The organism is Nocardia thailandica NBRC 100428 (assembly GCF_000308795.1).
GTDB classification, from domain to species: domain Bacteria; phylum Actinomycetota; class Actinomycetes; order Mycobacteriales; family Mycobacteriaceae; genus Nocardia; species Nocardia thailandica.
In genome coordinates this window covers 1-57,671 of the sequence record NZ_BAGK01000188.1, presented here as the reverse complement: position 1 = coordinate 57,671, position 57,671 = coordinate 1, and the positions used below count along the sequence as shown (strand labels likewise).

Sequence of the window (57,671 nt, the reverse complement as noted above, 5' to 3'; positions counted from 1 at the left end):
GCCTGCGCGGCCTGCGCGGCGGCGTCGCCCTGCGACTCGGCGGCCGGGACGACGTCCACGGCGGCCTCGCCCTGCGCGGACTCCGCCGGTGCCTGCGTGGTCTCGGCGCCCGCGGCGTCGCCCTGGCCGCCGGTGCGGCGGCGACGGCGACGGCGCGCGGGCTTGACGCCCTCGTCCGCGCCGCCTTCAGTGGTGGCCTCGGCGGCCTCGGCGGCCTCGGCGGCCTCGGCGGTCTGCGGGGTGCCCGCCTGGCCCGCCTCGGTGGCGCGGCCGCCCCGGGTGCGGCGACGGTTGCGGGTGCTCTTGGGCCGCTCGGCGCGCTCGACGACCGTGTCGCCCTCCTCGCGGGCCGGGCGCGGCTTGCGGACGGTGCCGGTGACGCCCTCCGGGATGCCGAGGTCGCTGAACAGGTGCGGCGAGCGGGAGTAGGTCTCCACCGGCTCGGGGATGCCGAGGCCGAGCGCCTTGTCGATGGACGCCCAGCGGTGCAGCTCGTCCCAGTCGATCAGGGTGACGGCGACGCCGGTGCGGCCCGCGCGGCCGGTGCGGCCGATGCGGTGGACGTAGGTCTTCTCGTCCTCGGGGCACTGGTAGTTGATGACGTGGGTGACGTCGTCGATGTCGATACCGCGGGCGGCGACGTCGGTGGCGACCAGCACGTCGATCTTGCCCTCGCGGAACTTCGTGAGCGCCTTCTCACGGGCGATCTGGCCGAGGTCGCCGTGCACCGCGCCGACGGCGAACCCGCGCTCGGCCAGGTCGTCGGCGACCTTCTGCGCGGTGCGCTTGGTGCGGGTGAAGATCATGGTCGCGCCGCGGCTCTCGGCCTGCAGCACGCGCGCGACCAGCTCGCTCTTGTCCAGGGCGTGGGCGCGGTAGACGAACTGGGCGGTGCGATCGTGCACCGCGGAATCGCTGGCCTCCTCGGCGCGGATGTGCGTCGGGCGGGTCAGGAAGGTGCGGGCCAGGGTGATGATCGGGCCGGGCATCGTCGCCGAGAACAGCATGGTCTGGCGGGCCTCGGGCACCATGTTCAGGATGCGCTCGATGTCGGGCAGGAAGCCGAGGTCGAGCATCTCGTCGGCCTCGTCCAGCACCAGCACGCCGATCTTGCCGAGGATCAGGTGGTTCTGGTTGGCCAGGTCGAGTAGTCGGCCGGGCGTGCCGACGACCACGTCGACGCCGTCCCGCAGGGCCTCGATCTGCGACTCGTAGGGGCGCCCGCCGTAGATGGCCGCGACCTTGAGCGCGCCCTTGTGGTTGGTGAGGTACTTGCTGGCGTTCTCCAGGTCGTTGGTGACCTGGATGCAGAGCTCACGCGTCGGCACGATGACCAGCGCGCGGGGGGTGCCGTCGAGCGGGGTGGTGCCCGAGCCGGCGGTGGCGACGCGGTGCAGCAGCGGCACGCCGAAGCCGAAGGTCTTGCCCATGCCCGTGCGGGCCTGGCCGATGAGGTCCTCACCGGCCAGCGCCAGCGGCAGGGTGAGTTCCTGGATCGCGAAGGTGCGTTCGATGCCGATCTCGCCCAGCGCCCGCACGATTTCGTCGCGCACGCCGAGTTCGGCGAAGCTGGGGGCGGTATGGGTGGTGTCCAGTTCGGCCGTCAGCAGGGTGTCGGTGACACCGGGTTCCTGTTCGACACTGATCTTGCTCAGGGTTCGCGCCTTTCCTCGTATCGCATCTCGCACGCACGAGGTGGGGCGGGCCGGTCGGCCCGCGACGACCACATATCCGCCTGTGATGTTCACTGCGGCCACCGCCGGCCACCTGCCCGGGCCAGGCGTTTCGCGTGGCCGCTCGGGAGGGTCGCGGCGCGGCGCGTCGGTGATGCGGATCCGAGTGCGCGCACATTTTCCGTGGACTTCGCGCCGCCGAGCCGGTCACCGGGGGCAACCGTGGCGGCAAATGAGCGTTGTCCGAGGTTATTGTAGCGTGATATTGTGCCGCGCCCGAATTACACGCCCGGCAATTGGCGGGCAATTGGCCGGCGCGGCGCCCGCGCGCCTGCGTGACGGCGCTGTGGCGCACCGCAATTCGATCGCCGCCGGGCGCCCGGCGACGCCGGTGTAATCGAGCTCACTTGGTACCGCCGGTACCGCCTGTGAGACATTTCTGTCGTGAGCATCACCGACACCGTCGCCCTCGCGGCCCGCAACGCCTGGGCGCTGACCTTCGGCGGCGGGATCGAACCCGTCGATCCCGCGCCCTCCACCGTGCTGTTCGACGAGCCGCACCGCCTGCTCCGCCGCTACGACGGCGCCGATCCGGCGGCCGACGGCGCGGTCCTGCTGGTGCCCCCGCTCGCCGCGCCCGCGCTGTGCTTCGACCTGCGCCCCGACCAGAGCCTGGCCCGCCACCTCGTCGACACCGGTCGCGCGCCCTACCTCGTCGACTACGGCGACATCGGCTTCGCCGACCGCGCGATGGGCTTCGAGGACTGGGTCGCCGACATCCTGCCCGAGGCCGTGCGCCGGGTCAGCGAGGACCGCGGCGGCGCCCCGGTCGACCTGATCGGCTGGTCCATCGGCGGCCTGTTCGCCCTGCTCACCGCCGCCGCGAACGAGGAACTGCCGATCCGCTCGGTCACCGCCGTCGGCCCGCCGCTCGACTACAGCAGGCTGCCGATGGTCCCGCAGCTGCGCGCGGTCGCCCGCCCGACCGGCGGCCGCGTCGTCTCCTCGGCCATCCGCGCCCTCGGCGGCGTCCCCGCGCCGGTGACCCGGCTCAGCTATCGGCTCACCGCCCTCGACCGCGAGGTCAAGCGGCCCTGGTTCATCGCCTCCAACATCACCGCGACCGACACCCTGGCCCGCATGGAATCCATCGACCGGTTCCAGGCGCGCATGCCCGGCTACCCGGGGCGCTTCTACGGCCAGCTGTGGGGCCGGGCCATCCTGGCCGACGACCTGGGCCGCGGCAGGCTCGAGCTCACCGGGCACACCATCGAGCTGTCGAAGGTGACCGTGCCCGTGCTGCTGATCGGCGGCACCGCCGACGTCATCGTGCCGCGCGCGATGGTGCGGGCCGGCCTGCGCACGCTGACGGGATCGCCCTCGGTGACCTACGAGGAGGTGCCCGGCAGCCACCTGGGCATCCTGGCCGGGCCCACCGCCCGGGAGACCACCTGGCCGCTGCTGGACAAGTTCCTTGCCGAGCGCGGCTGAGTCCGCGCCGGGGCTAAGCTCGGCAACCATGGGAGCACAGACCTCTGCCGCGCCGGATGCGACCGAACCGACCACCACGACCCTGCCGGTGGACCACCCCGGCGTGACCGAACTGTTCGCGGTGCTCGCCTACGGTGAGATCTCCGCCTTCTACCGGCTCGCCGAGGAGGCCGCGCTCGCCCCCGACCTGCGCGGCCGGGTCGCGGTGGCGCGCATGGCCGCCGCCGAACTCGGCCACTACGAGGTCCTCGACGCCGCGCTCACCGCGCGCGGGGTCGAGACCGAATCGGTGATGGAGCACTACCGCTCCGCCCTCGACGCCTACCACGCCTCCACCGACCCCTCGACCTGGCTCGAGTCGATGGTGAAGTTCTACGTCGCCGACGGCCTGGCCGCCGACTTCTACACCGAGATCGCGGGCGCCCTGCCCGCCGAGGTCGCCGACGTGGTGCGCGAGGTGCTGGGGGAGACCTCGCACTCGCAGTTCGTGGTCGAGGAGGTGCGCAACGCCGTCGCCGCCAGCCGCTCGGCCCGCGACCGCCTGACCCTGTGGGGCCGCCGCCTGCTCGGCGAGGCGATCACCCAGGCCCAGCACGTGATGGCCCAGCGCGACGAGCTGGCCGAGCTGGTCCTCGCGGTCACCGGCGACCTCAACGGCATCGCCGCGCTCTTCGACCGCATGCAGACCTCGCACGCGGCCCGCATGGCCGAACTCGGCCTCTAGCCCCGGCACTCAGCCCGCGCGCCCGCGCAGCAACCGCAGCTCGGGCGCGCGGGCCGCGTCTGCGCCGGGCAGCCACACCACCACGCGCTGGTCGCGGGCGGCCTCCAGCGTCTGCACGGTGAACGACAGCGTCCCCCGGTCGGGATGCTCGAGGCGCAGGCCGTGCGCGGTGTCGGCGGCGAGCCGGTGCGGCTGCCAGCGCGTCTCGAAATCGGGCACCTTCCGCAGCACCGCGATCAGCTCGCGCAGCCGCTGATCGAACGGCCGGGCCAGCAGCGCCAGCCCGAGCTGGGCCGTCAGCTGCTCGGCCACCTCCGCCCACGCCGGAAAGACGGCGCGCGCCCGGGGATCGAGGAACACGTAGCGGGCCAGATTCGGCTCGTCGTCGAGCAGGCCGAGCCCGTCGGCGAGCTCGGCCCAGCTCGCGTTGTGCGCCAGGATCTCGAGACGCGGCCCGAGGACGAACGCCGGAGCCGCGCCCAGCGCGTCGAGCACGGCGCTCACCCCGGGGTCGACCCGCAGCGAGTCGGGATCGAATCCGTTCTCCGGGCACCGGGATTCGACGCCGCCGGACAGCGCGAGCCAGGCGAACCGGCTGCGCTCGGCGTCGTTGAGCAGCAGCGCCGCGGCCAGCGCCTCGACCACCGCCATCGACGGATTCGTGTCGCGGCCCTGCTCGAGGCGGGCCAGATAGTCCGCGCTCATGCCCGCGCGGACGGCGACCTCCTCGCGGCGCAGGCCGGGGGTGCGGCGGCGTCCGCCGCCGGGCAGGCCGACATCGGCCGGGCTCAGCTCGGCCCGGCGCGCGACGAGGAACTCGGCGAAGCAGCTGCGGTGGGTCATATCGTTCGATCGTGGCAGCGGGGCGGCCCGATAGCCACGCCCTGTCAGGTCCAGGATAACGGCGGTGTGGTTAACGGACCGCGGTCCGGTCAGGCTGGGAACCATGACGACTTCCGAAACCACCACCACCGCCCTCGCCCCCGGCGCCTGGGCCCTCGACACCGCCCACTCCTCGGTCTCCTTCACCATCCGCCACCTCGGCATCGCCAAGGTCCGCGGCGGCTTCACCGGATTCGACACCGAATTCACCGTCGACGAGACCGGCGCGGCCACCATCGGCGCCACCATCGACCTGAACACCTTCGACACCGGAAACCCCGACCGCGACAACCACATCCGCGCCGCCGACTTCCTCGACGTCGCCCACCGCCCCACCCTCACCTTCCGCGCGAACGGGCCGGTCCGCGTCGCCGAGACCTTCACCGTCGCCGGCGAGGCCACCCTCGGCGACGTCACCCGCCCGGTCACCCTCGACGTCGAATGGGGCGGACTCAACGACCTGCCCGACGGCAGCCGCCACGCGGGCTTCTCGGCCACCGGCGAGATCAAGCGCACCGACTTCGGCGTCGGCGGCCCGCTGCCGGGACTGCTCTCCGACGCGGTGAAGATCGAACTCGAGATCCAGCTGATCGAACCGGCCGCCTGAACCGCCCGACAGCGCCCCGAACAGCCGCCCGGCCGTTCGCTCACAGCGCAGGCGGGCGTGTCACGGCCGTGCCCGCCCTGCACTAGCCTGGGACCGACAGCAGAAGGACTCTTCTTACGTTCGGAGGTTGGCCGTGGAGGTCAAGATCGGTATCTCGGATAGCCCGCGTGAGCTCGTCATCAACAGCGCGCAGACCCCCGAGGAGGTCGAGGCCCTCGTCTCCGACGCGCTCAGCGGCCAGTCCGGTGTCGTCGCGCTGACCGACGAGAAGGGCCGGAAGTTCCTGATCCAGTCCGCCAAGGTCGCCTACGTCGAGATCGGCGCGCAGACCGGCGGGCGCGTGGGCTTCGCCGCTGTGTAGTTGGAGCGCTGGCGCGCTCGAGTCGCGGCCCTTCGGGCCCCGACGAAGAAGACCCCGACCCCCGCGGCTGCGCCGCATCGGGTCGGGGTCTTCTTCGTCGGGGCGGCCGCGACGCTCGCTTCGCTCGCCGGCCTCCTCGGGGTCGGCCGGTGCGGGGTTGCGTTCCGGCGGAAGGTGATCGATGGTGCGGTTGTCGAGGGTCCTCGGTGTGGGCGACGGCGGTCTTCGAGATGCCGTAGGAGACGGAGGGCCGGGGGCGATGTGCCCGATGACGGTCCGTGAGGCACCGTGCCGATGACGGTCCGTGAGGCACAGTGCCGATGACGGTCCGTGAGGCACAGTGCCGACGACGGTCCGTGGGGCACGGGGCCGCGACGGTCGCTCCGCGCGCGGAGTAGCCGATACGGTCAGCCGATGGGGTGCAGCGGCACGTGGGACAGACCGCCCCAGGCCAGGGCGACCGTGGTGTCGACGGCTTCGTCCTTGGGGATCGGGCGGTCGGCCTCGAGCCAGTACCGGGCGGTGAACTGGCTGGCGCCGACCAGGCCGACGGCCAGGATGCGGGCGCGGTAGGGGTCGAGGCCGGAGTCGTGGGCGACGAGGTCGAAGACGGCGTCCACGCAGGCCTCGGTGGCCTGCTCGACCCGCCGCTGCACCTGCGGCTCGCTGGTGAGGTCGGACTCGAAGACCAGGCGGAAGCCCTGCATCTCGTTGTCGACGAAGTCGAAGTAGGCGGCGACGGCGGCGCGGACGCGCTGGCGGTTGTCGGTGGTGGAGCGCAGCGCCTGGCGCACGCTCGACACCAGGATGTCGACATAGTTCTGCAGCACGGCGAGGTACAGCTCGAGCTTGCTGGCGAAGTGCTGGTACAGCACCGGCTTGCTCACGCCCGCGACCTGGGAGATCTCGTCCATGCCCGCGGCGTGGTACCCGCGCTGGACGAACACTTCGCTGGCCGCGTGGAGCAGTTGCTGCCGCCGCGCGTCGCGCGGTAGCCGGGTGCCGCGCTTGGCCGGTGCCGGGGTGTCCGGTGCCGATCGGCGGGACGTCCTGCGGTCCACGAGGTCAGTCATCTCGGCTTTCTTGTCGTTCGCCGGTGCGCTCGGCCCGGCACTGTGATTCCCCAGACGATACCTGGGGTCCGTGCCCTTATCGATTCGCCTTTCCTCAATGTAGTACCAGCCCACTGTAGGTTTCGCGCCGTAACCGCCCAGATCGGCCCCGGCCGCCGCCCACCGCCCGGCCCCGCTGTGAGAATCTGGTGGGGTGATCGACCGACCGGAACGACCATCCGGCGCAGACCCGAGCGACGCCGATCCCCGGGACCCTGCCGCCGCGTCCGTGACGGAATCGCAGGGGCGGGAAGTCGAGATCTACGACCCGCTCGGCCTGTACTCGCCGGCCGACCGCTCCCGGCAGCCGTTGCGCGCCCGCTGGGACCCGCTGGCCGCGGACGAGGGCCGTAGTCGTGCCCCGCGCCAGCGCGAGACCAAGAAGCAGAGCCTGCTCGGCCGGTTCGTCTCCACCTACGGCTGGCGGGCCTACGCGCTGCCGGTCCTGGTGGCCATCACCGTGGTCGTCGGCGTGGACGCCGCCCGCACCACCGGCGAGACCGCTACGCGCGACCCGGGTTTCGGCGCGCTCAGCCCCGGCGCCCCGACCTCGGGCGTCATCGGCGCCCCGCCCGGCGACGGGAAGTTCCCCGCCAACCTGCCCAGCGGCGCCCTGCCCGAGGGCGGCCCCTACGCCACCACCGGCGCGGGCACCTGGCGCATCGTGCCCGGCGGCACCCCGCAGGTCGGCAAGGGCACCGAGCGGGTCTTCACCTACACCGTCGAGATCGAGGACGGCATGGACACCACGGGGTTCGGCGGCGACCAGGCCGTGGCGACGATGGTCGAGTCCACCCTGGCCAACCCCAAGAGCTGGGTGCACGACCAGCGCTTCGCGTTCCGCCGGGTCGACGCGGGAGAGCCGGACTTCCGCCTCTCGCTGACCTCCCGCGACACCACCCGCGCCACCTGTGGATTCGAGATCCCCATCGACTCCTCCTGCTACAACGCCGGGCTGGACCGGGTGGTGCTCTCGGAGGTCCGCTGGGTCCGCGGCGCGACCGCCTTCGACGGCGACATCGGCTCCTACCGCCAGTACCAGATCAACCACGAGGTCGGGCACGCCATCGGCTATCACGCGCACCAGCCGTGCGAGAACGAGGGCGGCCTGGCGCCGGTGATGATGCAGCAGACCTTCGGCACCCGCAACAACGACATCGCCGCCCTCGACCCCGACGGCGTTGTGCCCGCCGACGGCAAGAGCTGCCGCTTCAACCCGTGGCCGTACCCGCGCGGCTGAGCATGTGATCCATGCGGGACCATAGCGGGGAAGAACAACCCGCCCGCCCGCGTTGTCCTCGGGTACCGGCCCATTCGATACGAGGAGTCATCGACGTGTCATCAACCCGATCCCTACCGCCGCTGGTCGAACCGGCCGCGGAGCTGACCAGGGACGAGGTCGCCCGCTACAGCAGGCACCTGATCATCCCGGATCTGGGCGTCGACGGGCAGAAGCGGCTCAAGAACGCCAAGGTCCTCGTCATCGGTGCGGGCGGTCTCGGTTCGCCCGCGCTGCTCTACCTGGCGGCGGCGGGCGTCGGCACCCTCGGCATCGTCGAGTTCGACGAGGTCGACGCCTCCAACCTGCAGCGCCAGGTCATCCACGGCGAGTCCGACATCGGCCGCCCCAAGGCCGACAGCGCCCGCGACTCCATCCTGGAGATCAACTCCGGCATCGACGTGCGGCTGCACAAGATCCGCCTCGAGCCGGACAACGCCGTCGAGCTGTTCGCCGAGTACGACCTGATCGTCGACGGCACCGACAACTTCGCCACCCGCTACCTGGTCAACGACGCCGCCGTGCTGGCGGGCAAGCCGTACGTGTGGGGCTCGATCTACCGCTTCGAGGGCCAGGTCTCGGTGTTCTGGGAGGACGCCCCCGACGGCCGCGGCATCAACTACCGCGACCTCTACCCCGAGGCCCCGCCGCCGGGCATGGTCCCGTCCTGCGCCGAGGGCGGCGTGCTCGGCGTGCTGTGCGCCTCCATCGGCTCGATCATGGTGACCGAGGCGATCAAGCTGATCACCGGCATCGGCGAGACGCTGCTCGGCAGGCTCATGGTCTACGACGCACTGGACATGAACTACCGCACCATCAAGCTGCGCCGCGACCCCGAGCGTCAGCCGATCACCGAGCTGATCGACTACGACGCCTTCTGCGGCGTCGTCTCGGAGGAGGGCATGGCGGCCGCGGCCGGGTCGACCATCACCGCGCGCGAACTCAAGGACCTCCTCGACGCCGACAAGGTGCAGCTGATCGACGTCCGCGAGCCGGTCGAGTGGGACATCGTGCACATCGACGGGGCGACGCTGATCCCCAAGGACCGCATCCTCTCCGGCGAGGCGCTCTCGGAGCTGCCGCAGAACAAGCCGATCGTGCTGCACTGCAAGACCGGCATCCGGTCGGCCGAGGCGCTGGCCGCGCTCAAGCGCGCCGGCTTCGCCGACGCCACCCACCTGCAGGGCGGCGTGGTCGCGTGGGCCAACCAGGTGGACCCGAGCCTGCCGGTGTACTGACCGGGCGAGGGCCGGTGGCGATCGTTTCCGGCGATCGCCGACGGACCCACCCGTCACTGTTCGGTCCCCCTCTGCGCCGAGGTCACGAGGCCGAAACAACGCGGCGCCGGCCGCGCCTGTCCCGGCGCGGCGTGCCGGAAACAGGGTTATCGGCCGGTTAACGTACGGTTCGTGACTTCTGTAGAACCTCCCGAGCACGTGCGCGCCACGTTCGGGCTGCGCGAAGTGACTCCCGTGTCCCTCGGGGACTGGGACGGTGGCTGGCGGCTCGGTGACGTGGTGCTCTCGCCGGTGGCCGATCACGCGCGCGCCGCGTGGTCGGCCAAGGTCCGCGAGCACCTCGACGTCGACGGTCTCCGGGTGGCGCGCCCCGTGCGCGCCACCGACGGCCGCTACGTGGTCTCCGGCTGGCGCGCCGACACCTACCTCGACGGCGCGCCCGAACCCCGGCACGACGAGGTCGTCTCGGTCTCGCTGCGCCTGCACAAGGCGACCGACCAGCTCGAGCGCCCCCGTTTCCTCTCCCAGCCCCCGGTGCCGCCGTGGGTCGACGTCGACGTCTTCGTGGCCGCCGACCGCTGCGCCTGGGAGGCGGTCCCGCTGCGCAGCCTCCGCGCGGGCGGCGTCCCCTCGGTCCCCACCCCCGACGCCCAGCGCAGCCTCGAACTCATCGGCCAGCTCGCCACCCTGCGCAAACCGGTCCACCAGCCCGACCAGCTCGTCCACGGCGACCTCTTCGGCACCGTCCTCTTCGCGGGCGCCGCCACCCCCGGCCTGACCGACATCACCCCCTACTGGCGCCCCGCCGCCTGGGCCGCCGGTGTCATCGTCGTCGACGCGCTGGCCTGGGGCGGCGCCGACGACGGCCTCCTCGACCGCTGGTCCTCCCTCCCGGACTGGCCACAGATGCTGTTGCGCGCGTTGATGTTCCGCCTGGCCGTCCACGCCCTGCACCCGCGCTCCACCCCGGAGGCCTTCCCGGGCCTCGCCCGCACCGCGGACATGGTCCGGCTGGCACTGTGACGACCGTGCTCGGCCGTGACACGAGGCCCTGACGGACGACGAAGGCGCGCCCCGGCGGTGTGCGGGGGCGCGCCTTCGCGGGTCGGTCAGACGCTGGCGTAGGCCAGGGACGGGGCGCGGTCGGTGGCGAAGGAGGTGCGCAGGTAGCACCACCAGGTGACGCCGGCCATCGCGAGGAAGACCGCGGCGTAGGCCCAGAAGGCGGGGGCCATGGTGTGCAGGTGGACGTTGGACAGTCGCAGGGCCTGCTGGACCACGAAGCCGCCCGCCGCGCCGACGGCGCCGATGACGCCGATCGCGGCGCCGGCCTGGCGCTTGGCCGAGATGGCGGCGTCGGCGGCGTCGAGGCCGTGTTCGGAGGCGTACTTCTTGGCGGTGGCGCTGAAGATCGCGGGGATCATGCGGTAGGTGGAGCCGTTGCCGATGCCCGCCAGGACGAACAGGACGAGGAAGGCGGCCAGGTAGAGCGGGAAGCTCTTCAGTTCCACGGCGAGCACGATGAACGCGACCGCCACCGACATGCCGCCGAAGACGTAGACGGTGATCTTCGCGCCGCCGCCGAGCTTGTCGGCGACCCAGCCGCCGAACGGGCGGCTGAAGGAGCCGACCAGGGCGCCGAGGAAGGCCAGGTTGCCCAGGGTGGTGATCCAGCTGATCTTGGCCAGGTCGGGGAAGGTGGCCTTGATCAGGGTGGGGAAGGCGAAGGAGAAGCCGATGAACGAGCCGAAGGTGCCGATGTAGAGGAAGGCCATGATCCAGGTGTGGCGGTTGGTCAGCGCCAGCTTGTAGGAGCGGCCGTCGGACTTGGCCTCGGCGACGGAGTCCATGAAGTAGAGCGCGCCCAGGGTCGCGACCAGGATGAACGGCAGCCAGAACAGCACGGCGAGGGTGATGCCGAAGCGGAAGCCGCCGGGGTCCTTGGCCGTGAGGTGGGTGCCGAAGGTGATCAGCAGCGGCACGATCAGCTGGGTCTGGGCGACGCCCAGGTTGCCGCCCGCGGCGTTGAGGCCGAGCGCCGCGCCCTTCTTGCCCTCGGGGAAGAAGAACGAGATGTTGGCCATCGAGGAGGAGAAGTTGCCGCCGCCGACACCCGCGAGCGAGGCGAGGACGAGGAACACCCACATCGGGGTGCCGGGCTGGTTGACGAAGTAGATGATGCCCAGGGTGGGCAGCAGCAGCATCGCCGCGCTGAAGGCGGTGAACGCGCGGCCGCCGAAGCGGGGCACGGCGAAGGTGTAGGGGATGCGCAGGGCCGCGCCGACCAGGGTCGGAATGGAGGTCAGCAGCAGCGCGTTGCTCACCGCGGTGGGGTTGCCCTTGCCGAGGCCGGCGAGGAAGTCGAAACCGGCCGAGCCCATCGCGGTGACGATGCTGCCCCAGATGACCCAGATGCTGAAACCGAGGTTCTCGGCGAAGACCGAGAAGTACAGGTTCTTGCGCGCGGTCTGCTTGCCGCCGGCCTCCCAGAAGGCCGGGTTGTCGGGTTCCCAGTGGTTCAGCCAGCGGCCTCTGCGCTGGTACTCGAACGTCTGCGCGTCCTCGTGGCCGGTGGCGGCGACTGCGGTCATCGGCGTTCCTCTCGATCGTGGTGGTCGAGATAGAACGGTAGGAGCCGCGTGTTGCGCCGTGGTGGCCTCAGGTGACGTCGGTGGCAATTCAGGCTCACCGCAGATATTTCCGGATCGATCGACGCGCGTTACCTGCGTGACACAGTCGCCTCAGCCGCGCTCGGGGTAGTCGGCCAGCAGCGAACCGAGGAAGCAGCGGGTCGCCTGCATCGCCCGTTCCGCGTCGCCGTCGATGACGGCCTGCACGAGTTCGTCGTGTTCGGTGTCGTAGGCGTCGTCGGAGCGGGTGGCGCGGGTGTGGATGGCCTGTTCGATCGCGGGCAGCAGCGAATCGTAGAACTCCAGGTATACCGCGTTGTGGCTGGCGACCACGATCGCGCGATGCAGTTCGACGTCGGCGGCGATGGCCAGCGGGTCCGGCGCGGACCAGTCGCGGGAGTTCCGTTCGGCGAGCAGGCGGCGCAGCGTGGCGATGTCGGTCTCGTCGCGGCGGCGCGCGGCCAGGCCGGCGGCGGTGGTGTCCAGTGCCTCGCGCAGCTCGAGGATGTCGCGCTCGTGGGCGTCGGCGAAGTACTTGGCCAGGGTGCCGCCGACCTCGGAGGTGGCGATCACATAGGTGCCCGAACCCTGGCGGCGTTCGAGCATGCCGGCGTGGACGAGGGCCTGGACCGCTTCGCGCACGGTGTTGCGCCCGGTCCCGGTGAGCTCGGTGAGCTCCGGTTCGGTGGGGATGCGATGACCGATCGGCCAACGGCCGGAACGGATCTCGGCACGCAGCGCTTCGGTGACCTGGGCGATGAGGCTGTTCCGCCGGACGGGTTGCACGAAGGACAGGGTACCGCTGATCACAAACCTATTGCACCCGTCATCGGGTCATCCTATGATTTCGTGGTGACTGCGACGCTTCCCGAGACCAGAACCCCCGCCCCCACCGGCCATGACGCACCGCAGCGTCGCGTCCGCGCCCTGGTCGAGGGACGGCTCCTGGTACTGGCGGCGATCGTGGTCTCGGCGCTCACCCTGCGGGTCGCGGTCACCTCGTTCAGTCCGCTGGCCGAGCGCATCGGCGCCGACATCGGCTACGGCACCGCCGCGATCGGCGTGTTCGGCATGCTGCCCACCGCGATGTTCGCGCTGTCGGGCCTGATCGCGCCCCTCGTCGCCCGCCGCTACGGCCTCGAGCGCACCGCCCTGCTGGCCATGCTGCTGGCGGGACTGGGCATGGGCGTGCGCGCCTTCCTGTCCGGCACCGGCGACCTGCTGATCTTCTCCGCGGTCGCGCTGATGGGCATGGGCATGGGCAACATCGTCATCCCGCCCCTGGTCAAGCGGTACTTCCCGGACCGGCTCGCGGTCCTGAGCTCGCTCTACATCGTCATGGTGCAGCTGGGCACCGTCATCCCGGCCTTCGTCGCGGTGCCGCTGGCGCAGGCGCACGGCTGGCGCATCTCGCTCGGCGTGTGGGCGCTGATCGGCTTCGCCGCGGCGCTGCCGTGGATCGGCGTGCTGCGCGACCGGCGCGGCCACGACCGGGCCGACGTCACCGCACTGCCCGCCGAGACGCCCGCCGCCGCGGACAAGGCGTGGCGGTCCCCGGTCGCCTGGGGCATGGCGGGCATGTTCGGCATGACGTCGCTGACCACCTACGCGGTCTTCGCGTGGCTGCCCGCGATCCTGGGCGACGCCGGCGCGAGCGACGGGTTCGGCGGCGCGATGGTCGGGCTGTTCGCTCTGATGGGCCTCGTGCCCGCGCTGACCGCGCCCACCCTGATCTCCCGCATGCGCAATCCGTTCCCCCTCGTCGTCGGCTGCGTCGCCCTGTTCCTCGTCGCCTTCGCCGGGCTGTTGATCGCGCCGATGAGCGTGCCCGTGCTCTGGGTGGTGCTGCTCGGTCTCGGCCCGTCGACCTTCCCGATGGCACTGACCCTGATCAACCTGCGCACCCGCACCGCCCACGGTTCCGCGGCGCTGTCGGGCTTCACCCAGGGCGTCGGCTACGCGGTCGCCTGCGCGGGCCCGCTGCTGTTCGGCATGCTGCACACCGCCACCGGCGGCTGGCTCGCCCCCTTCGCCATGCTCACCGTCGCGCTGGCGGTGCTGCTGGCCGGTGCCTGGGTGGCCTGCAAGCCGCGCATGCTCGAGGACACGTGGTGACGACACGCCGCTGAATCGCGCTCCGCCACACGCTCGTGTGGCGGAGCGCATTCTTTTTGTTCACCGCTCGGGTTGCGCGCGTGTGAGCCGCGGGTAATGCTGTGTGGGTCACAGCCTCACGGCCGCGCAGCGGCATTGTCGGCCTCTTCGACACCTGCGGAAACCGTTGTGTCACACGGCCGAAACAAAGCGTGTGTTCTCACGCCGCCGGTCGGGTATTCGTGAGAAACCGTTGATTCGCGCGACATTTCCCGCAGCATTTCGGCAATACCGATTTCCTACCGTGGCTTCATCGAGGAAATCGGGAGGCCGGAGTGAGCAAGCGTAACCACGACATCGAGCACTGGGATGCCGAAGATGTCGCGGCCTGGGAGGCAGGCGGCAAGGACATCGCCAGGCGGAACCTGATCTGGTCGGTGTTCGCCGAGCACGTCGGGTTCTCGGTGTGGTCGGTGTGGTCGGTGATGGTGCTGTTCATGCCGCAGGACGAGTTCGGTATCGACCCGGCGGGCAAGTTCTTCCTGGTCGCCATGCCGACCCTGGTCGGGGCGTTCCTGCGCATCCCCTACACCGTGGCGACGGCCCGCTTCGGCGGCCGCAACTGGACCATCTTCAGCGCCTTCCTGCTGCTGATCCCGATGGTGCTGACGCTGTACTTCGTCAACCAGCCCGGCACGTCCTACACGACGTTCCTGATCGTGGCGGCCTTCGCCGGCGTCGGCGGCGGCAACTTCGCCTCCTCGATGACCAACATCAACGCCTTCTACCCGCAGCGGCTCAAGGGCTTCGCCCTCGGCCTCAACGCGGGCGGCGGCAACATCGGCGTGCCGGTCATCCAGCTGCTCGGCCTGCTGGTGCTGGCCACCCTCGGCCAGGGCTACGCCTCGATCATCTGCGCGGTCTACCTGGTCCTGATCGGCGTCGCCGGCGTCGGCGCGGCCCTGTACATGGACAACCTGCGCAACCAGAAGGCCGACCTGTCCTACATGGTCAAGGCCCTGCGGGTGCCGCAGTCGTGGGCGATCGCCTTCCTCTACATCGGCACCTTCGGCTCGTTCATCGGCTACAGCTTCGCCTTCGGCCAGATCCTGCAGATCAGCTTCAAGGCAGGCGGCGACACCGCCGCCCAGGCCGCCGTGCACGCCGCCTCGATCGCGTTCATCGGCCCGCTGCTCGGCTCGATCTCCCGCCCCTACGGCGGCAAGCTGGCCGACCGTGTCGGCGGCTCGCGGGTCGCCATCGCGACCTTCTTCGCGATGATGGCCGCCACGCTGGTCGTCGTGGTCGCCAGCTCCCGGGCGGACGCGAACAAAGGTGTCGCGACGGGCGGGGTGATGGTGGCGCTGACCGTCGGTTTCATCGCCCTGTTCGTGCTCTCCGGCTTCGGCAACGGCGCCGTCACCAAGATCATCCCGTCGGTGTTCGACGCCAAGTCCCGCTCGCTGCCCGGCACCCCCGCCGAGCAGGCCGCCTGGTCGCAGAACACCTCCGGCGCCCTCATCGGTTTCGTCGGCGCCATCGGCGCCCTCGGCGGCGTCGGCATCAACCTGGCGCTGCGCACCTCCTACGCGACCACCGCCTCGGCGACCACCGCGTTCATGGTGTTCCTCGGCTTCTACGTGCTCTGCGCGGCGGTCACCTGGGCCGTGTTCCTGCGCCGCCCCTCGTCGTCCGTGGTCTCCGACTCCGCTGTCGTGGTCGAGGCCGAGAACCTGGTCCTCGAGGCCGAATCCGCTTCGTCGGCCACGTCGTCGGCTCGCCGATAACCCCGACCATCAAGGAGGTCACTCTCATGAACAGCACTCGCAAGACAGTGGTCGTGGTCGGCCACGGCATGGTCGGTCACCGCTTCGTCGAGGCCCTGCGCGCCCGCGACGAGGCCGGTCGGTGGCAGGTCGTCATCCTCTCGGAGGAGAAGCTGCCCGCCTACGACCGGGTCGGCCTGTCGTACTACGTCGGCAGCTGGAAGGCCGAGGAGCTCGCGCTCCCGGGCAACACCTACGACGGCGACGCCCTGGTCGACCTGCGGCTCGGCCAGCGCGGCGAGGCCATCGACACCGCGGCCAAGACCGTCACCAGCTCCAACGGCGACGTCATCGCCTACGACGCGCTGGTCCTGGCGACCGGCTCCTACCCGTTCGTGCCGCCGGTGCCCGGCCACGACCTGCCCGAATGTTTCGTCTACCGCACCATCGACGACCTCGACGGCATCCGCGCCGCCGCCGAGGCCGCCGGTCCCGGCGCGCACGGCGTCGTCGTCGGTGGCGGCCTGCTCGGCCTGGAAGCCGCCAACGCGCTGCGGCTGATGGGCATGACCCCGCACGTCATCGAGTACAACGACCGCCTGATGCCCGCCCAGGTCGACGCGGGCGGCGGCGCGATCCTGGAGAAGCTGGTCACCGACATCGGCCTGAACGTGCACACCGGCGTCGGCACGGCCCGGATCGTCTCGATCGAGGAGGAGAGCGACCACAACGTCACCCTGCACCTGTCGGACGAGTCCGAGATCAACGCCTCGCTGGTCGTGTTCTCGGCGGGCATCCGCCCGCACGACGCGCTGGCCAAGGCCGCCGGCCTCGAGATCGGTGCTCGCGGCGGCGTCCTGACCGACCTCGCCCTGCGGACCTCGGACCCGGACGTCTACGCGATCGGCGAGTGCGCCGCGATCGAGGGTGTCTGCTACGGCCTGGTCGCCCCGGGCTACACCACCGCCGAGATCGTCGCCGACCGCCTGCTCGGCGGCGCGGGCGAGTTCCCCGGCGCGGACATGTCGACCAAGCTGAAGCTGATGGGCGTCGACGTCGCGTCCTTCGGTGACGCGCACGCGACGACCGAGGGTGCCCTCGAGGTCGTGCTGCACGACGCGGCCAAGGGCACCTACGCCAAGCTGGTCGTCTCCGACGACGCGCAGACCCTGCTCGGCGGCATCCTGGTCGGTGACGCCTCCCAGTACGCGGCGCTGCGCCCGCTGGTCGGCCGCCCGCTGCCCGCCGACGCCGCCGCCCTGATCTCCCCGGCCGGCGCCGAGCTGGGCGCCGACGCGCTGCCCGACGACGCGCAGATCTGCTCCTGCAACAACGTCAGCAAAGGTTCCATCTGCGGGGCCATCGCCGAGGGCGCCTGCGACATCGCCTCGGTCAAGAGCTGCACCAACGCGGGCACGTCCTGCGGTGGCTGCGTGCCGATGATCAAGAAGCTGCTCGAGCAGTCCGGCGTCGCCCTGTCGAAGGCGCTGTGCGAGCACTTCGAGCACTCGCGCGCCGAGCTGTTCGACATCGTCGCCGTCACCGGCATCCGCACCTTCTCCGAGCTGATCGCCCGGTACGGCAAGGGCTCGGGCTGCGACATCTGCAAGCCGACCGTCGCCTCGATCCTGGCCTCCACCTCGAGCGACCACATCCTCGACGGCGAGCAGGCCGCCCTGCAGGACACCAACGACCACTTCCTGGCCAACCTGCAGAAGAACGGCACCTACTCGGTGGTGCCGCGCATGCCCGGCGGCGAGGTCACCGCCGAGCAGCTGATCGTCATCGGCGAGGTCGCCAAGGAGTTCGGCCTCTACGTCAAGGTCACCGGTGGTCAGCGCATCGACCTGTTCGGCGCCACCGTCGACCAGCTGCCGCTGATCTGGAAGCGCCTGGTCGACGCGGGCATGGAGTCCGGGCACGCCTACGGCAAGTCGCTGCGCACGGTCAAGAGCTGCGTCGGCTCGACCTGGTGCCGCTACGGCCAGCAGGACTCGGTCGGCATGGCCGTGCTGCTGGAGAAGCGCTACCGGGGCCTGCGGTCGCCGCACAAGCTCAAGCTGGCCGTCTCCGGCTGCGCCCGCGAGTGCGCCGAGGCCCGCGGCAAGGACGTCGGCGTCATCGCCACCGAGAACGGCTGGAACCTCTACGTCGGCGGCAACGGCGGCCTGACCCCCAAGCACGCGGTCCTGCTGGCAGGCGAGCTCGACGACGAGACCCTGATCCGCTACATCGACCGCTACCTGATGTTCTACATCCGCACCGCCGATCGCCTGCAGCGCACCGCGCCCTGGCAGGAGGCGCTCGAGGGCGGGCTGGACTACCTCAAGGCCGTCGTGTGCGACGACAGCCTCGGCATCGCCGCCGACCTGGAGGAAGCCATGGCCAAGCACGTCGCCGGTTACAAGGACGAGTGGGCCGCGGTGCTCGAGGACGAGGACAAGCTCTCGCGCTTCGTCTCCTTCGTCAACGCCCCCGACCAGGCCGATCCCACGATCGCCTTCGACGACAGCGGCGAGCGCAAGGTGCCTGTGCTGCTCGGCCTGCCCAGTGTGCCTTCCGACACGGTCTCGGCCGGGAAATAAAGGCTTAACCCAGCGGAAACAGGGCGCCGGTACCAATAGGTAAGGCGTTCGGAGGAGGAACCCGATGACCGTTATCGACACACCCACCATCACTCCCGGCACGGCCACCACGGGCTGGACCCAGGCCTGCCGGCTGGACTTCCTGATTCCGGGCCGCGGCGTGGCTGTCCTGCTGAAGGGTGGCCGTCAGGCCGCGCTGTTCCTGCTGCCCGACGGCACGCTGGCCGCCGTCGGCAACATCGACCCGTTCGGCAGGGCCGCGGTGATGTCGCGCGGCATCGTCGGTGATCGCGGCGGCGTTCCCGTCGTCGCCTCGCCCCTGCTCAAGCAGGCCTTCTCGCTGATCGACGGCAGCTGCCTCGACGACGCGAGCCAGTCGCTGCCGGTCTACGCGGTGCAGCTCGACGGCGGCATCGTCTCGATCTCCAACGAACCGGTGCAGGTGTCTGGATGACCCTGCCCACCGACAACGCGGCGTGTCTGGCCGGCTTCACGATCGGCGTGACCGCCGCCCGCCGCGCCGACGAGTTCGCCACCCTGCTCAACCGCAAAGGCGCGACCGTCGTGTCCGCGCCCGCCATCCGGATCATCCCGCTCGCCGACGACACCGAGCTCGAACGCGTCACCGAGCAGCTGATCGCCGATCCGCCGCAGATCACCGTCGCCACCACCGGTATCGGCTTCCGCGGCTGGATGGAGGCGGCCGAGGGTTGGGGCCTGGCCGAGGACCTGCGCACCACGCTGGCCTCGACCCGCATGCTGGCCCGCGGCCCGAAGGCCAAGGGCGCCATCCGCGCCGCCGAGCTCCGCGAGGAGTGGTCGCCCGCGTCGGAGTCCTCCGCCGAGGTGCTCGATCACCTGCTCGCCGAGGGCGTGGAGGGCGTGCGGATCGCGGTGCAGCTGCACGGCGCGACGACGGAGTGGGAGCCGGTGCCCGACTTCTGCGAGGTGCTGCGCTGCGCGGGCGCCGACGTGGTGCCGGTGCCGGTCTACCGCTGGGAGCCGCCCGCCGACCGCGGCCCGATGGACACCATGATCGAGTCGATCATCTCCGGCAGCCTCGACTGCGTCACCTTCACCAGCGCGCCCGCCGTGGCCTCGATGCTGATGCGGGCCAAGGAGACCGGGCTGCTCGAGTCGCTGCTGCACGCGCTGCGAGGCCGGGTGCTGGCCGCCTGCGTCGGCCCGATCACCGCGGCCCCGCTCGAGGAGCTGGGCGTGCCGACGTCGATGCCGGGTCGTGCCCGGCTCGGGGCGCTGGCCCGCCACGTCGCCGAGGAACTGCCGCGGCGCGCCTCGCGCATCTACGCGGCCGGGCACCTGATCAGCGTGCGCGGCGGCTGCGTCGTGGTCGACGGCCAGGTGCGCCAGCTGGCGCCCGCGCCGATGGCGCTGATGCGGTCGCTGGCCCGGCAGCCCGGCCGGGTGGTCTCCCGCGAGGACCTGCTGGGCGCGCTGCCCGGCGGCGGGGACGACACGCACGCGGTGGAGACGGCCATCGCCCGGCTGCGGGCGGGCCTCGGGACGCCCAAGGCCATCCAGACCGTGGTGAAGCGCGGGTACCGCCTCGCGCTGGACGCGGCCGAGTGCAACGACAACCCGCCGCGTCCGCCGGTCCAGCCGCCGCATGCGGCCGGGATCGGCACGCCGGTCCGGACCGCGCGCTACGCCCAGCCGATGGGGGCGTGGTGACGGCCGGGCGGGACGGCGTGCCCGCCCTGGTGCTCGTCGCGCACGGCACCCGCAGCCCGCGCGGGGTGGAGATGATCGCCGCGCTGGCCGAGGCGGTCTCGCACGAACTCGGCGCCGCGGTGGCGGGGCGCGACGCCGGGCACGCGGCACCCAACCCGGCCCTGCGCACGGCCTTCGTCGACGTGCTCGGCCCGACCCCGTCGGAGGTCCTCGGCGACCTGGCGGCCGGGCCGGAAACCGGTGGCGCCGTGGTGGTCCCGGCCTTCCTGGCCTCGGGTTACCACGTCTACCAGGACGTGCCGCGCGAGGTCGCCGAGAGCGGTCACCCGGCGGTGGCGGTCACCGCCGCCATGGGACCGGACCCGGCGCTGGCCGGGGTCATGGCGCTGCGCCTGCGGGCGGCGGGGTGGCGCCCCGGCGACGCGGTGGTCTTCGCGGCCGCCGGGTCCTCGGACCCGCGCGCCCTCGCCGACGTGCGCCGCGCCGCGGACATGCTCGCCGAACGGCTCGCGACGCCGGTACGGATCGGTTACGTGGCCACCGGCGCGCCCCGGGTGGCCGACGTGGTCGCCGACCTGCGTTCCGCCGGTGCCCGGCGCGTGTTCGTCGCCTCGTATCTGCTCGCCCACGGCCTGTTCCACCAGCGCCTGCACGAGGCGGGCGCGGACGGGGTCGCCGAACCGATCGGCGTGCACCCGGCCGTGGTCGGGCTCATCGCCGACCGCTACCGCGCCGCCGTGCGCGCCCTGGCGAACGTGGGCTGAGCCGGTCGTCACACGCCCGCTCGCCGGGATGCGGCCGGGGCGGCGCGGCCAGTAGGGTTCGAACCCGGAATCCGAGCCGAGGGGGGAACCCGCGAATGTCCGATCAGGGAAACGACGCCGAGTGGGCCGCGCCCGGCGGCACCGCGTATCCGCCCGAGGTGGACTGGCCGCAGGCCGACCGCGCGACACCCGGATCGGCGCCCGGCGCGATCCCGCCCCCGCCGGTCGCCTCGCCGGTCCCCGGCTTCCCGCCGGATCCGGCCGTGGCGGCGGCGCCCGGCGGCTGGACGCCGTATCCGGCGGCGGAGACGCCTGTCCCGAAGCCGGTGACGATCGCGTTCTGGGCGATGATCGCGGGCGCCGTGATCACCGTGCTCGGCGCGCTGATCGGGGTCGCGCAGAGGAACGCGCTGCGGGCGGAGACCCAGGGCAGGCTCGCGGGCGCGTTCTCCGACGACTTCGCCGACACCCTGTTCTACGTCTCGTTCGTCGGCGGCCTGGTCATGGCGCTGATCTCGGCCGGGCTGTGGACCTGGATGGCCTTCACCAATCGGGCGGGCAAGAACTGGGCGCGGATCACCGCGTCGGTGTTCTTCGGCATCAACGCGCTGTCGTTCCTCGTCGGGGTGATGAGCGCGGCCGCCACCCAGACCAGCACCGCCCAGGCCGTGTCGACGGCGATGGGGCTGCTCGGCTTCGTGGCGGGCCTGGTCGCGGTGGTCGCCCTGTGGCAGAAACAGTGCGCGCCCTACTTCCTGCCGCTCCCCGCCGCCGCGCCCTACCCCTACCCGCCGTATCCGCCGTACCCGCCGCGCTGACGCGCGCTTGTCGGTGACCGGGCGCACACTACGTCCATGGCATACGACGAGGAACTGGCCGAGCGGGTCCGCGGCGTGCTCGACGGCGGGCCGCTGCCCACCGAGAAGAAGATGTTCGGCGGCCTCGCCTTCCTGATCGACGGGCACATGGCCGTGGCGGTCAGCGGCCGTGGCGGGCTGATGGTCCGGGTCGACCCCGAGGCGGGGGAGCGGCTCACCGACGCCCCCGCCGTGGCGCCGATGGTCATGCGCGGCCGGGAGATGCCCGGCTGGCTGCGGGTCGCCGCCGAGGCGGTGGCGGGCGACCGCGAGCTGCGCGCCTGGGTCGAACGCGGGGTGGCCTACGTCCGCACCCTGCCGCCGAAGACGGCGAGGAAGAAATCGGCGAAGAATCCGTGAGATGTGTCGAGATCGGCGTGACGGCTCCGACCAGGTGATGAGAGCACGAACCCTTCGAGTCGTCAGGAGCACATCATGTCGGTCAACACTTTCCTCTGGTTCGACAACGCCGCCGCCGAGGCCGCCGACCTCTACGCGAAGGTCGTCCCGAACTCGCGCGTCGTCGAGACCACCCGCCAGGGCGACGGCAGCGTCTTCATCGTCACCCTCGACCTGGACGGGCACGCGGTCACGCTGATGAACGGCGGTCCCGGTCACCCGCACACCGACGCGGCCTCGCTGCAGATCGTGGTCGACGGTCAGGACGAGGTCGATCGGATCTGGGACGCGCTCACCGAGGACGGCGGCGCGCCGGGTTCGTGCGGCTGGCTGACCGACCGGTTCGGGGTGTCCTGGCAGGTCGTCCCGGCGCAGCTGCCCGCGCTGCTCGGCGGCGACGACCCGGCCCGCACCATCGCGGTCGGCACCGCGCTGCGTGGCATGTCCAAGCTCGACATCGCCGCGCTGCGGCGCGCCTACGACAGCGTCTAGCCGGGGGCGGGGCCGCCGGTCAGGCGATGTGCCGCCCGGCGAACGCGGCCATCGGCGGCCGGTCGAGCAGGCTGACGTCGGAGCGCTCGCGGCGCCACGCGCCGCGGTCGGGCAGCAGCCGGGTGACGCCGATGCCGGAGTCGCGGATGCCGAGCCGGTCGAGCAGCGTCGCGATGACCTGCCTGCTGGCCGCGCCCGGATCCTCGGGCGCGGACGCGCGCGGCACGGGTTCGCCCAGGTCGGCCTGGGCGACGGCGCCGGGGCCGTAGCGCTGCCAGCAGTCGACCAGGACGCCGAGGTCGGCGCCGTCGCCCGCGGCGAAGGGGATCGAGGTGAGCAGGGCGCGGGTGGCGGCGTATTCGCTGCCGAGGGGCTCGGTGACCTCGGCGAGTGCGGGGGCCAGCGCCGAGAGCAGCGGCCGGGCGACCAGCTGGTCGATCCGCTCGCCGCCGGTGGCCACGGGTCCGGGGCGGTAGCAGCCCTTGACCAGCTGGATGCCGGGGTCGGTGAGCAGGGGTGCCAGCAGCGCGGGGACGAGGTCGGGGTTGGGTTGGGCGAGGTCGGCGCCGAGGAAGACCACCAGGTCGCCGGTGGCCACCGCGAGCGACCGCCAGAGCACCTCGCCGCGTCCGGGACGCGGCGGTACCTCGGGCAGGGCCTCTTCGCGGGTGTAGACGAGCGCGCCCGCGGCACGGGCGCGGGCGACGGTGCGGTCGGCGGACCCGGCGTCGACGACGAGCAGCTCGTCCACCAGCCCGCCCAGCAGGGGCCGGACCGAGGCGAGCACGCCGGCGACGGTCGTCTCGTCGTCGCGGGTCGGTAGGACGACCGAGACCCGCCGGTCCTGCTTGGCGTCGATCAACGCGGCGACGGCGGGCACCCGGTCGAACCAGCGGATGACGCCCTCGTAGGTCTGCATGGGCTTGCCTCTCTGACTTCTCCTTCCCCTCGAGTTAACGCCACCGGGGGGCACGGGGTCACGTTTCCCGCGCGATCCTGTGACCGCTGCTCAGTCCGCGGTCCGCGCACTGTTTCGCGGGACAGCGGGAGGGGCCGGCGGCCGCCGCGGAGAGGAGCGCGACGGCCGCCGGAGGGCGCTACAGGCCGGCCGAGCCGGTCGGCAGCAGGTTCGACGAGCCGGTCCCGGTGCCGCCGCCCGGGGTCGTCGGCGCGTTGGTCACCTCGACGGTGACCGTCTTGGAGCTGACGATCTCCTGCACGGCCTTGATGGTGTGCGATCCGGTGGTGGTCGGCGTCCAGGAGATGGTCGCCTTGCCGTCCTTCACCGACACCGGCTCGCCGATCTGGGTGCCGTTGTCGGTGAAGGTCACCTTGAACAGGAACGAGGTCTCGGTGACGTCGGCGGTGACCGTGTAGGCGGTGCCGACGTAGTGGGTGCTTCCCGACACCGTGACGCCCTGCACGAGTGCCGAGGCCTGCGGCGCGACCAGCACCGATACCGCGGCGACCGCGGAGAATGCCGTCAGCCCGAATCCGGCGCGCCGTGCCCGGTAAGTCTTCATGGGTACTCCTTCGTACTGCCCCCGGCCCGGGGGTGAAGCAGACAGTAGTGCGGCACAGAACGCCCGGCGGAAGATTGAGAAAAATGAACGTTTAAAACTTGGTGCGGCGGTCCGGCGGTTCATCCGCAGTGGGTGAGGTGGGTGCGCCGCGCGGAGGGCAGAGTGGCTCCCGACGGGCGGACGACGAGGTCGAGGAGGGCAGCGCGGATGGCCGGACCGGTGCGGTATCAGTTCGTCATCGACGGTGAACTCTCCGACCGCGCGATCGCGGCCTTCCCCGAACTGCGCCGCAGCGAGCATTCCGCGTCCGGCACGACGACCCTCTACGGCACCGTCCCCGACAGCACCGCGATGCGGGGCATCATGGCCCGCATCGATGTCCTCGGGCTGACCCTGGTCGGCCTGTCCCAGCTTCCCGATTGAGCCCGGCGTCGATCTGGTAACGAGCCCGCCGTCGAAATAGCTGAGTGCCGGTGCCCGGCGTTACGTTTCGCATGCCGACGCGGTGGGAACACCGCATGGCCGTCTCGTACGCTGCGAGTTCGGGGAGTGACTATGACGATGTCGTCGGGTTCGCCGTATCGCCACGACGCTAGCTCGGCCGTAGCTGTGCTCGGCGCCGGTACCCTGCCCGCGCTGCCGTTCGCGCCGGTGCGCAGGCCCGAGATCATCGCCCGCCTCGACCGGGCGATGGCCGAGGCCGGGCACACCGTCCTGCTGACCGGCCCCGCCGGGGCGGGCAAGACCGTCCTGCTGGCCGACTGGACGGCCCGCCTCGGCGCCCGCCGCGGCGAGGTTACGGTGGGGTGGCTCGCGATCCCCGACCGGCCCGCCCGGGCCGCCGACCTCTGGTCGGCCGTCGCCGAGGCGCTCGGACTGCCCGCCGTCCTGGTGACCGAGGGGGCGCTGGCCGCCCCGGCGGGCTACGCCGAGCGGCTGGTCGAGGCGCTGCGGGAACGCGCGACCCCGACGGTGCTCGTCCTCGACGACGCGCACCTGCTCACCGACCCGATGCAGCTGGCCGCGCTCGAGCTCTTCCTCGCGCACGCGCCGATCACCGTGCTGGTCGCCGGCCGGTTCGACCCGCCGCTGCACTGGCACCAGCTCGAGCTGGCCCGGCGGCTCACCCGGATCGGCTCCGCGGAACTGGCCTTCGGGTCCCGCCAGATCGCCCGCGTCTTCGACCAGCACCACGTGCGGCTGACCGAGCCGGAGATCGCGATCGTCGCCGGCCTGACCCAGGGCTGGGCCGCGCTGGTCCGCATGGCCGCCATCTACCTGTCCGCGCACGCCGGCGACCGCGAGACGGCCTTCACCGCGCTGGCCCGCCCGGCCCACGCGGTGGCCGACTTCCTCGTCGTCGAGCTCATGGACACCCTGCCCGAGGATACCCTCGGTTTCCTGCTGGCCACCGCGGTGCCCGACCGGTTCTGCCTGCCGTTGGCCGAGGACCTGGCCGGGCCGGGAGCCCCGCGCATCCTCGACGAACTGCTGCGCGCGAACTTCCCGCTGCACGCCGTCGCCCACGGTGACCTGCTCTGGTACACCTACCACCCGATGCTGCGCGCCTACCTGCTGGCCGAGCGGGCCCACACCCGCCCCGACCTGCTGGCCGAGGGGCACGAGCGGGCGGCGCGCTGGTTCGCCGCCGCCGACATGCTCCGGCCCGCCCTCGACCACACCGTCGCCGTGCCGGGCGCGCCCGGCCTGGCGGGCTTCGTGCGGGAACACGGGCCGCGCATGGTGTTCCAGGGCGCGGGCCTGCCGCTGATCGAGGCGGCCGAACGGGTCCCCGAGCTGGCGGGCGACCGGTTCGTGCGGCTGCTGCGGGCCGCGGCGGCGGTGGTGGCGGGCGAGATCGTGGCCGCCGAGGTGTATCTGGAGTCGGCGCACGCGAGCGGTCCCGACGCGGTGGCGGCGCCCGAGACCTGGCAGGCGGCGCTGGACCAGGCCGTGTCGGTCGGTGCGGCGGTGGCGGCGGGCGCCGCGGTGCCCGCCGGACGGCGGGCGCCGCTGGTCACCGGCGAACCCGATCTCGACTGCTTCACCGCGCTGCACTGCGCCGTGGCCGAGGTCTACGGCGGCGAACCCGCGCGCGGGACGGCCGCGCTGCGCCACGTGCTGGTGACCGCCGAACACCGTGGCCTGCACCGGATCGCGCTGCACGCGCGGGTGGCCGAGGCGGTCGCGGAGGGCATGCTCGGGCGGGTCGGCCGGATGGGGGAACTGGCGGGCCGGGCCGTCGCCTGCGCGCCAGCCGGTGATCTGTCCAGCCGCGCCGATCTGGCGACCGCGCACGTCGTGGCGGCCTACGCGGCGTTCCTGCGCGGCGCGGACGCCGCCCGGCCGCTGCCCGTGCCGACCGGCGAGCCCACCGACTCCACCGTGCCCGCGCCGCTGGGGCACGCCGCGCTGCTGCGCGACCTGCTCGACTTCGATCACGCGGCCGACCGGTGCGTGGCCGCCGACCGCATCGTGCGCCACGCGCACCGGCTGCTCGACGAGGCGCCCATCGTGCCTGCCACCGGCGGCCTGGTCACCCAGGTCGTGTGGCTGCTGCTGCGGTTGCAGGCCAAGTCGACGGCCGCGCAGCTCGTCGAGCACGCGACCGAGGTGCTCGGCCGGACCCCCGACACCGTGATCGCGGCGGCGGCGCTGACCGAATACGGCCAGCGCCCGGCCGCGACCGTGGAACTGATCGAGCCCCTGCTCGCCGAGCGCGACCTGCATCCGCTCACCGAGGTCACGGCCTGGCTGCTGGCGGGGGTGGCCTACGACCGGCTCGGCCGCGGCGGCCGGGTGCACGAGGCGTTCGAGCGCGCGGTCGCGGCGGCCGTGGGGGAGAACCTGGTCCGCCCGTTCCTCGACGTGCCCGCGGCGGTGGACATCCTCGACCGGTTCGGCGGCCGCTTCGGGCTGTACGACACCTTCGTCGGGCAGATCCGCGGCCATCGCGGCGCCCGCACGGCGACGGGGTCCGCGCACCTGACCGACACCGAGCTGATCGTCCTGCGCCAGCTGCCCTCCGGGATGACCGCGGTGAGCATCGCCGCCGACATGGGGGTCTCGGTCAACACCGTGAAGACCCATCTGCGCGGCATCTACCAGAAGCTCGGCGTCAACGCCCGGTCCGCGGCGATCGCCCATGCCCGCACCGTGGGCCTGCTCTGAGCGGGCCCACGGCGCGGGGACCTCAGACGCGCGCGAGCGCGTAGTCGGCGGCCTCCAGGGTCATGCCGTTGACGGCGTAGAGCACGTGCAGCCCGTTGGGCGGCCCCGCGGGCGCGCCGTCGCAGATCGTGTCGCCCGCGACGCACAGCTCGAGGGTCTTGGACTCGTAGGCGGGCCCGACCCGGACCGCGGGCGCGCCGACGTCGTTCATCCAGCGGTCCGAGGGCCCGCCGAACAGGACGACCGCGGCGACGTGCCCGGCGATGTCGGCGGGCAGCGGCGGCGGCAGATAGCCGGCGTCGGCCTCCGAGACCCCGTCGGGGACACCGGCGATGGTGGTGAATCCGGCCAGCGCGGCGCCCTGGGAGTAGCCGCCGAGCACGATCCGGGTGGCCGGGCAGGTCGCGGCGAGGGCGATCAGCTGCTGCTGGGCGTCCCGGATGCCGCCGAGCACGGTGTGGGCGAAGGCGCGGGTGTCGCCGAAGTCGCTGCTGGCGGGGTAGTCGACGGGGCTGGCCTGCACGGTCCGGCCGCCCGCGCGGGCGCGGACGGCCTCGGTGAAGGACTGGCCGGTCCAGCCGAGGCCGGGCGGCTCGGCGGTGCCGCGGGCGAAGACGACGGCGATGTCGGCGCAGCCCGCGGCGGTGGCGGCCGGCTGCGGCAGGGCCCAGGGTGCGACCGTGGCCACGGCCACCGCACCGAGCAGGAGAGCGAATGTGCGACGGGTCATACCGGCAGCCTAATAGTTGCCCTCCGGTTGCCGGGCCGGAAATGCCTGGTCCGGGGCCCGTGTCACCACCGATCCGGGGTGACCGGCGCGTCCCAGGCCTTCGCGAACCGGGTCTTGTCGCGGGAGTCGATCTCCTTGCTCCGGTACACGATGTAGGGCCGGGTCAGGTAGCCGACCGGCGCGCTGAACATGTGCACCAGCCGCGTGTAGGGCCACACGCCGACCAGCAGCAGCACGACGAGCCCGTGCAGCTGGAAGGTCCAGGGCACGTCGACCATGAGCGCGGGCTCGGGGTGGATGGTGAACAGGCTGCGGAACCACGGCGAGACGGTCTCGCGGTAGTTGTAGGTGCCCCACAGCAGGTTCGAGCCCCAGGTGTTGAGCAGGCCGGTCACCAGCGCGAGGGTGAGCAGCGTGTACATCAGGATGTCGTTGCGGCTGGTCGCCTTCCGCACCGCGGGCACCACCAGCCTGCGGTAGCAGAGGATGCCGACGCCCGCGACGACCATGAGCCCGGCGATCGAGCCGAGGCCGACGGCCGTCACGTGGTAGGCGTGCTCGGAGATCCCGACGGCCGAGGTCCACGCCTCCGGGACGAGCAGGCCGAGCACGTGCCCGCCGAAGACGCCGAGCATGCCGAAGTGGAACAGCGGGCTGCCCAGTTGCAGCAGCCGGGACTCGTAGATCTGCGAGGACCGGGTGGTCCAGCCGAACTGGTCGAACCGGTAGCGCCACACGTGCCCGAGCACGAACGAGGTGGCCGCGATGTAGGGCAGGATCAGCCAGACGCCTTCGGGGATGGGGAGGGTGGCGTTCATCTGCGGCCTTCCGATGTGTCGAACAGCGAGGGGTCGATGGCGAAGGGGTCGAGCCCGACTTCCTCCTCGGGCGGTCCCTGCGCGGCGAGTTCGGCGATGCGCCTGCGGTCGGCGGTGGTCACCGGGGGCAGGGTCGCCAGGACGGCGGCCAGGACGCCCGCGTACGGGGACCCGGTGTCGCCCAGCGACAGTCGCAGCAGTTCCAGCACCGGCACGTGTTCGCCGAGCAGGCGTTCGCCGCCGATCGGGTCGACGGTGGCCGCGAACTCCAGCAGGACGGGCAGGTGGTCGGGCAGTTCCTCGTCGCCGAGTTCCACGCCCGCGTGCCGGTAGGCGTGCTTGAAGCGCAGCAGCGCCATGCCGCGTTTGCGGGTGTCGCCGTAGGCGTAGAAGGTCAGGTGCAGGCTGGCTCGGCGCCGCATGTCGAAGGTCTCGACGTAGGCCTGCGCGAGTTCGATGGGGTCGTTCTCGCGCAGGTGGTCGACGACCGGCAGCAACTGATCACGGACCTCGGCGGGCAGTTCGCTCGCCGCGCCCGCCAGCCGGTCGACCAGGTCGAGGGTCGCCGGGCCGGGATAGTCCAGCAGCAGCGCCGCCAGCCGCCACACCACGCGCCGGTCGTGTTCGGCGAGTGCGGTGGCGGGCGCCGGGCGCCTGCGGATCGACAGCAGGCTCACGGCGTGGCTCCGGTGACGGCGGTCTCGGCGGTGCTGTCGGCGGCGGCCGCGGCGGCGCCGTTGCCGCCGTGACCGTTTCCGTTGGTCCCGGTGGTGGGGACCAAGCCCTCGGTGCTGCGGCCGTCCCAGTTGAGCAGGTTGATCCGGCCCGACTTCTGCTCGGGGGCAGCGGTGTTGGTGTCGGTGAGGGAGAACTTCTCCACCATCTGGTCGAAGGCGGTCATGCCGGGGCCGCCGTCGGTGTCCAGCGAGCAGCCGGTGGCCAGCGAATCGAGTTCGTGCGCGCGGGAGGTGGCGCCGGTCGGGATGACGTAGCGGTGCTCGTACTTGGCGATGGCGAGCAGCCGGTACATGGCCTCGATCTCCTCGGGTTCGAGGCGGACCGAGGGCGCGATGGTGGGATCGGGTTCCTGGCCGAGGTTCACCGAGCGCATGAACGAGCGCATCCCGGCCAGTCGTTGCAGCGCCGCGCGCACCGGCCCGATCTCGCCCGCGGTGAACAGCTCGGCCAGGTACTCGACCGGGATGCGCAGCGCGTCGATGGCGCCGAACAGGTTGCGCGCGTCCTCGCCGTCGTGCCCGGTCTCGCTGAGCACGTCGACCACCGGCGACAGCGGCGGCACGTACCAGACCATGGGCATGGTCCGGTATTCCGGATGCAGCGGCAGCGCGATCTGGTAGTCGACGATCAGCTTGTAGACCGGCGAATCCTGGGCGGCCTGAATCCATTCCGGCGAGATGCCCGCGGCCTCGGCCTCGGCGACGACGCGCGGGTCGTGCGGGTTGAGGAACACCCCGAGCTGGGCCGGGTAGAGGTCCTTGTCGTCCCGCACCGACGCGGCCTCGAGGACGGCGTCGGCGTCGTAGAGCATGACGCCGATGTAGCGCAGCCTGCCGACGCAGGTCTCCGAACACACGGTCGGGATGCCGACCTCCACGCGCGGGTAGCAGAAGGTGCACTTCTCGGCTTTGCCCGTCTTGTGGTTGAAGTAGATCTTCTTGTACGGGCAGCCGGTGATGCACTGCCGCCAGCCGCGGCACTTGTCCTGGTCGACGAGCACGATGCCGTCCTCGGCGCGCTTGTAGATCGCGCCGGAGGGGCACGAGGCGGCGCACGAGGGATTGAGACAGTGCTCGCAGATGCGCGGCAGGTAGAACATGAAGGTCTCTTCGAACTCCAGTTTCACCTTGTCCTCGAGCTTGCCGAGCAGCGGGTCCTTGCCCACCTGCTCGGGGCCGGACCCGAGGTCGTCGTCCCAGTTGGCGCCCCAGGTGACCTTGGTGTCCTCGCCGGTGATCAGCGACTTGGGCCGCGCGACCGGGGTGGTGTCGGTCGGCGGGGAGGCGAGCAGGTTGTCGTAGTCGTAGCTCCAGGGCTCGTAGTAGTCCTCGACGGTCGGCAGGTCCGGGTTGGCGAAGATGTTCATCAGCCGCTTCATCCGGGAACCGGACTTCAGGGTGAGCTTGCCGCGCTTGTTCAGCGTCCAGCCGCCCTTCCACTTCTCCTGGTCCTCGTAGCGGCGCGGGTAGCCCTGGCCGGGCCGGGTCTCGACGTTGTTGAACCAGACGTATTCGGTGCCGCCGCGGTTGGTCCACGCCTGCTTGCAGGTGACGCTGCAGGTGTGGCAGCCGATGCACTTGTCGAGGTTCATGACCATCGCGAGCTGTGCCATGACGCGCATCAGTTCCGCCTCTCCGTCTGGTGAACGAGATCCTGCATGTCAGTACTCGACTTCCTGGCTGCGCCGGCGAATCGTCGTGACCTCGTCGCGCTGGTTTCCGGTCGGCCCGTGGTAGTTCAGGGCGAAGGACTGCTGGGCGTAGCCACCGATGAGGTGGGAGGGCTTGATCAGCACCCGCGTCAGGGCGTTGTGGATGCCGCCGCGCTTGCCCTTGCCCTTGGTCTCCGCGGTGCCCTCGATCCGCGGCACGTCCACCGCGCGGTCCTGGGCGTGGTACATGAACACGGTGCCCTCGGGCATGCGGTGGGAGACGATGGCGCGGGCGACGACGACACCGTTGCGGTTGATCGCCTCGATCCAGTCGTTGTCCGCCACACCGATCTTGGCGGCGTCCTTGTCCGACATCCAGATCGTCTGGCCGCCGCGCGAGAGCGTCAGCATGTGCAGGTTGTCCTGGTAGGCGGAGTGGATGGACCACTTCGAGTGCGGGGTCAGGTACCGCACCGTGACCCCGCCCGCGGCGACGTTGCCGATGGTGGGTTCGCTGAACAGCGCGGTCATGTCCAGCGGCGGCCGGAAGATCGGCAGCTGCTCGCCGAGTTCGATCATCCAGTCGTGGTCGAGGTAGAAGTGCTGGCGCCCGGTGAGGGTGTGCCAGGGCTTGAGCCGCTCGACGTTGATGGTGAACGGCGAGTAGCGGCGGCCGCCGGATTCCGAGCCCGACCATTCGGGGGAGGTGATGACCGGCACGGGCCGGGCCTGGGTGTCGGCGAAGGAGATCCGCTTGCCCTCGGCCTCGGCGGCGAGGTCGGCGAGCTCGGTACCGGTGCGCCGTTCCAGGGCGTGGAAGCCTTCCACGGCGAGGCGCCCGTTGGTCGTGCCGGACAGGGCGAGGATGGTCTCCGCCGCGTAGGTGTCCTTGGCCAGCGACGGCCTGCCCGCCGCGACGCCGGAGACGACGGTGCCGTTCTTGCCCGCGAGGTACTCGACCTCGGCGTCGGGGTAGGTGGTGATGCCCTTGGTGGTCACGCCGAGGGTGTCGACGAGCGGGCCGAGCGCGGCCAGCTTCTCCGCGATCTTGGTGTAGTCGCGTTCGACCACCACCAGCTTGGGCATGGTCTTGCCCGGGATCGGCTCGCACTCACCGGCTTTCCAGTCCAGCACCCGGCCGCCCGCCTGGGCGAGCGCGTCGGGGGAGTCGTGCTGCAACGGCACCGCGACGAGGTCGCGGCGGGTGCCGAGGTGCTTCTCGGCCAGCCAGGAGAACCCGCGCGCGATGCGGTGGAACGCCTCGAAGTCGGTCTTGGCCTCCCACGGCGGGGAGATGGCCGGGGAGAAGGCGTGCACGAACGGGTGCATGTCGGTGGAGGACAGGTCGTGCTTCTCGTACCAGGTGGCCGCGGGCAGCACGATGTCGGCGAACAGGGTGGTGCTGGTCATGCGGAAGTCCAGCGCCAGCAGCAGATCCAGCTTGCCCTCGGCGCCTTCCTCGCGCCACACCAGTTCCTGCGGGCGCACGCCGGTGGCGTCGGTGGTCTGGAGGTTGGACCCGCAGCCGAGCAGGTGCTTCTGGAAGTACTCGTTGCCCTTGCCGGAGGAGCCGAGCAGGTTGGCCCGCCACACGGTGAGCACGCGCGGGAAGTTCTCGGGCGCGTCGGGATCCTCGCAGGCGAAGCGCAGGTCACCGGACTTCAGCCCGTCGACCACGTGGTCGGCGGGGCTGACGCCGGCCGCCTCGGCCTCGTCGACCAGGTCGAGGGGGTTGCGGTCGAAGGTCGGGTAGCTCGGCATCCAGCCCAGCCGCGAGGCCAGGGCGATGTTGTCGGCGGCGGTGCGCCCGGCGAACCGGCCGGTGCCCAGCGGGGAGGCGAAGGTCTCGGAGCTGAAGGGGTCGTAGCGCCACTGGTCGTTGGTCAGGTACCAGAACACGGTGCCCTGCATCTGGCGCGGCGGGCGCTGCCAGTCGTTGGCGCTGGCCAGGGTCTGCCAGCCGGTGACCGGGCGGCACTTCTCCTGGCCCACGTAGTGCGCCCAGCCGCCGCCGTTCACGCCCTGGCAGCCGGTGAGCAGCGTGAGGGTGAAGAAGGCGCGGTAGATCTGGTCGGAGTGGAACCAGTGGTTGGTGCCCGCGCCCATCAGGATCATCGAGCGGCCGCCGGACTTCTCGGCGTTGTCGGCGAATTCGCGTCCGATCCGCGCGGCCTGCGCGGCGGGCACGCCGGTGATGGCCTCCTGCCAGGCCGGGGTGTAGGGCGAGTCGGCGTCGTCGTAGCCGGTGGCCCACCGCCCCGGCAGTCCGGCGCGGCCGACGCCGTACTGGGCGAGCAGCAGGTCGAAGACGGTGGTGACGCGCTTGCCCGCGACGATCGTCGTCGGGACGCCGCGCACGATGGTGCCCGCGCCGTCGGTGTCGAAGCGCGGCAGCACCAGTTCGGCCGCGTCCCCGCCGTCCTGCCCGTGCAGGGTCAGCAGCGGGTCGACGCCCTCGAGGTCGAGGTTCCACTTGCCCGCGTCGGCCTTGGTGAAGCGGTGGCCGAGGGAACCGTTGGGCACCACCGGGTTTCCGGCCTGGTCGAGCAGCACCGGCTTGTGCTCGGCGCCCTCGCCGGTCTCTCCGAGGTCGGCGGCGGTGAGGAACTTGCCGGGCACGGCGCCGCCCCGGTCCGCCGCCTCGTCGAGGCAGATCAGGTACGGCAGGTCGGTGTAGCGCTTGATGTAGTCGTCGAACGGCGCGGTGCTGCGGTCGACGAAGAACTCCTTGAGCACCACGTGACCCATGGCCATGGCCAGGGCGGCGTCGGTGCCGGGGCGCGCGGGCACCCACTCGTCGGCGAACTTCGTGTTGTCGGCGTAGTCGGGGGAGACGACCACGACCTTCTGGCCGCGGTAGCGGGCCTCGGTCATGTAGTGCGCGTCCGGGGTCCGGGTCACCGGGACGTTGGAGCCCCACATGATCAGGTAGCCCGCGTCGAACCAGTCGGCCGACTCCGGCACGTCGGTCTGGTCGCCGAAGACCTGCGGGGAGGCGACGGGCAGGTCGGCGTACCAGTCGTAGAAGGAGAGCATGTAGCCGCCGAGCAGCGAGACGAACCGGGCCCCGGTGGCGTGGGAGACCATCGACATGGCCGGGATCGGCGAGAACCCGGCGACGCGGTCGGGCCCGTACCGCTTGATCGTGTGCACGTGGGCCGCGGCGGCCATCTCGGCCGCCTCCCACCACTCCGCGCGCACGAATCCGCCCTTGCCGCGCGCGTTCTTGTAGGTCTTGGCCTTGACCGGGTCCTCGACGATGGACTCCCAGGCCAGCACCGGATCCTTCAGTTCGGTCTTGGCCTTGCGGTACAGGTCGAGCAGGACGCCGCGCACGTATGGGTAGCGCACGCGTGCGGGGGAGTAGGTGTACCAGGAGAACGAGGCGCCGCGCGGACAGCCGCGCGGTTCGTACTCGGGCTTGTCCGAGCCGACGGAGGGGTAGTCGGTCTGCTGGGACTCCCAGGTGATCACGCCGTCCTTGACGTAGATCTTCCAGGAGCACGAGCCCGTACAGTTGACGCCGTGGGTGGAGCGCACGACCTTGTCGTGGCTCCAGCGGTCCCGGTAGAACTCGTCGGCCCGGCGGCCTCCGGTCTTGAACACCGAACGCTGATCGGACGAGACCTCACCGCGCTGGAAGTATTTGCCCAGGCTCAGCAATACATCGCCTGCGCCGGCCGTCGCGGGCGACGTTCCCTGAGTGCGTGAATTGACCACGACGCCCCCTTCGAGCTGTTGAACCGGGCTGATGGGGACACTGTAAGGAGCCGAATTCGCGCCGCAAAACGAACTTCTCACAATGCGCGAAAGGGGCCTGTGCGTTGTGAGGTCGCCGAAATCTGCCGGTCATCTACCGCCGTCGCCCCGATGCGCTCCCGGCCACCCCGACCTGGGAAAACGTCGCGCTCCGTGGCGCGGTGACCCCGCCGTGGGGCGTGTCCGGCACGCGATGGTGAAGCTTCGGAAACCGGTGCTTCTCCGGCGGTTTACATTTGTTAACACATCCGCGCCGGATATTTTCGGCCCGTCGTATGCGTTCGCCGTGCGTGTCGCGGACCGTGTGCGCGCCGCCGTTTATCCCGAAATGTGACCGCGCGCACAGGGTGCCGTATCCGGGTCTGAATTCGGCCGGGAGGGCGAATATCCCCGAGGTCGGCGCGGTGCGGCGGCCGGGCAGGCGGAGGATGCGCGGGTGCGTCGGGCCGCGGCGTTCGCGCGGGTGGGCGGGCCGGACCCGTGCGGGAGTCCGGCGCTGATCAACGGCGCCGGGCCGGCGCCGGGCCGGGCGGCCGCCCGGCGAATTGTGACGGGGGTCACCGCGGTCGGCGGTAGAGCATACTCGATCTCGACTGGAAGTAATTTCGTTTCGCGGAACAAGCTGCGGGTCAACGTATCCGGCGGCGGCGGGTAATGCTTCGCGGTGGTAACTGCCCAATTGCCGTGCGCTCAATATAAAGAAACGATATCGGTTGACGGCGGCGTTTGGTGCGAGCTTCAAGTGTGGCTGAGGATGGGCGCGTGCACCGGTCGACATGCGATTCCACCGCTGGTCGGCGTTTCGACGACGCAAGGGGGAGGGGCGAGATGCCACCCAGACCGTCCACGGCCGATCCGGCGGGCCCGCCGAAACCACCGACCCTGGGCGGGCTCTTACGCCGTCTGCGTGACGAACGCCGGATCTCGCGCGAGAAGCTGGCCTTCGCCGCGGGCGTGAGCTCGAGCTACATCACCCATCTCGAGGGCGGTGACCGCGACCGCCCGACCCTGGTCGTGGTCGAGGCCCTGCTGCGCTACCTCGACCGCATCGAGCCGGTCACCGAGATCGAGCGCAGGCACCTGTTCGACCTGGCCGGACTGTCCGAGCCGGGGTATCCGACCGTCGCCGAACTGCGGGAGCGGATCACCGACGAGATGCGCCACGGGCTGGCGCTGCAGGAACCGAACCTGGCCGCCTACGTCGACACCCGATGGAATGTGCTGGCCGCCAACGACTCCTACGCACGCGCCTTTCCGGGGCTGCTGGAGGACGTCAACATTCTGCGCTGGTTCTTCGGTAATCCGCTCTCGCGCAAGGTGATGCGCGAGTGGGAGAAGGAGTCGGCCCTCACCGTGCACTGGCTACGCGGGCTCCTCGGCCAGGACGGCGGTGCCGACTGGGCGGGCGAGCTCCTCGACGAGATGGCCGAGTACCCCGATTTCCGGCGGCTGTGGAGCGCGGGGGACACCGTGTACGGGCGCAGCGATGCGGCCATGTTGCTCCGTGACCTCGACACCGGGGCGGACTTCACCATCGTGGTGCAGTTGTTCCGGGTCGATTCGGTCACCTCGCCGGGCCGCATCCAGTTCTATCTCGGTACGCGCGGGCCCGATCAGGAATGACCCGCGCTCGCCGCGATCAGGCGCAGCAGCGCGCCGGCGACCGGCGCGGGATCGGTGAGCGCGCACCCGTGCCCGGCACCCGCCACGGTGACCGATTCGACGGGACCGCCCAATCCCGCGGCGAGTACCGCGCATTTCTCGGCCGTGCTCGAACCGTCGAATTCCCCGCGGGCGACGAGCGCCGGGACGCGGATTTCCGGCAATCGGTCGATCACGTCGTCGCGGCCGACGAGGGCGGCGGCGGCCGGGCGTAATCCGGCCCGGTCGCCGGTTCGCCATTTCTCCTGCCAGCGCGGCCAATACGACGGATCGCCACCGATCAATTGCGGCGCGAGCGCCGCGGCCGACGGCGCCGGATCCGCCGCGCCCCACCAATTGTCGAAGAAATCCGAATACCAGGCGACATCGGCGGCGGTGCAGGCGCCTGCCTCGGTGTCGAGCAGGGCGAGCCCGCTCACCCGGTCCGGCGCGAGCAGCGCCGCGCGCAGGGCGCTGTAGCCGCCCTGGCTCACGCCGCCGAAAACGGCCCTCTCCAGGCCGATCGCGTCCAGGACGGCCAGCGCGTCGCGGGCGAGGTCCCAGTAGTCGAAGGGCGCGCCGTCGCCGTAGCCGGTCCGGCCGTGCCCGCGCGCGTCCCAGGTGACCACGGTGACGCCGTGTGCCTCCAGTATTTCCCGGAGGCCGTCGAACATGGTCTCGTCGAGCAGGAAACCGTGTCCGAGGACAATGGTGGGGCCGGGGCCGATGGTGCCGGTGGTGCGGAAATGCACGGGCACCGACCCGGAGTGCGCGAGGGGCATGCCCGAACAATACAAAGACGAGCGCGGTGTTCCGGGCAAATGCCGAAATTCGTTGTGATACCGGACAGGGCGCCATCGGCGAGGTGAATTCACTGGGGAGTGTATGTACCTCAGGGGGCCTTCGCATTGTCGCGAAAATATGGACATCGGTGTTCACGTCCTGTTTCATGGAATACACGAGCAGCGCCGGACACGCACAGCGGGGAGTGATGAGGGTGGACGAACGGAATCGGCAGGCGCACGTCAGTTTGGCCGCGGCGGGGGACGATGTGTCCTCGACGTTCGCCATCTGCGGGGCGGAGGGGCGGGCGCTGTGGTACGGGCCCTACCTCGACAACGACGTCGACCACCCGCGCGGCAGCAGGCACGCCGCCGCCATGGGCGCGGCGGGCCGGGCGATCTGGCTCGCCGCCCGTGCCATGCGGGACGTGGGCGCCGCGCGGGCCACCCTGCACCTGTCGGTCAGCGAACCCGCGCTGGACGTGGTCACCCTGGCCTGCACGGCGTCCATGTCCGGTATCGCGCTCGACCTGCAGGTGACCCAGGACAATCCGGCACTGGACTGGTGCCAGGCCTTCGGCAGGCTCGACTGGAACCCCGGGTCCCTGCCCGGCCTGATCGAGGACGACGAACTGCCCGAACTCCCCGCCCTGCGCTCGATCGCCGGCGGCCGCACCGCACCGACGAAGGAAGGGTCCGCCATGTTCACCGATCCCTACGCCACCACCGACGACACCGATCCGGGCCGCGAACTGCGGGCCGCGCTCGAGAGCCTGCTGCTGCACGATTCGGTCGGCATGGACGCCAGGATGCGGCACGCCGTCGCCGCGGTCGTCCACCTGGCCGTGGACACCCCGCACGGGCTACCCGAGGACGCCGAGGAGTTCCTCGGCCGCCTCGACGCGGCCTGGCTGATCGCCGCCTGGCTCGGCCACGACACCGAACTCTCGCTCATCGCCACGCTGTCCGCCGGGGAGGAACCCGCCCTGTCCTGGTGCGAACTGATGTTCACCACCTCGCTGGCGCCGTGGTCGTCCAGCCCGGTCGCGGTCCACGCCCGCCGGATCTTCGCCGCCCCCAGCCGCCCGGCCCCCATCCGCGCCCTCGGCTGATCGACCTGCCCACCCTGGCCCGCCCGCTCCGTCCCTCCCGGAGCGGGCGGGCCCTGCACCGTCCGCGGCGCGGACCGGTCAGACCCGCACCTCGTCGAACGAGCCGACCCAGGTGTGCGGTGGCCGCGGTTCGTTCGGTTCGCCGTCGCGGTGCACGCCCAGCACTGCCCACCCCGCCGCCACCGCCGCGTCGAGCTCGTCGGGGTGATCGGAGAGGAACAGGATCTCCTCCGGCGGCACCCCGATGCGCGCGGCGATCGTCGCGTAGGAGGACGCCTCCCGCTTGGGGCCGGCGCCGACCAGGTCGAAGTAGCCGGCGATCAGCCCCGACAGATCGCCCGCGTCGGCGTAGGTGAACCAATCGCGTTGATTGCGTTCCGAACCCGAGGAGTAGACGTAGAGGTCGAGGCCCGCCGCCCGCCAGGCGCGCAGCGCGGCCACCGCGTCGGGGAAGAAGCGGCCCTTCAGCGCACCCTCCCGGAATCCCTGCGCGCAGATGGCGCCCTGGGCGGCCTTGAGCGGCTCGGCCTTCACGTCCGACGTCAGCCAGCCGCGCAGGATCTCCGCGACCCGGTCGGGGTCCGCCGTCGGCTCGCCCGCCAGCACGCGGGTGGCGGAGAGCACGGGATCGGCCGCGCCGCCCGCGTTCTCGGCGAGCCAGGCGGGCAGCCGCGCGGCGGTGTAGCCGTAGAGGTCGGTGCGGACGGCGTCGGTGGGGCTGGTCGTGCCCTCGATGTCGACGACGACGGCGCGGGTCACGGGGCGGCGAGCAGTTCGTCGAGGGACGGGAAGCCCGCGCTGATCGCGTCGCCGGTGAAGTCGCCGACCCAGCCGTCCTCCTCCTCGAAGAAGCGGATCGCGATGAAGTCGGGACGGGTGCCCATGTCGAACCAGTGCAGGGTGCCCGCGGGCACCGAGAGCAGGTCGCCGCCCTCGCACACCGTCGCCAGGACCGCGTCGCCGATGTGCAGGTAGAAGCAGCCCGTTCCCGCGGCGAAGAAGCGGACCTCGTCCTCGGCGTGGCGGTGCTCGTCGAGGAACTTGCCCCGCGCGCCCGCGGCGACGGCGGGCCATTCCGGGTTCGCGTCGTCGGGGTGGATGCGGGCGATGTCGATGTGCTTGTAGCGGCCCGAGGCGTTCAGCTCGGCGACCTGCGGGGCGTAGTGGGCGAGCAGGGTGTCGGAGTCGGTGCCCGCGGCGTCGTCGAGGACCTCCCAGCGCGCGAATTCCACGCCGTGGCGGGCGAGTTCGGCGGCGATCTCGGCGGGGTCGGTGGTGCGCACGCGCACGTCGGCGGCGTTGTCGGCGGCCATGACTTGGAGCAGGGTCATTGGGGTTATCCGATCTCGAGCGGCGGGGATGCGACGCGGGTGAACAGTTCACACAGCGCCTCGAGGCATTCGGCGCGATCGCGCGCCTGGGACAGATCATCGCCCCAGGCGGTGATGCCGTGCCCGGTGATGAACAGAATCGGCGGCGCGGCGGGGTGCTCGCGCAGGTAGGTCTCGATGTCGGCGCCGATGCGGGCGACGTCGGGCCAGTTGGGGAACACGGGGATGTCGGCGGCGCTCGGGTCGGGCAGGCCGAACCCCTTGAGCAGTTCCAGGTCGGTGACGCGCAGGGTGGTCACCGCGTCGATGCCGGGGGCGTGCGCGGTGGCGAGGGCGGTGGCGAAGGGCGAGTGCACGTGCACGACCGCGCCCGCCGGCCGCGTCCGGTAGACCGCGGTGTGGATCGCGGTCTCGGCGGACGGGGTGCGGGCCCGGCCGGGCCGCGCGGTCGAGTCGGCGATCGCGACGCGCGCCATGTCGTGCTCGGTCAGCTCGCCCTTGGACAGGCCGCTGCCGGTGACCAGGGCGTCTTCGCCGATCCGCACCGAGATGTTGCCCGCCGTGCCCGGCATCCAGCCGCGGGCGTAGAGGCCGCGGGCGACCGCGGCGATCGCGCGGCCGGGGGCGGCGTAGGCGTCGGAATCCCCGTACACGACACCGTTCTCGGTGACCACGGCGGTGATCAGGTCGGCCGGGGTGACGTCGAAGGCCGGGTTGAACACCGCGGTCCCGGCGGGCGCGGACGCCACCCCGGCGAACCCGGTGACCTCGGCGGCCGCGCGCTGCTCGACGACGATCTGCCCGCCGGTCGCCGTGGCGGGATCGCGGGTGGATTCCGGGGCGACCACGACGAACGGGATGCCGTGGTGGCGCGCGGCCAGCGCAAGGGGGAAGGTGCCGATCTTGTTGGCGACGTCGCCGTTGGCGGTGATCCGGTCCGCGCCGACCAGCACCGCGTCGACCTGGCCGGTCGCCATGGCCCACGCGGCGGCGGAGTCGATGGTGAGCCGGTGCGGGATCCCCGCCTCGGCCAGCTCCCACGCGGTCAGCCGGGCGCCCTGGAGCAGGGGCCGGGTCTCGTCGACGATCACGTCGGCGACCGCGCCGCGCTCGTGCAGCACCCGCAGGGCGCCGATGGCGGTGCCGAAAGCGCTGGTGGCCAGGCGCCCGGTGTTGCAGTGGGTGAGCAGCCGCAGCGGCCCGTCGCCGCACAGGCGCTGCACCAGGTCGGCGGCGTGGGTGGCCGCGGCCCGGTTGACCCGGGCGTCCTCGGCCAGCAGGTCGAGCGTCTCGGCGAGCACGGCGTCCGCGCCGTCGGCGATCCGCGTCCGGACCCGGCGCACCGCCCAGGCCAGATTGACCGCGGTGGGCCGGGCGGCGGCGATCCGGTCCGCTTCCGCCTGGACCGCCGCTGTGTCGACAACGCCGTCGACGGTGTGCGCGCGGGTCGCGATGACCACCGCGAAGGCGCCGGCGATCCCGATGGCGGGCGCCCCGCGCACCGCGAGGGTGGTGATGGCCTCGATGACCTCGTCGACCGTGCCCAGCCGCAGCTCCCGCACCTCGTGCGGCAGCCGGCGCTGATCGATCGTGACGAGGACGCCGTCGTCCCAGATCAGGGAACTGTCGTCCATCAGGTGTCTCGCCTTCCGCCCATAAACCGCTGTTGTCGCTGGTCAACGGTATCGGATCGGCCCCGCGCCGCGACCGCCGGACCGTGCCGTCGCCGCAGGGTACTCGGCGCCCCCGCCCCCGGTGCAGGGTTCGGCGCACCTCGAGCCGAGGCGCCCGCCCCCGCGGGGCACGGACCGGTCGCGGTGCCGCCGGCGTGCGCAGCCGCTCACTCCGCGACGTACTCGGCCTCCCGTTCGACGGCGTCGATGGTGGCCCGGGGGACCCGGATGGGGCCGGGGCGGTAGGTCACCGCGCGCAGGCCGCCGGTGTAGCGGAAGGTCCCGCGGCGTTCGCGCAGGTCCCAGGAGACCGGGCCGCGCGCGTCGACGCCGACCGAGATGCCGGTCCACGGGGACATGCCGACGAGCTGGATCTGGTCGGGCAGCGTGACCGGGTCGACCCCGTCGACCTCGACGGTGAAATCGGTGCGCAGGCGCGGCCGGATCTCGCCGCGCACGGTGATCGAGGTCGTGCCGGCGGGGACCGCCGCGGTGGTGACGGAGTCCCAGCGGCCGTAACCGTTGACGCCGAGGGTGACCCGGCCGTCCTCGATGTAGAGGATGTAGCCGCCCAGCGGATCGCCGTGGGCCACCAGGACACCGGCGTCGCCGGTGACGTAGCCGCTCAGTTCCGCGGTGACGGTGAAGTCGCGGTAGGCGATGAGCCGCTGGGAGCGGTAGCGCTCCAGCGTCGGTGTGCCGGGCAACAGCCGGACCGGGTCGGCGAAGCGCGCCTCCTCGGGCCTGCGGCGGAACAGGTCGGCGCGGGTGAGCAGCGGGAACACCGTGTTGGCCCAGGCGGATTCGTCCCAGGCGGCCGCGAGTTCGGCGGCCTTCTCCGGGAACTGCGCGGCCAGGTCGTGCAGTTCGGTGGGGTCGTTGCGCACGTCGAACAGCTGCCAGTTCGGGGCGTCGATGTCGGCGGCGGGATCGTAGAGGGACAGCAGCTTCCAGCCGTCGCGGTAGAACCCGCGATGCCCGGTCATCTCCGAATACTGTTCGCGGTGGTCGGTGGTCGCGGCGGCGTCGCGCAGCACCGCGGCCGCGGACACCCCGTCGAACTCCTCGGCCGGGCGCCCGTGCCGCCGGGTGGGCCGCGCGAGCCCGGCCAGGTCGAGCAGGGTCGGCGCCAGGTCGGTGACGTAGGTGTACTCGTGCCGGATCCCGTCGTCGCCCTCGGCGCGCGGCAATCCCGCGGGCCAGGACACGATCAGCGGCACCCGCACCCCGCCCGCGAAGGTCTGGCCCTTGTAGAAGCGGAACGGCGTGTTCGACGCCTGTCCCCAGCCGCGCGGGTAGTGCACCCCGAGCTTCGCGGTGCCGATGAGCTCCTCGTCGTGCGGCACGTCGCCGATCCAGTCGGGGTCGTCGATGTGGGCGAACTCGGCGAAGTAGCTGCGGGTGCCCTCGGGGCCGCCCTCGGCGGTGCCGCCGTTGTCGGAGGTGAACACGATGATGGTGTTGTCCAGCTCGCCCAGGTCCTCGAGCAGGGCGGTGATCCGGCCGAGGCTCTGATCGATGCTGTCGACCATGCCCGCGTACACCTCCATGTAGCGGGCGTAGCGGCGCTGCTCGTCGGCCGACAGCGAATCCCATTCCGCGGCCTCGTAGCCGGGTTCGGTGTTGCGGGGCTTCTGCTCGGTGCCGGGCGGGAACAGACCCTGCGCCAGCTGCCGCGCGAACCGCTTGCGCCGCACCTCGTCCCAGCCCTCGGCGTAGCGGCCCCGGTACTTGGCCAGGTCCTCGGGCTTGGCCTGGAGCGGGCCGTGCATGGCCACGTGCGCGAAGTAGAGGAAGAACGGCTTGGTCGCGTCGTGGGCGCGCAGGTCCTTGATGTAGGTCAGCGCCTTGTCGGTGAGATCGTCGGTGAGGTAATAGCCCTCGGGATACTCCTCGACGTCGACCACCGAACTGTCCGACACGAGCTGGTTGGGGTAGTAGAAGGAGTTCAGCCCCTCCAGCGACCCGTAGTAGCGGTCGAAGCCGCGCTGGGTCGGCCAGGAGTCGCGGTGGGCCGCCGGGTTCATGGTGGCGTCGCGCACCAGGTGCCACTTGCCGACCGCGTAGGTGGCGTAGCCGTTGGCGCGCAGGATCTCCGGCAGCGTCAGCACGTTGTCGGCCAGTTCCAGCCGCAGGCCCGGGTAGCCGGGGTCGGCGTTGGCGACGAACCCGAAACCGGCGCGGTGCGCGTTGATCCCGGTCAGCAGCGAGGCGCGCGAGGGCGAGCACAGCGGCGTCGTGTGGTAGTTCGACAGCCGGACGCCGGTGGCGGCCAGACGATCCAGCGTGGGTGTCTCGACCTCGGAGCCGTAGGGGCCCGTGTCGCTGTAACCCATGTCGTCGACCAGGACGACGACGATGTTCGGCGCCCCCGCGGGCGCGGTCGGCGCGGCGGTCCAGGCGGGGGTGGAGTCGGCGGCGGTCCGGCCGGCGGTACCGCGGAAATCGTCGTAACCACGAGCATGGGGTGGAACAGGCATTCTCGCAGTAAACGGACCGAAACAGCAGGTAGCCAGGGTTATGTGCATCCTGCGCGGAATCGGTGACCGGCCCCCGGCACCTTGTTAGCGTCACTGACCATGCACACGAACCGGTTCGCACCCCGCCGCTGTTCGTGTCGCGTGTCGCGCGGCTGACCGCCCCTCGCGGGCGGGTGGGCCGCCGTCGTCATGTCCTGCCGGCCCGCGTGTCGCGGAGCCGGGTGCGTCTTCTCGAGGATCGATCCCATGAACTCTGTCCCCGGTGGCTTCGACCGCCGTAACTTCCTGCGTGCCGGCGGTATCGCGGCCGCCGCGATCTTCGGGGCGGGCGCGCTGGCGGCCTGCACCTCGGCGGTGGGCGAACAGAAGGGCAGTGGTGACGACGCGGCGCCCGTGCGCGGCGGCGTGCTGAAGACCTCGATCCCGGGCGACCTGGTGCCGGGCAACCTGCTGACCAACACCGGCGCCTCGCCGACGATCATCGGCCTCGTCTACGAGTCGCTGGTCCGCTACCCCAACGACAAGCTCGATCCGCAGCCGTTACTGGCGAAGTCGTGGCAGCTCGCCGCCGACGGTCGCTCCATCACCCTCGACCTGCGCGACGACGTGAAGTTCCACTCCGGGCGCCCGTTCACCGCCAAGGATGTGGAGTTCGCCATCCGCACCTACGCCGATCCCAAGTGGTCGGCGCAGCTCAAGAGCACCGCCGCCGCGATCACCGGCTACGACATCATATCGCCGACCCGCATCACCCTGCGCTTCGCCACCCCGCTGAGCAACATCTTCGATCTGCTCGACACGGTGCCGATCCTGGACAGTGAGACCGCCGACAAGCTGCCGACCGGCGAGGCCTACATCGGCACCGGTCCGTTCACCTTCGTCCAGCGGATCCCCAACCAGCAGATCGTGTTCCAGAAGAACCCGTCCTACTGGGTGCCCGAGCGCCCCTACCTGGACCGGGCCGAGGTCTCGATCATCGCCGACCCCCAGGCCGCGCTCAACGCGCTCAAGTCCGGGCAGGTGCACGCCGCGGGCGGCCTGAGCTACCGCGACAACGAGACCCTGGCCAAGAGCGGCGGTTTCAAGACCCTCGACCAGAAGGGCGCCGAGCTGCAGACCTATGTCGGGGTCAACGTCACCGAGCCCGCGCTCGCCGACGTGAAGGTGCGTCAGGCCATCGCCTACGCCATCGACCGCGACCGCATCATCGCCGAGGTCTACCGCGGCGCCGGCTACCCGCTGAACGTGCCGTGGCCCAAGGAGTCCCCGGCCTACGACGCCGAACGCAACACCCGCTACGCCCGCAACCTGGACAAGGCCAAGGCCGTGCTGGCCCAGACCACCAGGCCGCCGAAGCTGCCGCTGACCTTCTCCACCGGTTACCCGTTCTACGAGCAGACCGCCCAGATCGTGCAGGCCAACCTCGCCGAGATCGGCATCGAGGTCACCCTCGACCCGATCGACGAGGCCACCTTCGTCAAGCGCCTGACCGGCGCCCAGTTCGCCGGGCTGTGGGTCACCGACCACTCCTGGGCCCAGTTCGTCCCCTCGACGCTGAACGTCTCGGCCTACCCGTTCAACGCCCGCCGCAACGCCTCCCGCTACGAGTCCCCGGCCTACGTCGCCGCCGCCGACGCCGCCTGGCAGCAGCCGGCCGCCACCGGGCCCGAGGCGGTCAAGGCCTACAACGCCGTCAGCGACCAGCTGCTCGAGGCCCTGTTCCTCATCGAGATCGGCGTGCACTACGGCCAGGTGTCGGTGGCGAACAAGCTGCACCGGTTCGCCTGGACCAAGCGCCGCGAAACGCTGCTCACGGACGCGTTCCTCTCGTGACGCGCTACCTGCTGCGCCGGCTCCCCTCGGCCCTGCTCGTCCTGTTCGGGGCGTCGGTGCTGATCTTCCTGCTGCTGCGCCTCGTCCCCGGCGACCCGGCCACGATCCTGGCGGGCAACGACGCCACCCCGCAGTCGATCGCGGCGATCCGGCATCAGCTCGGCCTCGACCGGTCGATCGTGGCCCAGTACCTGAGCTGGATCGGCGACGTGCTCACCCTCGACCTCGGCCGCTCCTACCTGATCGGCGGGCAGATCGGGGACCTGGTCGCGCGCGGCCTGACCAACACGATCGTGCTCACCGCGACCGCGCTGCTGCTGGCCGTGGTGACCAGCCTCGTGCTGAGCGTGTCGTCGGTGCTGTGGCCGAGCCGATGGCTGAAATCGGTGATCGCGGCCGCCAATACGGTGTCGGTGGCGCTGCCCACCTTCGTCACCGGGCCGCTGCTGGTGCTGGTGTTCGCCATCGCGCTGCCGGTGCTGCCCGCCGGTGGCATCCCTCCGGACGGCTTCATCGCCCGCCCCGACATCGCGGTGCAGTACCTGCTGCTGCCCGCGATCTGCCTGGCGCTGCCCGTCGGCGCGGCGCTGACCCGGTTCCTCACCGAGGCACTGGAGACCGAGCTGGCGAAACCCTATGTACTCACCGCCCGTTCGCTCGGCGTCTCCCGGTGGCAGATCGTGACCCGCGGCGCGCTGCGCAACGCCCTGCCGACCATGCTGACCGCCCTCGGCATCCAGACCGGCAACCTGCTCGGCGGCGCCGTGCTGGTCGAAGCGGCCTTCGCCTGGCCCGGGATCGGCCAGCTGATCGAGCAGGGGATCAGTCGCCGGGACTACCCGGTCGTGCAGATCCTGCTCCTGCTGTCGGTCGCGGTGTTCGTGATCATCCAGCTGATCACCGACATCGCGCACGCCTGGCTCGACCCGCGCGTCCGGATCGGGGGCAGGTCATGACCGAGGCGCTGACGAGAACTCCGGTGCCGAGCACGGATTCGTCGCGGCGGCGGCACCCCCTGCTGCGGGCGCTGACCCGCGGGCAGGGCCTGGCCGGGGTGATCCTGGTCGGCGTCGTGGTGCTGCTCGGTGTCCTCGCCGGTGTGCTGGCCGACCACGACCCGCTCGCCCAGATCCCCGGCGCCAACCTGGTCGGCCCGAGCGGCGACCACCTGCTGGGCACCGACCAGCTCAACCGCGACGTGTACTCCCGCGTCCTGCACGGCATCCGGATCGATCTGCTGATCGCGTTCCTCGCCGTCCCGCTCGGCGCGCTCGTCGGCTCGCTGGCCGGGCTGCTCGCCACGGTGAACCCGGTCGCCGACGTCCTCACCCAGCGGGTGTTCGACCTGATCCTGGCCTTCCCCGCGCTGATCTTCGCGATCGCGCTCGCCGCGGTCACCGGGCCCGGCTGGCACGCGGTGGTCATCGTGATCGTCGCCTCCGAGGTGCCGATCTTCGGCCGCCAGGTCCGCACCGCGGTGCTCGCGGTGCGCGAACAGCCCTTCGTCGAGGCCTCGGAGGTCATCGGCGCGAGCACCTGGTGGACGCTGCGCAAGCATGTGCTGCCCAACGCCGTCGAACCGCTGGTCGTGCAGCTGGCGCTGTCGCTGTCGGTGGCGGTCTTCCTCGAGGGCGCGATGAGTTTCATCGGCATCGGGGTGCGGCCGCCCGATCCGTCCCTCGGGTCGCTCATCGGCGAGTCCATCGCCAATCTCGACGCCAACCCGTGGATGGCGGTGGGCCCGCTGGTCGTGGTGTCCGCGCTGACCCTCGGATTCCTGCTGATCGCCCAGGCACTCGGCCGGGCAAGGAGGCTCGCATGAGCGAGGAGAGCACCGTCCTCGAGGTCACCGGCCTCCGGGTCGCCTTCGGCGAGCGCGTCGTGGTCGACGGGGTCGACCTGCGGGTCGACCGCGGCGAGGTGGTCGCGCTGGTCGGCGAGTCGGGGTCGGGCAAGTCGCTGACCGCCCGCGCGGCGCTGGGTCTGCTGCCGCCCGCCGCGCACGCCACCGGTTCGGTCCGGCTGACCGGCACCGAGGTGATCGGCGCGACCGAGACCGACCTGCGCGGCCTGCGCGGCGTGCGGGCGGCCATGGTGTTCCAGGAGCCGCAGGTCGCGCTGAACCCCGTGCAGCGCATCGGCACCCAGATCACCCAGGCGCTGCGCGCGCACCGCCCGATCGGCCGGGCCGCCGCCCGCGCCCGCGCGGTCGAGCTGCTCGCCGCCGTGGACATCCCCGAGCCCGAGCAGCGCGTCGACTGGTACCCCCACCAGCTCTCCGGCGGCCAGAAGCAGCGGGTCGCCATCGCACTGGCGCTCTCGGGCGAACCGGATCTGCTCATCGCCGACGAGCCGACGACCGCGCTCGACGTCACCGTGCAGGCCGAGATCCTGGCGCTGCTGCGGTCGCTGCAGCGCAGCCACGGCACCGCGGTGCTGTTCATCACCCACAATCTCGGGGTGGTCGCCGAGATCGCCGACCGGGTGGTGGTCATGCGGGCGGGCGAGGTGGTCGAGGACCGGCCGGTCTTCGACCTGTTCGCCGAGCCCGCGGCCGGTTACACCCGGGACCTGCTCGGCGCGGTGCCACGGCTGCCCGGCGGGGGCGAGCCCGCCCCGATCCGGGTCGTCGGGGAGGCCGCCGAGGAGCCGGCGCCGCCCGCGCCCGTGCTGCGGATCGAGGACCTCTCCGTCGTCTATCCCGCGCGCGGCGGCAACCCACCGTTCCCGGCGCTGCGCGAGGTGTCGCTGACGCTCGCGCCCCGGGAGGTCCTCGGGCTGGTCGGCGAGTCCGGCTCCGGCAAGAGCACGCTCGGGCGCGCCGCGCTCGGGCTGGTCCCGGCGACCTCGGGCGTCGTCGAACTGCGGGGCGAACGGCTGCGCGGCCTGTCGCTGCGCGAGCTGCGGGCGCTGCGCAAGAACGTCGCGCTGGTCCACCAGGACGTCAGCGCCTCGCTCGACCCGCGGCGCACCGTCGCCGACGCCATCGCCGAGCCGCTGCGCGTGCACCGCGTCGCCGATGGCGCGCTGGCCCGCGCCCGCGTCGCCGAACTGCTCGAATCCGTCCGGCTGCCCGCCGAGTTCGCCGCCCGGCGCCCCGGCGAACTCTCCGGCGGACAGCGCCAGCGGGTCGCCCTCGCCCGCGCGCTGGCCCTGGCGCCGCGGCTGCTCGTGGCCGACGAGCCGACCAGCGCGCTCGACGTCTCGGTCCAGGCGCAGGTCCTCGACCTGTTCGCCGACCTGCGCGAGGAGTACGGATTCGCCTGCCTGTTCATCAGCCACGACCTGGCCGTCGTACACCAGGTCGCCGACCGGGTCGTGGTGCTGCGACAGGGGCGGGTCGTGGAGACCGGGCCGGTCACCGAGGTCTTCGCGACCCCGCGACAGGACTACACGCGCGCCCTGCTGGCCGCCGTCCCCGTGCCCGACCCGGCGCTCGCGCGCCGCGGCGGCGAGCCCGGCGCGGGCGACCTCGTCCGGCTCGGCGCCTGACCGGCCCGGAAACAGCGAACCGCCGGAGTCCCGAGGGACTCCGGCGGTCGCGTGCGCTACCGGAACTCAGATGCGGCCCGGGCGGCGGTCCTCGCGCCGCTCCTCGCCCGCTCGCATCTCACCCTGCACTGCGTCACCCTGCTCCTGCCGCTTCTGCTGCTGTTGCTGCTGCCGCGACATCTGCTTGGGCTTCTTCGGCGTCTTCTTCTGTCGATCAGCCATCTCCACACGGTCCTTTCCGAGGGATCAAACAATCGCCTGATGAAAACTGCGTCCGACGTGGTCCGTCATGTTCGAACGTTGTGCAGGGCGGGCTACGCCTGACGGATCCACGATAGCCCGACCCGCCCCGACCTGCGGCGATGCGCGCGAAATGGCCGCCGGAACGGCCCGGGTGCGGCGTGTCGGTGTCCTCAGACGGTGAGCGGCAGGAACTCGACCGTGGCGCCGTCGGCGGCGCCGGGCGGGACGAGGACGATGCCGTCGCGGCCGACCAGGCCGGCCAGGTGAGCGGTGCGCACGGTAGGGTCGGCCAGCCAGCCGCCCTCGGGCGCGTGGCGCGCGGGGCAGAGCCGGGTGACGGTCGTGGCGCATTCGGCCGCGTTGTGCAGGGGCCCGCGCAGGGGCCGGGGGAGCGGGGCGCCGATGCGGCCCGCCACCACGGCGGGGGTCAGCGCGAGCAGCACGGCGACGGCGGCGAACGGGTTACCGGGCAGGCCGACCACGGTCGTGGTGTCGGGGAGTTCGGCGACCAGGGTGGAACCGCCGGGGCGGAGGCGCAGCCGGGGCACGGGCACGCGCGCGCCGGTGCGGGCCACCGCCGTGCGGAGCTGATCCGCCGCGCCGCCGCCGGTCGCGCCGACCACCAGGATCAGGTCGACGCCGCCGGTGGCGGCGAGCATGTCGTCGAAACCGCGCGTCGTGTCGCGCAGGTGGACGTGGTCGACGACGCGGATCCCGCAGCGGGACAGCAGGTCCGGCATGACCGGGCCGATCGAGTCGCGCGTCTGGCCCGCCTGCAGCGGACCCTCGGCCCGGATCTCGTCGCCGGTCATGACCAGCCGGGCGCGCACGGGTCCGCGCACCACGCCCGCGGTGACCTCGACCGAGGCCGCCGCGGAGATCAGCGCCGCGGTCACCGGGGTGCCCGCCGGGGCGACCGGGTCGCCGATCCGGCGGTCCTCGCCCCGGCGGCGGATGTCCTCGCGCACGGGCGCCTCGGGCAGGCGGGACAGCAGATCGCCGTCCCGGGAGGCGAATTCGTCGCGCAGCACGGCGGTCGTGTCGTCGGGGACGTGCGCGCCGGTGGCGATCCGGACGGCCTCGCCCGGCAGCAGGCCGGCCGGTCGCGCGCCGCCGGCGAACCCGATGTCACGGCGCAGCCGCCACGGCCCGTCGCCGCACACGGCGTAGCCGTCCATCGCGGAGACGTCGAACCGCGGCAGCGGCCCGGCCGCGGCGAGCGGCTCGGCGAGGGCGGCGCCGCGCACCTCCCGCAGGTCGGCGCCGTAGGCGACCAGGGGCGAGAGCTGTTCGGCGAGCAGCTGTCTCGCGGTCTCGATGGTCGGCGGGGGCTCCGTGCCCACGGCGGCCCGGGCCCGGGCGACCTGGTCCTCGGTGTCGCAGTCGGCGGTGCCGGCCACGGCGACCAGCCGGGTCTCGGCCGGAACCAGCGCCTTCATCGGCTGGTTCTCCCAGGTGCCGAGGCTTGCCAGCCGCGCGCTCAGCGCCGTGCGCCGCCACACGCCGACGAGGTACTGCGGACGCCCGGAGTCGTCGATGGCGAAGACCGCCTCCGCGCCCGACTGCCCGGCGGCGGCGAGCAGGGCGCGCACCGTGTCGGCGGTGAGGAAGGGCATGTCCGAGGCCAGCACCACCACCCACGGCGCCGCGCCGTCCCCGAGTTCGCGCAGCCCGGCCCCGACCGCGGCCACCGGCCCCGAGCCCGGCGGAACCTCGCGGGTCTGCCGGATCTTCGGGTCCAGTTCCGGGCGGTACGGCCCGACGACCACCGTGGTCGCGCAGCCGTCGACCGCGCGCAGCGCGGCGTCGAGCATCGAGCGGCCGCCGATGACGATGCCCGGCTTGTCGACCCCGCCCATCCGGCTGGCGCGGCCGCCCGCCAGCACGATGGCGTCGGCGGCGGTCACGGGACGACGGGGGCCGGAGTCATGGACCCGATGCTAGTCCGGACCGTGGCGCGCGGGCGGGTCCGGCGGTCGCCCGCGCCGCGTCAGGGCTCGATCGCGAAGTGGTGCCGCGCGGCCCGCAGATCCACCCGGCCGTCGGTGACGGGCACGCCCTCCTCGGCGAGCAGCCGCAGCTGCCGCGCGGCCAGGTGCGGGGACGGCCGCCCGCTCGCGCCGAGGACGCGGTGCCAGGGCAGGTCCGCGGAGTCCGTGCGCATGATCCAGCCGACTGTGCGCGGCGTGGACAGACCCGCCGCGCAGGCGATGTCGCCGTAGGTGGCGACCCGCCCCGCCGGGATGGCCGCGACGAGCGCGCGGACCCGTTCGATCTGGGCGTCGGTGGTGGCCACGGCTCTACAGTACGGAGCGCACCAGCCCGGCGGTCTCGGCAGGCCGCGCCTGGGCGACCATGTGGTCGCAATCCCACACCAGGTCACGCAGATTCGGGCCGAGCCGCTCGGCGAGCGCGGCGCGGAACTCCGGGGTGACGAACGGCGGCCGCACCCGGCCCGCCCGCACGAGCACCGTCGGCACGGACGCGGGCGGCAGCACGAACGGCCGCGCCAGCTGCCCCCAGTAGGAGGTGATGGCAGGCTGCGCGATCCGCCAGCCGACGCGCCCGCCTGCGGTCGGCACCAAGTGCTCGGCGAGCTCGGCCTCGAGCAGTTCGTCCGCGACCTCGTCCCGGCCCCACGCGCTGGCGCGCTTGTCCGACCGCGCCTCGGCGACGTCGGTGTAGTCGGGGGAGTCCAGGTTGGCCTGGGCGATCGTGCCCATCCGTTCCGGGTCGACCGCGATCGCCGGATCGAGCAGCACCAGCGCGCGCACCCGTTCCGGGTGGCGCGCCGCCAGATGCACCCCGGCCGCGCCGCCGAACGAATGCCCGACGACCGCCACCGCCCCCGCCCCCTCGGCGTCGAGCAGGGCGACCAGGTCCGCCACGATCGTCTCGAAATCCCACGGCGGCAGCGCCGTGGAACGGCCGTGCCCCCGCAGATCCGGCGCCAGCACCCGCGCCTCCGGCAGCAGCCCGGCCAGGTGTTCCCAGCGCTTCCCGTGGCCGGTCAGCCCGTGCAGCGCGAGCACCGTGACCCCGTCGTCGGGACCGAACCGATGCAGATGAAGCGCAGACATGGGCCTCATTCTGACCGGCCGAACGCCGGTGCGCGCCCCGAGGTGCCCGCGATCACGCCCTCCACGCCGTGACCCGCGCCGAGCGTGCCCGCGCTCTCTGTCACCGCCATCTGTTGAAATTGCCGATGTGGTGCGATCGGATAGCTCGGTGCGACTGGTGCGCCGGACACGCCAGGCGCCCCGGGCGCGGACCTGGGGTGCCGGTGTTCGCGCGCTGTTCGCCGAGCGGGCGGAGTCGGCGCCCGGCCGCCCCGGATGGTCGCCGTGGCAGGTGCTCGGCGGTCCGGGCACGGGCAAGACGTCGTTGCTGGTCGACCTGGCGGTGGCGTGGATCGCCGGGGGCGGCGATCCGGAATCGGTCCTGGTGCTGACGCCGGGGAAGCAGGCGGCGGGGTCCGTGCGCGCGGCGGTCACGGAGGGACTCGGCGGCGGGGCCGGGGTGCCGGGCGCGACGCGCGAGCCGCTGGTGCGGACGCTGCACTCCTACGCGTTCTCGATCCTGCGCAAGCACGCCGCGATCCACGGCAACCCGCCGCCCCGGCTGCTCACGGGCGCCGAGCAGGACGGCGTCCTGCGGGAGATGCTGCGCGGCGAGCTGGCCGACATCGAGGCGGGCGCGCGGGGGCTGTGGCCCGAGCGGCTGCATCCGGCGCTGGCGCTGGGCGGCTTCGCCGAGCAGCTGCGCGACCTGATGTTGCGGGCGACCGAGCGCGGGCTCGGCCCGGAGGACCTGATCGAGCTGGGCCGCGCGCACGACCGGGACGAGTGGGTGGCGGCGGGCGGCTTCTTCCGCCGCTACGAGGAGGCGCTGCTGCTGCGCTGGTCGGTGGGTGTGGCCGCGCCGGAGGCGACCGCGCCCGCCCTGGACGCGGCCGAGCTCGTCGGTGCCGCGCTGGACGCCCTGGCCGCCGACCGCGACCTGCTGGCCGCCGAACGCGACCGCCTGCGCCTGCTGCTCGTCGACGACGCCCAGCACCTGGACCCGCAGGCGGCCACGCTGGTGCGCGCGATCGGCAGCGGCAGCGCCCGCACCGTGATCGCGGGCGACCCCGACCAGGCGATCTTCACCTTCCGCGGCGCCGACCCCCACTTCCTGACCGGCCTCGACCCCGCGCCGGGGCGCCGGATCGTCCTGGACACCGACCACCGCGGCACCGCCGCGATCCGGCTGACCACCGCGCGCATCGCCGCCCGGATCCCGGGCTCCGCCGCCCACCGCGTCGACCCGCACCGCGGGCCGCGTCCCCCGGCGCCGTCCGACGACCTCGCAGCGTCCCCCGCGTCCCCCGAGTCCCCCGCGTCCCCTGCGGACCCCGCGACGCCGCAGTACTCGGTCGGCTTGTTCACCGAACAGGGCGGGGTCGAGTCCGGCGCGGGCGGCACAGCCGCGATCGCGGCGCCCGATTCCGGCCGGGCGCCGGGGAACCGCGTCCCGGACACCGGCGGCGACCCCCTTCCGCCGCCGGACGACGCCCCGGATCCCGGCTCCGACCTCGCGGCGGTCCGGGTGCGCGTGCTGGCGACCCCGGCGAAGGAGGCCGCGCTCATCGCCGACCATCTGCGGCGGGCGCACCTGACCGACGGGGTGCCGTGGTCGGAGATGGCGGTGATCGTGCGGTCGGTGCCGCTGTCGCTGGCACCGCTGCGTCGCGCGCTGCTCGCGGCGGGGGTGCCGGTGCGGCGGCCCGCCGTGAGCGAGCCGCTGGCCCGGCGGCGCGGCGCCTCGTGGATGGTGCTGGCGCTGCGGGCGGTGCTGGCGGGTGACGCCGGCCGCCCGCAATCCCGCCGGGCGATCGACGCGATGTTCTCCCCGGAGGACGCGATGGATCTGCTCGCGGGCCCCCTCGGCGGCGCGGATCAGATCGCCCTGCGCCGGCTGCGCCGCGGTATCCGGCGCAGCGTCCTCGATCTCGAGCGCAGGTCCGCGCACCGCCCCGACGACGATCCCCACCCCGACGACGCCGACCAGTTCCTGCTGTGGGCCGAACAGCCCGCCCCCGCCTGGGAGCCGCCGCCGGAGGACGACGACCCGCCGCCGGAGCCCGGGTCCGGCGACCCCGGCTGGACCGCGGACCTGGACTGGCTGCGTCCCGAACCCGACCCGGTCTTCGACCCCGCCGACGACCTCCCCGACCCGCTCGCCGACCTCGACGCGGAACCGCGTCCCGCCGGGCCGGAGCCCGAACCCGCTGCGGCCCAGCGCCTTCCGGTGACCGCCCTGCGCGACCAGTCGTCGGCCGAGGTGCTGCGCGACCTCATGGTCGGCATCGGGGAACCCCGTCTGCTCGACGGGCTCACCGAGGTCGAGGCCGCCCCGCTGCGGCGCGTGCTGCGCTCGGTGGAGAAGGCGAGCACGGCGCACGCCCGCGGCGAGGGCGTCGAGGACGTGCTGTGGACCCTGTGGACCAGTTCGCGGCTGGAACGGCGCTGGTTCCGCCAGTCCCGCAAGGGCGGCGCGACCGGAATGCAGGCCGACCGCGACCTCGACGCCGCCGTCGAGCTGTTCGACGTCGCCGCCGCCTACGTCGACCGGCTGCCCCGCGCCGGCGTCGAGGGTTTCGTGGAATACCTGCTGCACCAGCAGATCCCGCAGCAGGGCAGGCCCGCGGCGGTCGACACCGAGGCGGTGTCGCTGCTCAGCGCGCACGCGGCCGCGGGCCGGGAGTGGGACGTCGTCGCGGTCGCCGCCGTCCAGGAGGGCATCTGGCCGAACCCGCGCGCCCGCGGAACCCTGCTGCACACCGAGGAACTGATCGACCTGCTCGCCGGGGTCGCCGAACCGGGCGCCCAGGTGAGCCGCGCCGCGCCCGTGCTCGCCGAGGAACGCAGGCTGCTACTGGTCGCGTGCAGCCGGGCCCGCCGCTCGCTGCTGGTCACCGCCGTCGAATCCGCCGCGGGTGAACAGGATCTGGTCCCCTCGCGGTTCCTGACCGAACTGCTCGGCGACGACGACACCGGCGAGCCCGGCGTCCTGCCGATCGCCGACCCCGGCCGCGCCCTGGTCATGCACGCGCTGGTCGCCGAATTGCGCGGCGTGGTCTGCGACCCCGGCGCCGACGCCGACCGCAGGGCCCGCGCGGCGCGGCAGCTGGCCCGGCTCGCCGACGCCGGGGTCCCCGGCACCGACCCCGAGGACTGGTACGGCACCGCCGAACTCAGTTCCGAGCGCGCGCTCTGGGAGGACGACCAGGTGGCGGTCGACCTGTCCCCGTCGACCGTGGAACTGCTGCGGACCTGCCCGCTGCGCTGGGCCCTGGAACGGCACGGCGGCACCGACGGCGACAACCCGCACGCCCTCAAGGGGAACCTGGTCCACACCCTGGTCCAGGCGCTGGCGGGCGACGTGCCCGAGCGGGAGGTCAGGGCGGCCCTCGACGCCGCCTGGCACGCCGTCGACCCGGCCGACGGCTGGCACTCGCGGCAGGAGCTGCGGCGCACCGAGGCGATGCTCGAGACCTTCCTGGCCTGGATCCGCAACACCCGCGGCGAACTCACCCAGGCGGGGGTGGAGGTGCCCGTCGACTGCGTGCTGCCCCCGCGCAGCCGCTCCGAGCACGCCGTGCGCATCCGCGGCCGCATCGACCGGCTCGAACGGGACGCCTTCGGCCGCTTCGTCATCGTCGACATCAAGACCGGCAAGACCCCCATCTCCAAGGACGCCGCCAGGGACCACGCCCAGCTGGCCACCTACCAGGTCGCCGCGGCCGCGGGCGCCCTCGACGGGCACGCGGATCCCGGCGCCGAGGAGGACCCCGGCGAGGACACCAGGGCGCCGGACCCGGCCGACGGCGCCGCGCCGCGCCGGGGCGGCCCGGCCGAACCGGGCGGGGCGCGCCTGGTCTACGTCGCCAAGCCCAGCAAGGAGGACGGCGCCGCGGTGCGCGAGCAGCCGCCGCTGGACGGCGCGGCGCTGGCCGAGTGGCGCGGCACCATCCACGACGCCGCCGAATCCACTCGGGGCCCGGACTATCTCGCGGTGCGCAACGAGGGATGCAGGCACTGCCCCGTCCAGGGGAGCTGCCCGGTCCAGGACCGGGGCAGGCAGGTGACCGACGAGTGAGCGCCGGACAGGTCACCCCGCAGCGGCTGGCCGAGGCGCTCGGCCTGCCCTCGCCGACCGAGGAACAGGCGGCGGTGATCTCCGCCCCCGCCGGGCCGACCCTGGTGGTCGCGGGCGCGGGCGCGGGCAAGACCGAGACCATGGCCGCGCGCGTGGTGTGGATGGTCGCCAACCAGCTGGTCACCCCGGATCAGGTGCTGGGGCTGACCTTCACCCGCAAGGCGGCCCAGCAGCTGACCCAGCGCATCCGCACCCGCCTCGCCCGCCTGGCGGGGGCCCCGCTGCTGCGCGAGCTGGACCCCACCGGCGGCCTGCGCGCCCGCATCACCGGCAGCGAACCGGAGATCAGCACCTACCACTCCTACGCGGGCCGCCTGCTGACCGCGCACGGCCTGCTGCTGCCGGTGGAACCGTCGGCGGCGCTGCTGACCCAGACCCAGCTGTGGCAGATCGCCTACGAGGTGGTGCGCTCCTGGGACGGCGACCTCGACACGGACAAGACGCCGGTGTCGGTGACCGAGGCGGTGCTGGCGCTCTCGGGCCAGCTGGCCGAGCATCTCGTCCTGCCCGAGCAGCTCGCCGAGGCCCACATCGAGCTGGAGAAGCTCGTCTACACGCTGCCGCCGGGCCCCCGCCAGCGCGGCGGGCCGAGCCAGAAGCTGCTCGACGTGGTCGCCGCGCAGCGGGAGCGCGTCGCCCTGCTGCCGCTGGTGCACGCCCTGCACGCGGCGCTCGACCGCCGCGGCGCCCTCGACTTCGGCTCCCAGATGTCGCTGGCCGCCCGCCTCGCGGCCGACCATCCCGAGGTCGCCGCCGCCGAACGGGCCCGCTTCGCGCTGGTCCTGCTCGACGAGTACCAGGACACCGGCCACGCCCAGCGCGTGCTGCTCTCGGCCCTCTTCGGCGAC

46 protein-coding genes and 1 pseudogene are annotated in these 57,671 nt (G+C 72.4%); 26 read left to right on the top strand and 21 right to left on the bottom strand.

Going from position 1 to position 57,671, the window contains the following annotated elements:
* Positions 1-259: 259 nt before the first annotated feature.
* Positions 260-1,676, bottom strand: a pseudogene (locus ON36_RS20890) (DEAD/DEAH box helicase); the annotation flags it as partial.
* Between the two features lie 441 nt (positions 1,677-2,117).
* On the opposite strand from ON36_RS20890, the gene ON36_RS20885 reads away from it, so the two are divergent.
* Positions 2,118-3,164, top strand: coding sequence for an alpha/beta fold hydrolase (locus ON36_RS20885; RefSeq protein ID WP_043656234.1), 1,047 nt, complete (start codon positions 2,118-2,120; stop codon positions 3,162-3,164).
* Between the two features lie 28 nt (positions 3,165-3,192).
* A complete protein-coding gene (locus ON36_RS20880; RefSeq protein ID WP_043656232.1) occupies positions 3,193-3,888 on the top strand; it encodes a ferritin-like fold-containing protein in 696 nt (231 codons plus the stop codon).
* A 9-nt stretch (positions 3,889-3,897) separates the two neighbouring features.
* Here the strand turns inward: ON36_RS20880 and ON36_RS20875 are convergent, their stop codons facing one another.
* Positions 3,898-4,731: a helix-turn-helix transcriptional regulator gene (locus ON36_RS20875; RefSeq protein WP_043656230.1), complete on the bottom strand. Its 834-nt coding sequence runs from the start codon at positions 4,729-4,731 to the stop codon at positions 3,898-3,900.
* Positions 4,732-4,834: 103 nt separating this feature from the next.
* Between ON36_RS20875 and ON36_RS20870 the strand changes: the two genes are divergently transcribed.
* Together ON36_RS20870 and ON36_RS20865 are read left to right on the top strand one after the other, a co-directional pair.
* Entirely contained in the window at positions 4,835-5,377 is a 543-nt protein-coding gene (locus ON36_RS20870) for a YceI family protein (RefSeq protein ID WP_043656228.1), read from the top strand.
* A 133-nt stretch (positions 5,378-5,510) separates the two neighbouring features.
* Entirely contained in the window at positions 5,511-5,738 is a 228-nt protein-coding gene (locus tag ON36_RS20865) for a DUF3107 domain-containing protein (RefSeq protein WP_043656227.1), read from the top strand.
* A gap of 407 nt (positions 5,739-6,145) precedes the next feature.
* Here the strand turns inward: ON36_RS20865 and fasR are convergent, their stop codons facing one another.
* Positions 6,146-6,811 (bottom strand): HTH-type transcriptional activator FasR, encoded by a 666-nt coding sequence (fasR, locus tag ON36_RS20860; RefSeq protein ID WP_043656225.1) that lies wholly within the window; start codon positions 6,809-6,811, stop codon positions 6,146-6,148.
* A 298-nt stretch (positions 6,812-7,109) separates the two neighbouring features.
* Here fasR and ON36_RS20855 point away from each other — a divergent pair, with 298 nt between their 5' ends.
* The 3 genes from ON36_RS20855 to ON36_RS20845 all read left to right on the top strand — a co-directional run bounded on the left by ON36_RS20855 (position 7,110) and on the right by ON36_RS20845 (position 10,390).
* Positions 7,110-8,090: a DUF3152 domain-containing protein gene (locus ON36_RS20855; RefSeq protein WP_043656373.1), complete on the top strand. Its 981-nt coding sequence runs from the start codon at positions 7,110-7,112 to the stop codon at positions 8,088-8,090.
* A 95-nt stretch (positions 8,091-8,185) separates the two neighbouring features.
* Positions 8,186-9,367, top strand: a complete 1,182-nt coding sequence (gene moeZ, locus ON36_RS20850; RefSeq protein ID WP_043656223.1) for an adenylyltransferase/sulfurtransferase MoeZ — start codon at positions 8,186-8,188, stop codon at positions 9,365-9,367.
* Between the two features lie 171 nt (positions 9,368-9,538).
* Complete coding sequence (locus ON36_RS20845) at positions 9,539-10,390, top strand: TIGR02569 family protein (protein WP_043656220.1); 852 nt, start codon at positions 9,539-9,541, stop codon at positions 10,388-10,390.
* 86 nt (positions 10,391-10,476) lie between these two features.
* On the opposite strand, the gene ON36_RS20840 is transcribed toward ON36_RS20845, so the two are convergent.
* On the bottom strand, positions 10,477-11,958 hold the full coding sequence (locus ON36_RS20840; RefSeq protein ID WP_043656217.1) for an MFS transporter: 1,482 nt from the start codon (positions 11,956-11,958) through the stop codon (positions 10,477-10,479).
* A 150-nt stretch (positions 11,959-12,108) separates the two neighbouring features.
* Positions 12,109-12,783, bottom strand: a complete 675-nt coding sequence (locus ON36_RS20835; RefSeq protein WP_043656370.1) for a FadR/GntR family transcriptional regulator — start codon at positions 12,781-12,783, stop codon at positions 12,109-12,111.
* Positions 12,784-12,849: 66 nt separating this feature from the next.
* On the opposite strand from ON36_RS20835, the gene ON36_RS20830 reads away from it, so the two are divergent.
* The 9 genes from ON36_RS20830 to ON36_RS20790 all read left to right on the top strand — a co-directional run bounded on the left by ON36_RS20830 (position 12,850) and on the right by ON36_RS20790 (position 22,646).
* A complete protein-coding gene (locus ON36_RS20830) occupies positions 12,850-14,112 on the top strand; it encodes an MFS transporter (RefSeq protein ID WP_083885283.1) in 1,263 nt (420 codons plus the stop codon).
* A gap of 314 nt (positions 14,113-14,426) precedes the next feature.
* Positions 14,427-15,878, top strand: coding sequence for a nitrate/nitrite transporter (locus ON36_RS20825; RefSeq protein ID WP_043656214.1), 1,452 nt, complete (start codon positions 14,427-14,429; stop codon positions 15,876-15,878).
* Positions 15,879-15,904: 26 nt separating this feature from the next.
* Positions 15,905-18,442 carry a nitrite reductase large subunit NirB gene (nirB, locus tag ON36_RS20820; protein WP_043656211.1) on the top strand — a complete coding sequence of 846 codons (2,538 nt, stop codon included), beginning with the start codon at positions 15,905-15,907 and terminating at the stop codon, positions 18,440-18,442.
* A 64-nt stretch (positions 18,443-18,506) separates the two neighbouring features.
* Positions 18,507-18,896 (top strand): nitrite reductase small subunit NirD, encoded by a 390-nt coding sequence (nirD, locus tag ON36_RS20815; protein WP_043656209.1) that lies wholly within the window; start codon positions 18,507-18,509, stop codon positions 18,894-18,896.
* Positions 18,893-20,134: a uroporphyrinogen-III synthase gene (locus tag ON36_RS20810; RefSeq protein ID WP_043656206.1), complete on the top strand. Its 1,242-nt coding sequence runs from the start codon at positions 18,893-18,895 to the stop codon at positions 20,132-20,134. The genes nirD and ON36_RS20810 overlap by 4 nt, the downstream gene beginning before the upstream one ends.
* A 71-nt stretch (positions 20,135-20,205) precedes the next feature.
* On the top strand, positions 20,206-20,898 hold the full coding sequence (locus ON36_RS20805) for a sirohydrochlorin chelatase (protein WP_052314205.1): 693 nt from the start codon (positions 20,206-20,208) through the stop codon (positions 20,896-20,898).
* A gap of 95 nt (positions 20,899-20,993) precedes the next feature.
* Positions 20,994-21,716: a hypothetical protein gene (locus tag ON36_RS20800; RefSeq protein ID WP_043656204.1), complete on the top strand. Its 723-nt coding sequence runs from the start codon at positions 20,994-20,996 to the stop codon at positions 21,714-21,716.
* 36 nt (positions 21,717-21,752) lie between these two features.
* On the top strand, positions 21,753-22,115 hold the full coding sequence (locus ON36_RS20795; RefSeq protein WP_043656202.1) for a TfoX/Sxy family protein: 363 nt from the start codon (positions 21,753-21,755) through the stop codon (positions 22,113-22,115).
* A 75-nt stretch (positions 22,116-22,190) separates the two neighbouring features.
* Entirely contained in the window at positions 22,191-22,646 is a 456-nt protein-coding gene (locus ON36_RS20790; protein ID WP_043656199.1) for a VOC family protein, read from the top strand.
* A 19-nt stretch (positions 22,647-22,665) separates the two neighbouring features.
* Here ON36_RS20790 and ON36_RS20785 read toward each other — a convergent pair whose 3' ends face one another.
* Entirely contained in the window at positions 22,666-23,565 is a 900-nt protein-coding gene (locus tag ON36_RS20785; RefSeq protein ID WP_052314193.1) for a glucosyl-3-phosphoglycerate synthase, read from the bottom strand.
* 178 nt (positions 23,566-23,743) lie between these two features.
* The gene (locus tag ON36_RS36315; protein ID WP_043656196.1) at positions 23,744-24,169 is read right to left on the bottom strand and encodes an Ig-like domain repeat protein; all 426 of its coding nucleotides are present in this window, start codon (positions 24,167-24,169) and stop codon (positions 23,744-23,746) included.
* A 207-nt stretch (positions 24,170-24,376) separates the two neighbouring features.
* Here ON36_RS36315 and ON36_RS20775 point away from each other — a divergent pair, with 207 nt between their 5' ends.
* Both ON36_RS20775 and ON36_RS20770 read left to right on the top strand, forming a co-directional pair.
* Positions 24,377-24,592 carry a DUF8691 family protein gene (locus ON36_RS20775; protein WP_043656194.1) on the top strand — a complete coding sequence of 72 codons (216 nt, stop codon included), beginning with the start codon at positions 24,377-24,379 and terminating at the stop codon, positions 24,590-24,592.
* Between the two features lie 132 nt (positions 24,593-24,724).
* Entirely contained in the window at positions 24,725-27,340 is a 2,616-nt protein-coding gene (locus ON36_RS20770) for a winged helix-turn-helix domain-containing protein (protein WP_083885277.1), read from the top strand.
* 22 nt (positions 27,341-27,362) lie between these two features.
* On the opposite strand, the gene ON36_RS20765 is transcribed toward ON36_RS20770, so the two are convergent.
* The 5 genes from ON36_RS20765 to ON36_RS20745 all read right to left on the bottom strand — a co-directional run bounded on the left by ON36_RS20765 (position 27,363) and on the right by ON36_RS20745 (position 34,997).
* Complete coding sequence (locus ON36_RS20765; protein WP_043656188.1) at positions 27,363-28,070, bottom strand: cutinase family protein; 708 nt, start codon at positions 28,068-28,070, stop codon at positions 27,363-27,365.
* Positions 28,071-28,132: 62 nt separating this feature from the next.
* The gene (gene narI / locus ON36_RS20760) at positions 28,133-28,888 is read right to left on the bottom strand and encodes a respiratory nitrate reductase subunit gamma (RefSeq protein WP_043656186.1); all 756 of its coding nucleotides are present in this window, start codon (positions 28,886-28,888) and stop codon (positions 28,133-28,135) included.
* A complete protein-coding gene (narJ, locus tag ON36_RS20755) occupies positions 28,885-29,565 on the bottom strand; it encodes a nitrate reductase molybdenum cofactor assembly chaperone (protein ID WP_043656183.1) in 681 nt (226 codons plus the stop codon). Before narJ ends, narI begins: the two co-directional genes overlap by 4 nt.
* A complete protein-coding gene (narH, locus tag ON36_RS20750; RefSeq protein WP_052314204.1) occupies positions 29,562-31,238 on the bottom strand; it encodes a nitrate reductase subunit beta in 1,677 nt (558 codons plus the stop codon). Before narH ends, narJ begins: the two co-directional genes overlap by 4 nt.
* Before the next feature lie 48 nt (positions 31,239-31,286).
* Positions 31,287-34,997: a nitrate reductase subunit alpha gene (locus ON36_RS20745; RefSeq protein ID WP_043656179.1), complete on the bottom strand. Its 3,711-nt coding sequence runs from the start codon at positions 34,995-34,997 to the stop codon at positions 31,287-31,289.
* 867 nt (positions 34,998-35,864) lie between these two features.
* Here ON36_RS20745 and ON36_RS20740 point away from each other — a divergent pair.
* Positions 35,865-36,659, top strand: coding sequence for an MmyB family transcriptional regulator (locus ON36_RS20740; RefSeq protein WP_052314192.1), 795 nt, complete (start codon positions 35,865-35,867; stop codon positions 36,657-36,659).
* Here the strand turns inward: ON36_RS20740 and ON36_RS20735 are convergent.
* Positions 36,650-37,459 carry an alpha/beta fold hydrolase gene (locus tag ON36_RS20735; protein ID WP_052314191.1) on the bottom strand — a complete coding sequence of 270 codons (810 nt, stop codon included), beginning with the start codon at positions 37,457-37,459 and terminating at the stop codon, positions 36,650-36,652. The genes ON36_RS20740 and ON36_RS20735 overlap by 10 nt on opposite strands.
* A gap of 209 nt (positions 37,460-37,668) precedes the next feature.
* Here ON36_RS20735 and ON36_RS20730 point away from each other — a divergent pair, with 209 nt between their 5' ends.
* Positions 37,669-38,571, top strand: coding sequence for a hypothetical protein (locus tag ON36_RS20730; protein ID WP_052314190.1), 903 nt, complete (start codon positions 37,669-37,671; stop codon positions 38,569-38,571).
* Between the two features lie 78 nt (positions 38,572-38,649).
* Here the strand turns inward: ON36_RS20730 and mtnC are convergent, their stop codons facing one another.
* From mtnC to ON36_RS20710, 4 genes are all read right to left on the bottom strand, one after another.
* On the bottom strand, positions 38,650-39,330 hold the full coding sequence (gene mtnC, locus ON36_RS20725; RefSeq protein ID WP_043656176.1) for an acireductone synthase: 681 nt from the start codon (positions 39,328-39,330) through the stop codon (positions 38,650-38,652).
* Positions 39,327-39,902, bottom strand: coding sequence for a 1,2-dihydroxy-3-keto-5-methylthiopentene dioxygenase (locus ON36_RS20720; RefSeq protein ID WP_043656174.1), 576 nt, complete (start codon positions 39,900-39,902; stop codon positions 39,327-39,329). Before ON36_RS20720 ends, mtnC begins: the two co-directional genes overlap by 4 nt.
* Before the next feature lie 5 nt (positions 39,903-39,907).
* Positions 39,908-41,536 (bottom strand): bifunctional S-methyl-5-thioribose-1-phosphate isomerase/methylthioribulose 1-phosphate dehydratase, encoded by a 1,629-nt coding sequence (locus tag ON36_RS20715; protein WP_043656171.1) that lies wholly within the window; start codon positions 41,534-41,536, stop codon positions 39,908-39,910.
* Positions 41,537-41,742: 206 nt separating this feature from the next.
* On the bottom strand, positions 41,743-44,055 hold the full coding sequence (locus ON36_RS20710; protein ID WP_043656168.1) for an arylsulfatase: 2,313 nt from the start codon (positions 44,053-44,055) through the stop codon (positions 41,743-41,745).
* Between the two features lie 246 nt (positions 44,056-44,301).
* Here ON36_RS20710 and ON36_RS20705 point away from each other — a divergent pair, with 246 nt between their 5' ends.
* The 4 genes from ON36_RS20705 to ON36_RS20690 are packed head-to-tail and all read left to right on the top strand — an operon-like array spanning position 44,302 to position 49,380.
* On the top strand, positions 44,302-45,888 hold the full coding sequence (locus tag ON36_RS20705; protein ID WP_043656165.1) for an ABC transporter substrate-binding protein: 1,587 nt from the start codon (positions 44,302-44,304) through the stop codon (positions 45,886-45,888).
* On the top strand, positions 45,885-46,844 hold the full coding sequence (locus ON36_RS20700) for an ABC transporter permease (RefSeq protein WP_043656163.1): 960 nt from the start codon (positions 45,885-45,887) through the stop codon (positions 46,842-46,844). Before ON36_RS20705 ends, ON36_RS20700 begins: the two co-directional genes overlap by 4 nt.
* Positions 46,841-47,710, top strand: a complete 870-nt coding sequence (locus ON36_RS20695) for an ABC transporter permease (protein ID WP_052314189.1) — start codon at positions 46,841-46,843, stop codon at positions 47,708-47,710. Before ON36_RS20700 ends, ON36_RS20695 begins: the two co-directional genes overlap by 4 nt.
* Complete coding sequence (locus ON36_RS20690; protein WP_052314188.1) at positions 47,707-49,380, top strand: dipeptide ABC transporter ATP-binding protein; 1,674 nt, start codon at positions 47,707-47,709, stop codon at positions 49,378-49,380. Before ON36_RS20695 ends, ON36_RS20690 begins: the two co-directional genes overlap by 4 nt.
* 66 nt (positions 49,381-49,446) lie before the next feature.
* Here ON36_RS20690 and ON36_RS34945 read toward each other — a convergent pair whose 3' ends face one another.
* From ON36_RS34945 to ON36_RS20675, 4 genes are all read right to left on the bottom strand, one after another.
* Positions 49,447-49,602, bottom strand: coding sequence for a hypothetical protein (locus ON36_RS34945; protein ID WP_157224961.1), 156 nt, complete (start codon positions 49,600-49,602; stop codon positions 49,447-49,449).
* Between the two features lie 191 nt (positions 49,603-49,793).
* Entirely contained in the window at positions 49,794-51,530 is a 1,737-nt protein-coding gene (locus tag ON36_RS20685) for an NTP transferase domain-containing protein (RefSeq protein WP_043656160.1), read from the bottom strand.
* 83 nt (positions 51,531-51,613) lie between these two features.
* A complete protein-coding gene (locus ON36_RS20680) occupies positions 51,614-51,919 on the bottom strand; it encodes an MGMT family protein (protein WP_043656157.1) in 306 nt (101 codons plus the stop codon).
* 4 nt (positions 51,920-51,923) lie between these two features.
* Positions 51,924-52,712, bottom strand: coding sequence for an alpha/beta fold hydrolase (locus ON36_RS20675; protein ID WP_174377595.1), 789 nt, complete (start codon positions 52,710-52,712; stop codon positions 51,924-51,926).
* 148 nt (positions 52,713-52,860) lie between these two features.
* On the opposite strand from ON36_RS20675, the gene ON36_RS20670 reads away from it, so the two are divergent.
* On the top strand, positions 52,861-56,763 hold the full coding sequence (locus ON36_RS20670) for an ATP-dependent DNA helicase (protein WP_281004887.1): 3,903 nt from the start codon (positions 52,861-52,863) through the stop codon (positions 56,761-56,763).
* The coding region (locus ON36_RS20665; RefSeq protein ID WP_043656152.1) for a UvrD-helicase domain-containing protein at positions 56,760-57,671 on the top strand (912 nt) is incomplete at its 3' end. The genes ON36_RS20670 and ON36_RS20665, both read left to right, overlap by 4 nt.

What these genes read in the sequence shown, in the direction of transcription:
- ON36_RS20880 (WP_043656232.1), top strand. Translation starts at nt 3,193, where the DNA reads ATGGGAGCACAGACCTCTGCCGCGCCGGATGCGACCGAACCGACCACC.
- ON36_RS20875 (WP_043656230.1), bottom strand. Translation starts at nt 4,731, where the DNA reads ATGACCCACCGCAGCTGCTTCGCCGAGTTCCTCGTCGCGCGCCGGGCC.
- ON36_RS20870 (WP_043656228.1), top strand. Translation starts at nt 4,835, where the DNA reads ATGACGACTTCCGAAACCACCACCACCGCCCTCGCCCCCGGCGCCTGG.
- fasR (WP_043656225.1), bottom strand. Translation starts at nt 6,811, where the DNA reads ATGACTGACCTCGTGGACCGCAGGACGTCCCGCCGATCGGCACCGGAC.
- ON36_RS20840 (WP_043656217.1), bottom strand. Translation starts at nt 11,958, where the DNA reads ATGACCGCAGTCGCCGCCACCGGCCACGAGGACGCGCAGACGTTCGAG.
- nirB (WP_043656211.1), top strand. Translation starts at nt 15,905, where the DNA reads ATGAACAGCACTCGCAAGACAGTGGTCGTGGTCGGCCACGGCATGGTC.
- nirD (WP_043656209.1), top strand. Translation starts at nt 18,507, where the DNA reads ATGACCGTTATCGACACACCCACCATCACTCCCGGCACGGCCACCACG.
- ON36_RS20810 (WP_043656206.1), top strand. Translation starts at nt 18,893, where the DNA reads ATGACCCTGCCCACCGACAACGCGGCGTGTCTGGCCGGCTTCACGATC.
- ON36_RS20805 (WP_052314205.1), top strand. Translation starts at nt 20,206, where the DNA reads ATGATCGCCGCGCTGGCCGAGGCGGTCTCGCACGAACTCGGCGCCGCG.
- ON36_RS20800 (WP_043656204.1), top strand. Translation starts at nt 20,994, where the DNA reads ATGTCCGATCAGGGAAACGACGCCGAGTGGGCCGCGCCCGGCGGCACC.
- ON36_RS20795 (WP_043656202.1), top strand. Translation starts at nt 21,753, where the DNA reads ATGGCATACGACGAGGAACTGGCCGAGCGGGTCCGCGGCGTGCTCGAC.
- ON36_RS20790 (WP_043656199.1), top strand. Translation starts at nt 22,191, where the DNA reads ATGTCGGTCAACACTTTCCTCTGGTTCGACAACGCCGCCGCCGAGGCC.
- ON36_RS20785 (WP_052314193.1), bottom strand. Translation starts at nt 23,565, where the DNA reads ATGCAGACCTACGAGGGCGTCATCCGCTGGTTCGACCGGGTGCCCGCC.
- ON36_RS36315 (WP_043656196.1), bottom strand. Translation starts at nt 24,169, where the DNA reads ATGAAGACTTACCGGGCACGGCGCGCCGGATTCGGGCTGACGGCATTC.
- ON36_RS20775 (WP_043656194.1), top strand. Translation starts at nt 24,377, where the DNA reads ATGGCCGGACCGGTGCGGTATCAGTTCGTCATCGACGGTGAACTCTCC.
- ON36_RS20770 (WP_083885277.1), top strand. Translation starts at nt 24,725, where the DNA reads ATGACGATGTCGTCGGGTTCGCCGTATCGCCACGACGCTAGCTCGGCC.
- ON36_RS20765 (WP_043656188.1), bottom strand. Translation starts at nt 28,070, where the DNA reads ATGACCCGTCGCACATTCGCTCTCCTGCTCGGTGCGGTGGCCGTGGCC.
- narI (WP_043656186.1), bottom strand. Translation starts at nt 28,888, where the DNA reads ATGAACGCCACCCTCCCCATCCCCGAAGGCGTCTGGCTGATCCTGCCC.
- narH (WP_052314204.1), bottom strand. Translation starts at nt 31,238, where the DNA reads ATGGCACAGCTCGCGATGGTCATGAACCTCGACAAGTGCATCGGCTGC.
- ON36_RS20740 (WP_052314192.1), top strand. Translation starts at nt 35,865, where the DNA reads ATGCCACCCAGACCGTCCACGGCCGATCCGGCGGGCCCGCCGAAACCA.
- ON36_RS20735 (WP_052314191.1), bottom strand. Translation starts at nt 37,459, where the DNA reads ATGCCCCTCGCGCACTCCGGGTCGGTGCCCGTGCATTTCCGCACCACC.
- ON36_RS20730 (WP_052314190.1), top strand. Translation starts at nt 37,669, where the DNA reads ATGAGGGTGGACGAACGGAATCGGCAGGCGCACGTCAGTTTGGCCGCG.
- ON36_RS20720 (WP_043656174.1), bottom strand. Translation starts at nt 39,902, where the DNA reads ATGACCCTGCTCCAAGTCATGGCCGCCGACAACGCCGCCGACGTGCGC.
- ON36_RS20715 (WP_043656171.1), bottom strand. Translation starts at nt 41,536, where the DNA reads ATGGACGACAGTTCCCTGATCTGGGACGACGGCGTCCTCGTCACGATC.
- ON36_RS20710 (WP_043656168.1), bottom strand. Translation starts at nt 44,055, where the DNA reads ATGCCTGTTCCACCCCATGCTCGTGGTTACGACGATTTCCGCGGTACC.
- ON36_RS20705 (WP_043656165.1), top strand. Translation starts at nt 44,302, where the DNA reads ATGAACTCTGTCCCCGGTGGCTTCGACCGCCGTAACTTCCTGCGTGCC.
- ON36_RS20695 (WP_052314189.1), top strand. Translation starts at nt 46,841, where the DNA reads ATGACCGAGGCGCTGACGAGAACTCCGGTGCCGAGCACGGATTCGTCG.
- ON36_RS20690 (WP_052314188.1), top strand. Translation starts at nt 47,707, where the DNA reads ATGAGCGAGGAGAGCACCGTCCTCGAGGTCACCGGCCTCCGGGTCGCC.
- ON36_RS34945 (WP_157224961.1), bottom strand. Translation starts at nt 49,602, where the DNA reads ATGGCTGATCGACAGAAGAAGACGCCGAAGAAGCCCAAGCAGATGTCG.
- ON36_RS20675 (WP_174377595.1), bottom strand. Translation starts at nt 52,712, where the DNA reads ATGAGGCCCATGTCTGCGCTTCATCTGCATCGGTTCGGTCCCGACGAC.